Annotated in this window: 54 protein-coding genes, 2 tRNA genes and 1 riboswitch (2 of these 57 only partly in view); of the genes, 32 read left to right on the top strand and 24 right to left on the bottom strand. The window is 70.6% G+C overall.

Features of this window, described 5'->3' with window-relative positions:
- Both ACZ7LU_RS13645 and nudC read left to right on the top strand, forming a co-directional pair.
- Positions 1–830 carry the 3' portion of a dipeptidase gene (locus ACZ7LU_RS13645; RefSeq protein ID WP_398300951.1) on the top strand. The gene continues 574 nt to the left of window position 1, outside the view, so only the last 830 of its 1,404 coding nucleotides appear in the window; its start codon lies off the left edge, out of view; its stop codon occupies positions 828–830.
- A 66-nt stretch (positions 831–896) separates the two neighbouring features.
- Positions 897–1,844, top strand: a complete 948-nt coding sequence (gene nudC / locus ACZ7LU_RS13640) for an NAD(+) diphosphatase (RefSeq protein WP_398300953.1) — start codon at positions 897–899, stop codon at positions 1,842–1,844.
- A 5-nt stretch (positions 1,845–1,849) separates the two neighbouring features.
- Here nudC and ACZ7LU_RS13635 read toward each other — a convergent pair whose 3' ends face one another.
- A complete protein-coding gene (locus ACZ7LU_RS13635) occupies positions 1,850–2,092 on the bottom strand; it encodes a mycoredoxin (protein ID WP_398300955.1) in 243 nt (80 codons plus the stop codon).
- A gap of 69 nt (positions 2,093–2,161) precedes the next feature.
- Here ACZ7LU_RS13635 and ACZ7LU_RS13630 point away from each other — a divergent pair, with 69 nt between their 5' ends.
- The 5 genes from ACZ7LU_RS13630 to ACZ7LU_RS13610 all read left to right on the top strand — a co-directional run bounded on the left by ACZ7LU_RS13630 (position 2,162) and on the right by ACZ7LU_RS13610 (position 6,128).
- Entirely contained in the window at positions 2,162–4,456 is a 2,295-nt protein-coding gene (locus tag ACZ7LU_RS13630; RefSeq protein ID WP_471917070.1) for an ATP-dependent DNA helicase UvrD2, read from the top strand.
- A 163-nt stretch (positions 4,457–4,619) separates the two neighbouring features.
- Positions 4,620–4,961, top strand: a complete 342-nt coding sequence (locus tag ACZ7LU_RS13625) for a hypothetical protein (RefSeq protein ID WP_471916765.1) — start codon at positions 4,620–4,622, stop codon at positions 4,959–4,961.
- Positions 4,962–5,130: 169 nt separating this feature from the next.
- Complete coding sequence (locus ACZ7LU_RS13620; RefSeq protein WP_362996395.1) at positions 5,131–5,499, top strand: WhiB family transcriptional regulator; 369 nt, start codon at positions 5,131–5,133, stop codon at positions 5,497–5,499.
- Positions 5,496–5,819 (top strand): hypothetical protein, encoded by a 324-nt coding sequence (locus ACZ7LU_RS13615; RefSeq protein WP_468092230.1) that lies wholly within the window; start codon positions 5,496–5,498, stop codon positions 5,817–5,819. The genes ACZ7LU_RS13620 and ACZ7LU_RS13615 overlap by 4 nt, the downstream gene beginning before the upstream one ends.
- 117 nt (positions 5,820–5,936) lie before the next feature.
- Positions 5,937–6,128 carry a hypothetical protein gene (locus ACZ7LU_RS13610; RefSeq protein ID WP_468311324.1) on the top strand — a complete coding sequence of 64 codons (192 nt, stop codon included), beginning with the start codon at positions 5,937–5,939 and terminating at the stop codon, positions 6,126–6,128.
- Positions 6,129–6,140: 12 nt separating this feature from the next.
- On the opposite strand, the gene ACZ7LU_RS13605 is transcribed toward ACZ7LU_RS13610, so the two are convergent.
- Together ACZ7LU_RS13605 and ACZ7LU_RS13600 are read right to left on the bottom strand one after the other, a co-directional pair.
- Positions 6,141–7,547 (bottom strand): ABC1 kinase family protein, encoded by a 1,407-nt coding sequence (locus ACZ7LU_RS13605; RefSeq protein WP_471916764.1) that lies wholly within the window; start codon positions 7,545–7,547, stop codon positions 6,141–6,143.
- A gap of 41 nt (positions 7,548–7,588) precedes the next feature.
- Positions 7,589–8,722 carry a TOMM precursor leader peptide-binding protein gene (locus tag ACZ7LU_RS13600; protein ID WP_471917069.1) on the bottom strand — a complete coding sequence of 378 codons (1,134 nt, stop codon included), beginning with the start codon at positions 8,720–8,722 and terminating at the stop codon, positions 7,589–7,591.
- 296 nt (positions 8,723–9,018) lie between these two features.
- On the opposite strand from ACZ7LU_RS13600, the gene ACZ7LU_RS13595 reads away from it, so the two are divergent.
- From ACZ7LU_RS13595 to ACZ7LU_RS13580, 4 genes are all read left to right on the top strand, one after another.
- A complete protein-coding gene (locus ACZ7LU_RS13595; protein ID WP_398300964.1) occupies positions 9,019–9,642 on the top strand; it encodes a M48 family metallopeptidase in 624 nt (207 codons plus the stop codon).
- 117 nt (positions 9,643–9,759) lie between these two features.
- Positions 9,760–11,457, top strand: coding sequence for a TerD family protein (locus ACZ7LU_RS13590; RefSeq protein WP_471916763.1), 1,698 nt, complete (start codon positions 9,760–9,762; stop codon positions 11,455–11,457).
- 11 nt (positions 11,458–11,468) lie between these two features.
- The gene (locus ACZ7LU_RS13585; RefSeq protein ID WP_362328532.1) at positions 11,469–12,149 is read left to right on the top strand and encodes an AIM24 family protein; all 681 of its coding nucleotides are present in this window, start codon (positions 11,469–11,471) and stop codon (positions 12,147–12,149) included.
- Between the two features lie 16 nt (positions 12,150–12,165).
- Positions 12,166–12,921, top strand: a complete 756-nt coding sequence (locus ACZ7LU_RS13580) for an AIM24 family protein (RefSeq protein WP_398300966.1) — start codon at positions 12,166–12,168, stop codon at positions 12,919–12,921.
- 113 nt (positions 12,922–13,034) lie between these two features.
- Here the strand turns inward: ACZ7LU_RS13580 and ACZ7LU_RS13575 are convergent, their stop codons facing one another.
- Both ACZ7LU_RS13575 and ACZ7LU_RS13570 read right to left on the bottom strand, forming a co-directional pair.
- A complete protein-coding gene (locus ACZ7LU_RS13575) occupies positions 13,035–13,559 on the bottom strand; it encodes an NUDIX hydrolase (RefSeq protein ID WP_468092239.1) in 525 nt (174 codons plus the stop codon).
- Positions 13,556–15,013, bottom strand: a complete 1,458-nt coding sequence (locus ACZ7LU_RS13570) for a zinc-dependent metalloprotease (protein WP_398300968.1) — start codon at positions 15,011–15,013, stop codon at positions 13,556–13,558. The genes ACZ7LU_RS13575 and ACZ7LU_RS13570 overlap by 4 nt, the downstream gene beginning before the upstream one ends.
- A gap of 191 nt (positions 15,014–15,204) precedes the next feature.
- Here ACZ7LU_RS13570 and ACZ7LU_RS13565 point away from each other — a divergent pair, with 191 nt between their 5' ends.
- The 4 genes from ACZ7LU_RS13565 to ACZ7LU_RS13550 all read left to right on the top strand — a co-directional run bounded on the left by ACZ7LU_RS13565 (position 15,205) and on the right by ACZ7LU_RS13550 (position 18,388).
- A complete protein-coding gene (locus ACZ7LU_RS13565) occupies positions 15,205–16,317 on the top strand; it encodes an SDR family oxidoreductase (RefSeq protein WP_398300969.1) in 1,113 nt (370 codons plus the stop codon).
- A 144-nt stretch (positions 16,318–16,461) separates the two neighbouring features.
- Positions 16,462–16,926 carry a molybdenum cofactor biosynthesis protein MoaE gene (locus ACZ7LU_RS13560; protein ID WP_471916762.1) on the top strand — a complete coding sequence of 155 codons (465 nt, stop codon included), beginning with the start codon at positions 16,462–16,464 and terminating at the stop codon, positions 16,924–16,926.
- 139 nt (positions 16,927–17,065) lie between these two features.
- A complete protein-coding gene (locus tag ACZ7LU_RS13555; protein WP_362996369.1) occupies positions 17,066–17,236 on the top strand; it encodes a hypothetical protein in 171 nt (56 codons plus the stop codon).
- A gap of 60 nt (positions 17,237–17,296) precedes the next feature.
- The gene (locus ACZ7LU_RS13550; protein ID WP_398300973.1) at positions 17,297–18,388 is read left to right on the top strand and encodes a PDZ domain-containing protein; all 1,092 of its coding nucleotides are present in this window, start codon (positions 17,297–17,299) and stop codon (positions 18,386–18,388) included.
- Between the two features lie 78 nt (positions 18,389–18,466).
- Here the strand turns inward: ACZ7LU_RS13550 and ACZ7LU_RS13545 are convergent, their stop codons facing one another.
- Positions 18,467–19,006 carry a PPA1309 family protein gene (locus tag ACZ7LU_RS13545; RefSeq protein ID WP_362996365.1) on the bottom strand — a complete coding sequence of 180 codons (540 nt, stop codon included), beginning with the start codon at positions 19,004–19,006 and terminating at the stop codon, positions 18,467–18,469.
- 148 nt (positions 19,007–19,154) lie between these two features.
- Between ACZ7LU_RS13545 and ACZ7LU_RS13540 the strand changes: the two genes are divergently transcribed.
- The 4 genes from ACZ7LU_RS13540 to ACZ7LU_RS13525 all read left to right on the top strand — a co-directional run bounded on the left by ACZ7LU_RS13540 (position 19,155) and on the right by ACZ7LU_RS13525 (position 24,449).
- Positions 19,155–22,112: a UPF0182 family membrane protein gene (locus ACZ7LU_RS13540; RefSeq protein ID WP_471917068.1), complete on the top strand. Its 2,958-nt coding sequence runs from the start codon at positions 19,155–19,157 to the stop codon at positions 22,110–22,112.
- 50 nt (positions 22,113–22,162) lie between these two features.
- Positions 22,163–22,236, top strand: a tRNA-Met gene (locus tag ACZ7LU_RS13535).
- 233 nt (positions 22,237–22,469) lie between these two features.
- Complete coding sequence (locus ACZ7LU_RS13530) at positions 22,470–24,296, top strand: tetratricopeptide repeat protein (RefSeq protein WP_468311312.1); 1,827 nt, start codon at positions 22,470–22,472, stop codon at positions 24,294–24,296.
- Positions 24,297–24,375: 79 nt separating this feature from the next.
- A tRNA-Met gene (locus ACZ7LU_RS13525) sits at positions 24,376–24,449 on the top strand.
- A gap of 74 nt (positions 24,450–24,523) precedes the next feature.
- Here ACZ7LU_RS13525 and ACZ7LU_RS13520 read toward each other — a convergent pair.
- From ACZ7LU_RS13520 to ACZ7LU_RS13505, 4 genes are all read right to left on the bottom strand, one after another.
- Positions 24,524–25,663 carry an ABC transporter substrate-binding protein gene (locus tag ACZ7LU_RS13520; RefSeq protein ID WP_471917067.1) on the bottom strand — a complete coding sequence of 380 codons (1,140 nt, stop codon included), beginning with the start codon at positions 25,661–25,663 and terminating at the stop codon, positions 24,524–24,526.
- 44 nt (positions 25,664–25,707) lie between these two features.
- Entirely contained in the window at positions 25,708–26,598 is an 891-nt protein-coding gene (locus tag ACZ7LU_RS13515) for an ABC transporter permease (protein WP_471916761.1), read from the bottom strand.
- A complete protein-coding gene (locus ACZ7LU_RS13510) occupies positions 26,595–27,371 on the bottom strand; it encodes an ABC transporter ATP-binding protein (protein ID WP_471916760.1) in 777 nt (258 codons plus the stop codon). Before ACZ7LU_RS13510 ends, ACZ7LU_RS13515 begins: the two co-directional genes overlap by 4 nt.
- 163 nt (positions 27,372–27,534) lie before the next feature.
- Complete coding sequence (locus ACZ7LU_RS13505; RefSeq protein WP_362996355.1) at positions 27,535–27,951, bottom strand: Fur family transcriptional regulator; 417 nt, start codon at positions 27,949–27,951, stop codon at positions 27,535–27,537.
- A gap of 139 nt (positions 27,952–28,090) precedes the next feature.
- Here ACZ7LU_RS13505 and ACZ7LU_RS13500 point away from each other — a divergent pair, with 139 nt between their 5' ends.
- Positions 28,091–29,560 (top strand): catalase, encoded by a 1,470-nt coding sequence (locus ACZ7LU_RS13500; protein WP_471916759.1) that lies wholly within the window; start codon positions 28,091–28,093, stop codon positions 29,558–29,560.
- Positions 29,561–29,626: 66 nt separating this feature from the next.
- Here ACZ7LU_RS13500 and ACZ7LU_RS13495 read toward each other — a convergent pair whose 3' ends face one another.
- Positions 29,627–30,034 (bottom strand): cyclic nucleotide-binding/CBS domain-containing protein, encoded by a 408-nt coding sequence (locus ACZ7LU_RS13495; protein WP_398300983.1) that lies wholly within the window; start codon positions 30,032–30,034, stop codon positions 29,627–29,629.
- A 197-nt stretch (positions 30,035–30,231) separates the two neighbouring features.
- On the bottom strand, positions 30,232–31,032 hold the full coding sequence (hisN, locus tag ACZ7LU_RS13490; RefSeq protein WP_398300985.1) for a histidinol-phosphatase: 801 nt from the start codon (positions 31,030–31,032) through the stop codon (positions 30,232–30,234).
- A gap of 161 nt (positions 31,033–31,193) precedes the next feature.
- On the opposite strand from hisN, the gene ACZ7LU_RS13485 reads away from it, so the two are divergent.
- Positions 31,194–31,799 carry a TetR/AcrR family transcriptional regulator gene (locus tag ACZ7LU_RS13485; RefSeq protein WP_468311302.1) on the top strand — a complete coding sequence of 202 codons (606 nt, stop codon included), beginning with the start codon at positions 31,194–31,196 and terminating at the stop codon, positions 31,797–31,799.
- An 8-nt stretch (positions 31,800–31,807) separates the two neighbouring features.
- Here the strand turns inward: ACZ7LU_RS13485 and ACZ7LU_RS13480 are convergent, their stop codons facing one another.
- From ACZ7LU_RS13480 to ACZ7LU_RS13465, 4 genes are all read right to left on the bottom strand, one after another.
- Entirely contained in the window at positions 31,808–32,131 is a 324-nt protein-coding gene (locus ACZ7LU_RS13480; RefSeq protein ID WP_398300989.1) for a DMT family transporter, read from the bottom strand.
- 111 nt (positions 32,132–32,242) lie between these two features.
- Positions 32,243–33,253, bottom strand: a complete 1,011-nt coding sequence (gene rsgA, locus ACZ7LU_RS13475; protein ID WP_398300991.1) for a ribosome small subunit-dependent GTPase A — start codon at positions 33,251–33,253, stop codon at positions 32,243–32,245.
- 16 nt (positions 33,254–33,269) lie between these two features.
- Complete coding sequence (aroA, locus tag ACZ7LU_RS13470) at positions 33,270–34,619, bottom strand: 3-phosphoshikimate 1-carboxyvinyltransferase (RefSeq protein WP_470981408.1); 1,350 nt, start codon at positions 34,617–34,619, stop codon at positions 33,270–33,272.
- Positions 34,620–34,651: 32 nt separating this feature from the next.
- Positions 34,652–35,374 carry a M50 family metallopeptidase gene (locus tag ACZ7LU_RS13465; RefSeq protein WP_468311300.1) on the bottom strand — a complete coding sequence of 241 codons (723 nt, stop codon included), beginning with the start codon at positions 35,372–35,374 and terminating at the stop codon, positions 34,652–34,654.
- Positions 35,375–35,423: 49 nt separating this feature from the next.
- On the opposite strand from ACZ7LU_RS13465, the gene ACZ7LU_RS13460 reads away from it, so the two are divergent.
- The 10 genes from ACZ7LU_RS13460 (at position 35,424) to ACZ7LU_RS13415 (ending at position 45,539) form a co-directional block, all read left to right on the top strand.
- Positions 35,424–36,239, top strand: coding sequence for an SOS response-associated peptidase (locus ACZ7LU_RS13460; RefSeq protein ID WP_398300997.1), 816 nt, complete (start codon positions 35,424–35,426; stop codon positions 36,237–36,239).
- A 21-nt stretch (positions 36,240–36,260) separates the two neighbouring features.
- Entirely contained in the window at positions 36,261–36,899 is a 639-nt protein-coding gene (locus ACZ7LU_RS13455) for an alpha/beta hydrolase family protein (RefSeq protein WP_471149569.1), read from the top strand.
- 231 nt (positions 36,900–37,130) lie between these two features.
- Positions 37,131–37,814 (top strand): sigma-70 family RNA polymerase sigma factor, encoded by a 684-nt coding sequence (locus ACZ7LU_RS13450; RefSeq protein ID WP_398300999.1) that lies wholly within the window; start codon positions 37,131–37,133, stop codon positions 37,812–37,814.
- On the top strand, positions 37,811–38,119 hold the full coding sequence (gene rsrA / locus ACZ7LU_RS13445; protein WP_362996335.1) for a mycothiol system anti-sigma-R factor: 309 nt from the start codon (positions 37,811–37,813) through the stop codon (positions 38,117–38,119). Before ACZ7LU_RS13450 ends, rsrA begins: the two co-directional genes overlap by 4 nt.
- 129 nt (positions 38,120–38,248) lie before the next feature.
- Complete coding sequence (locus tag ACZ7LU_RS13440) at positions 38,249–39,604, top strand: HD-GYP domain-containing protein (protein ID WP_471916758.1); 1,356 nt, start codon at positions 38,249–38,251, stop codon at positions 39,602–39,604.
- Positions 39,601–40,893, top strand: a complete 1,293-nt coding sequence (locus ACZ7LU_RS13435; protein ID WP_468564161.1) for an HD-GYP domain-containing protein — start codon at positions 39,601–39,603, stop codon at positions 40,891–40,893. The genes ACZ7LU_RS13440 and ACZ7LU_RS13435 overlap by 4 nt, the downstream gene beginning before the upstream one ends.
- Before the next feature lie 138 nt (positions 40,894–41,031).
- On the top strand, positions 41,032–42,012 hold the full coding sequence (locus ACZ7LU_RS13430) for a tetratricopeptide repeat protein (RefSeq protein WP_362996329.1): 981 nt from the start codon (positions 41,032–41,034) through the stop codon (positions 42,010–42,012).
- Positions 42,013–42,075: 63 nt separating this feature from the next.
- Positions 42,076–42,726 (top strand): peptide deformylase, encoded by a 651-nt coding sequence (def, locus tag ACZ7LU_RS13425; protein ID WP_398301005.1) that lies wholly within the window; start codon positions 42,076–42,078, stop codon positions 42,724–42,726.
- 315 nt (positions 42,727–43,041) lie between these two features.
- Positions 43,042–44,166, top strand: a complete 1,125-nt coding sequence (gene cyc1 / locus ACZ7LU_RS13420; protein WP_468311295.1) for an epi-isozizaene synthase — start codon at positions 43,042–43,044, stop codon at positions 44,164–44,166.
- The gene (locus tag ACZ7LU_RS13415) at positions 44,163–45,539 is read left to right on the top strand and encodes a bifunctional albaflavenone monooxygenase/terpene synthase (protein ID WP_471916757.1); all 1,377 of its coding nucleotides are present in this window, start codon (positions 44,163–44,165) and stop codon (positions 45,537–45,539) included. The genes cyc1 and ACZ7LU_RS13415 overlap by 4 nt, the downstream gene beginning before the upstream one ends.
- A gap of 67 nt (positions 45,540–45,606) precedes the next feature.
- Here ACZ7LU_RS13415 and ACZ7LU_RS13410 read toward each other — a convergent pair whose 3' ends face one another.
- The 8 genes from ACZ7LU_RS13410 to ACZ7LU_RS13375 all read right to left on the bottom strand — a co-directional run bounded on the left by ACZ7LU_RS13410 (position 45,607) and on the right by ACZ7LU_RS13375 (position 55,149).
- The gene (locus ACZ7LU_RS13410; protein ID WP_398301011.1) at positions 45,607–46,629 is read right to left on the bottom strand and encodes a ribonucleotide-diphosphate reductase subunit beta; all 1,023 of its coding nucleotides are present in this window, start codon (positions 46,627–46,629) and stop codon (positions 45,607–45,609) included.
- Positions 46,629–49,037, bottom strand: coding sequence for a ribonucleoside-diphosphate reductase subunit alpha (locus ACZ7LU_RS13405; RefSeq protein WP_471916756.1), 2,409 nt, complete (start codon positions 49,035–49,037; stop codon positions 46,629–46,631). The genes ACZ7LU_RS13410 and ACZ7LU_RS13405 overlap by 1 nt, the downstream gene beginning before the upstream one ends.
- Positions 49,038–49,168: 131 nt before the next feature.
- Positions 49,169–49,291: riboswitch (cobalamin riboswitch) on the bottom strand.
- 61 nt (positions 49,292–49,352) lie between these two features.
- Entirely contained in the window at positions 49,353–49,853 is a 501-nt protein-coding gene (locus ACZ7LU_RS13400; protein ID WP_471916755.1) for a GNAT family N-acetyltransferase, read from the bottom strand.
- 79 nt (positions 49,854–49,932) lie between these two features.
- On the bottom strand, positions 49,933–51,561 hold the full coding sequence (gene mctP, locus ACZ7LU_RS13395; RefSeq protein WP_398301017.1) for a monocarboxylate uptake permease MctP: 1,629 nt from the start codon (positions 51,559–51,561) through the stop codon (positions 49,933–49,935).
- A complete protein-coding gene (locus tag ACZ7LU_RS13390; RefSeq protein ID WP_398301018.1) occupies positions 51,558–51,812 on the bottom strand; it encodes a DUF3311 domain-containing protein in 255 nt (84 codons plus the stop codon). Before ACZ7LU_RS13390 ends, mctP begins: the two co-directional genes overlap by 4 nt.
- A gap of 110 nt (positions 51,813–51,922) precedes the next feature.
- Positions 51,923–52,120 (bottom strand): CstA-like transporter-associated (seleno)protein, encoded by a 198-nt coding sequence (locus ACZ7LU_RS13385; RefSeq protein WP_398301020.1) that lies wholly within the window; start codon positions 52,118–52,120, stop codon positions 51,923–51,925.
- Complete coding sequence (locus tag ACZ7LU_RS13380; RefSeq protein ID WP_471916754.1) at positions 52,117–54,267, bottom strand: carbon starvation CstA family protein; 2,151 nt, start codon at positions 54,265–54,267, stop codon at positions 52,117–52,119. The genes ACZ7LU_RS13385 and ACZ7LU_RS13380 overlap by 4 nt, the downstream gene beginning before the upstream one ends.
- Positions 54,268–54,366: 99 nt before the next feature.
- Positions 54,367–55,149 carry a GntR family transcriptional regulator gene (locus tag ACZ7LU_RS13375; RefSeq protein WP_398301448.1) on the bottom strand — a complete coding sequence of 261 codons (783 nt, stop codon included), beginning with the start codon at positions 55,147–55,149 and terminating at the stop codon, positions 54,367–54,369.
- 326 nt (positions 55,150–55,475) lie between these two features.
- Between ACZ7LU_RS13375 and ACZ7LU_RS13370 the strand changes: the two genes are divergently transcribed.
- Positions 55,476–55,982: the 5' portion of an extracellular solute-binding protein gene (locus ACZ7LU_RS13370; protein WP_471916753.1), read on the top strand. It continues 768 nt past the right edge of the window; the window shows 507 of its 1,275 coding nt (coding positions 1–507); the start codon lies at positions 55,476–55,478; its stop codon lies beyond the right edge, outside the window.

Here is a 55,982-nt window from a genome sequence, read left to right as displayed (position 1 = left end):
GGTCGGAGGACACCCCGACCGTCTGCACGGGCATGCGCGGCCTCGCCGAATGCGAGATCCAGCTGCACGGACCCGACCAGGACATCCACTCAGGATCCTTCGGCGGCGCCGTGCCGAACCCCGCCACCGAGGTCGCCCGCCTCGTCGCCGCCCTCCACGACGAGCACGCGCGCGTGGCCATCCCCGGCTTCTACGAAGGCATCGTCGAGCTCACCGACCGCGAGCGGGAACTCTTCGCCGAGCTCCCCTTCGACGAGGGACGCTGGCTGAGCACGGCCAAGTCCCACGGCACCCGCGGCGAGGCCGGGCACACCACCCTGGAGCGCATCTGGGCCCGCCCCACCGCCGAGGTCAACGGCATCGGAGGCGGCTATCAGGGCGTGGGAAGCAAGACGATCATCCCGTCGTCCGCCCTGGTGAAGCTGTCCTTCCGGCTGGTCGCGGGGCAGGACCCCGAGCACGTGGAGAAGGCCGTGCGCGCCTGGGCCGCCGACCGCGTCCCGGCCGGCATCCGCCACACGGTCACCTTCAGCTCCGCCACGCGCCCGTGCCTGACCCCGCTCGACCACCCGGCCCTGCAGTCCGTCGTACGGGCGATGGGCCGTGCCTTCGAGCAGAAGATCCGCTTCACGCGCGAGGGCGGCTCGGGACCGGCCGCCGACCTCCAGGACGTCCTCGGCGCGCCCGTGCTCTTCCTGGGCATCTCCGTCCCCTCCGACGGCTGGCACGCGCCGAACGAGAAGGTCGAGATCGATCTGCTGCTCAAGGGCGTCGAAACCACCGCCTACCTGTGGGGCGACCTCGCGGAGAACTGGCGCGATGCACACTGAGAGCCGCCGGACCGCCGGACCCGTCCCGCCGAACAACCCATTCCATCGGGGGAGTTGGAAGCACCTGTGACCACCTGGACCGACCGCACCGCAGACCGGCCCATCTCGCTGACCGCGCAGAGCGGCATCGACCGCGCGGCGCACCACCGCATGGACGAGGCGTGGCTGGCCGCCGCCTGGAGCCACCCCACGACCCGGGTCTTCGTGGTCTCCGGCGGCCAGGTGCTCATCGACGAGACGCCCGAGGGCGACACCGAACTGGTGATGACGCCGTCCTTCGAAGCGCCGCTCACCGAGGAGCACCGCTACTTCCTGGGCACGGACGACGACGGCGTCAGCTACTTCGCGCTCCAGAAGGACACCCTGCCGGGCCGCATGGACCAGTCGGCGCGCCCCGCCGGGCTGCGCGAGGCGGGGCTCCTGCTCTCCCCCCGGGACGCGGGCCTGATGGTGCACGCCGTCGCCCTGGAGAACTGGCAGCGGCTGCACCGCTTCTGTTCGCGCTGCGGTGAGCGCACGATCATCGCGGCGGCGGGCCACATCCGCCGCTGCCAGGCCTGCGGCGCCGAGCACTACCCGCGCACGGACCCCGCCGTGATCATGGCGGTCAGGGACAGCGAGGACCGCATCCTCCTCGGCCGCCAGATGCACTGGCCCGAAGGACGCTTCTCCACCCTCGCGGGCTTCGTCGAGCCGGGGGAGTCCATCGAGCAGTCGGTGCGGCGCGAGGTCTTCGAAGAGGCGGGTGTCACGGTCGGCGACGTGGAGTACGTCGCGAGCCAGCCCTGGCCGTTCCCCTCCAGCCTGATGCTGGGCTTCATGGCCGACGCCACCTCATCGGAGATCAACGTCGACGGCGAGGAGATCCACGAGGCCCGCTGGTTCTCCCGGGAAGACCTGCGGGCCGCATTCGAGTCCGGGGAGGTCCTGCCTCCCTACGGGATCTCGATTGCGGCCCGGCTGATCGAGCTCTGGTACGGCGAGCCCCTGCCGAGGCCGGGGACCGTCGGCTAAGCCGCTCAGACGGCCAGCTTCTGCTTGACCTGCGCCAGCGACGGGTTCGTGAGCGTCGAGCCGTCCGGGAAGAGAACGGTGGGAACCGTCTGGTTTCCGTCGTTCGCCTTCTCGACGAAGGCCGCGGAGTCCGGGTCGTGCTCGATGTTGACCTCGGTGTACGCAATGCCCTCACGGTCCATCTGACCCTTGAGGCGGCGGCAGTAGCCGCACCACGTCGTGCTGTACATCGTCACAGTGCCCGGCATGTCTCGTGTGCTCCTTCGTTGCTCGGGGTGCGTCATCGCAATGGATCGAACGTACGCGACACGGCCACCATTCCCGCATTAGTACGACCGGTGACGCATCCCTGTGGACAACCGGCTCACCCGCCCCCTGCGACCTGGCAAGCTGGCTGGGTGACATCAGCAACGCACTCCACCCTCTTCCCGCAGGTCCCGGACTCCCCTGACGCGGTGCTCGACGGGCTCGACCCGGAGCAGCGCGAGGTCGCCACCGCCCTGCACGGGCCGGTGTGCGTCCTGGCGGGCGCGGGCACCGGCAAGACGCGGGCGATCACGCACCGGATCGCCTATGGGGTGCGCGCCGGAATGCTCCAGCCCGCCAGTGTGCTGGCCGTCACCTTCACCAACCGCGCGGCGGGCGAGATGCGCGGCCGCCTCCGCCAGCTCGGCGCCTCCGGCGTCCAGGCCCGGACGTTCCACTCCGCGGCCCTGCGCCAGCTCCAGTTCTTCTGGCCGAAAGCAGTCGGTGGCCCGCTGCCCCGGATCGTCGACCGCAAGATCAAGCTCGTCGCGGACGCGGCCGCCGCCTGCCGCATCCGCCTCGACCGCAATGAGCTGCGCGACCTCACCAGCGAGATCGAGTGGTCCAAGGTCACCCAGACCGTCCCCTCGGACTATGCGGCGGCCGCCGCCAAGTCGGGCCGCGACATCCCGCGCGACCCCGCCGAGATCGCCCAGCTCTACGCCGCGTACGAGGACCTCAAGCGCGACCGCGCCGTCATCGACTTCGAGGACGTGCTGCTGCTCGCCGTCGGCATCCTCCAGGACCGGCACGACATCGCCGAACAGGTCCGCTCCCAGTACCAGCACTTCGTGGTCGACGAGTACCAGGACGTGAGCCCGCTCCAGCAGCGCCTCCTGGAGCTGTGGCTCGGCGACCGGGACAACCTCTGCGTCGTCGGCGACGCCAGCCAGACGATCTACTCCTTCACCGGCGCGACCCCCGACCACCTGCTGAACTTCCGCGCCCGCCACCCAGGGGCGACGGTCGTCAAGCTGGTCCGTGACTACCGCTCCACCCCCCAGGTGGTCCACCTGGCCAACGGCCTGCTCTCCCAGGCCCGCGGCCGCGCCGCCGACCACCGCCTGGAGCTGATCTCCCAGCGCGACCCCGGCACCGAGCCGGTCTACACGGAGTACGCGGACGAGCCCGCCGAGGCCGAAGGCGCCGCCCGCCGCATCCGCGCCCTCCTCGCCGACGGCGTCCCCGCCAGCGAGATCGCGATCCTCTTCCGCACGAACTCGCAGTCGGAGATCTACGAACAGGCGCTCGCCGACGCGGGCGTGCCCTATCAGCTCCGCGGCGCCGAGCGGTTCTTCGAGCGCACCGAGGTGCGCGAAGCGGGCGCGGCCCTGCGCGGCGCGGCCCGCTTCGGGGGCAACGACGCGTTGCTGGACGACGTGGTCGACCTCCCCTCCCAGGTGCGTGCCGTGCTCTCCACCAAGGGCTGGACGAGCGAGCCGCCCGCGGGCTCCGGGGCGGTCCGCGACCGCTGGGAATCCCTGGCCGCGCTGGTGCGGCTCGCCGAGGACTTCGCCCGGTCCAGGCCGGAGGCGACCCTCGCCGACCTCGTGGCCGAGCTCGACGAGCGGGCGAACGCCCAGCACGCGCCCACTGTCGAGGGCGTCACCCTCGCCTCGCTGCACGCGGCCAAGGGCCTGGAGTGGGACGCCGTGTTCCTGGTGGGCCTCGCCGAAGGCATGATGCCGATCACGTACGCCAAGACGGACGAGCAGATCGAGGAGGAGCGCCGCCTCCTCTATGTGGGGGTGACCCGCGCCCGCGTCCACCTCTCCCTCTCCTGGGCGCTCTCCCGCTCGCCGGGCGGCCGTCCGAACCGCCGCCCCAGCCGCTTCCTGGACGGCCTGCGCCCGGGCTCCGGAGCCGGCGCGGCGGCCCGGGCCGCGGGCGGCGGACCCGGCGGCGTCGAGCGCGGCAGCGGCGGCATCGAGGGGACCGGCACCGCGGTCGGGCGCCGGCAGCGGAAGAGCCGCGCTCCGGCCCGCTGCCGGGTCTGCGGCCGCACCCTGACCGACGCGGGCGAGCTGAAGCTCCTGCGGTGCGAGGACTGCCCGTCCGACATGGACGAAGGGCTCTACGAGCGGTTGCGGGAGTGGCGATCCGGCCAGGCGAGAGAGCTGGGACAGCCCGCCTACTGCGTCTTCACGGACAAAACCTTGATCGCGATCGCGGAGGCCGTGCCCGACGACGAGGGCGAGCTGGCCCGGATCCCCGGGGTCGGGGTCCGTAAGTTTCATCGCTTCGGAGCCGACGTCCTCGCCATTTGTGCAGGTCAGGAGCGTGTAAGGGGCGCCGATGACGAATGATTCAAACTCGTCGAAAAAATAGTTTGCGCATGCGCGAGGAAGACCCATAGGTTCTTAACACGGAAACGGCGGCTTCTCCGAAGCCCCGGTTTCGTGCTGTACTTGACAGTCCGCAGGATCGGTTCCGGTCGATCCCCTAGACGCCGAGAGGAGGCGAATTCCAGTGATCAGCATCAACGAGAGCTTCATCAGCACCGCGAAAATGACCGATCGCTCGGTCGTCGCTTCCTGCCTGCTCGGCTTCTCGAACCAGGGCACCGGTCTGTCCGGCGGCATCCCCGCCGTGCGTCCGCTGTCCGCCCCCCTGCCTCTCGCCGGTCTTCTCGTCAGCGAGGCCAATGAGGGCAATGAGCGACCGACCGAGGCACCGGAAGCAGCAGTAGCGGAGGCGCAGGCCCAGGCCTATGCCTTTGCGGCAGCCGGTGCCGGATTCCGGAAGCAGACGACGCACCACCACACGATGTGGGCCTTCCGTGGGCTCGAACCCTGGAGTGATCCAGTCTGATCCTCGATCAGACCGGCGCCTTCAGGGCCGCGGAACCCCACCCGGGATCCGCGGCCCTTCTGTTTTCCCCAAAACAGGGAGACGGAGCGAAGGGGCCGACAGCAAGACCCGGTACCAGCCGCCAACCGGCCGACCCAGGCCGGCACGACCAGACGAGGAAAACACCACCGTGCAACTCGAAGCGCACGCCCCGTCCGTACCGCCTTCACAGACGCTCCCCCCGCCCGCACCCACGGAGGACCCGGCCTTGACTCCCCTCACCGCGCTCACCGCGCTCGACGACGCCATCGAGAACCTCGGCGTACCCGTTCCCTGCCGTGCCTACGACCCGGAGGTCTTCTTCGCGGAGTCCCCGGCCGACGTCGAGTACGCCAAGTCCCTCTGCCGCACCTGCCCGCTGATGGAGGCCTGCCTCGCCGGCGCCAAGGAGCGGCGTGAGCCGTGGGGCGTCTGGGGTGGCGAGCTGTTCGTCCAGGGCGTCGTGGTTGCCCGGAAGCGGCCCCGTGGCCGCCCGCGCAAGAACCCGGTCGTCGCATGAACACCGCCGGAACCATCGACCGCCCCCTCACGCACGACCCCAAGAAGCAGGCCCCGATGAAGGCAGCCACCCGCGAGCCCGCCGGCTCCGCGACCCCAGACTTCACCACCACCGGCGCGCACGTCTCGCGCCAGAACAGGACCCGAGAGATGCAACTCTTCCCAGAAGCCATGGCTCGTGCGCATATGCACGAACGCCTGCGTGAGGCCGAGGCTCAACGCCCGGCCATGCGCCTGGTGGCGGCCCGCCGTATGCAGCGCCGCGCGGAGCGTGCCTCGCTGCGTGCCCGGCGCGCGCTCGCCATAGCGGTCATGCAGTAAGAGCCGCGCAGGCGCTTCGGCGCGATGACAGATACCCGCGGGGGCCGGCCCGAACGGACCGGCCCCCGCAGTGCGTTGTACTCCCCGATCGTCCGGAAGCGGCGATAGGGTCGCCCGGTGGAACAGCAGAACTCCCGGCCCGCGGAAACAGCGAACGTCGTCTGCTCCCGCTGCGGCACGGTCGCCGAAGGCACGCCACCGACCTGGACCTGCTCCGTGGAGAACGGCACGCGCCACTACTTCTGCGACGTCTGCGCGCGGGAGAACATCAGAGCCATCGAAGGGCGCCTCGACTCCGACTGGTGGTGAGCCTCCCGCGGCTCAGGCCTCCACCGCCGCGCTGCCCTGCTCGGTCTCCTCGGTCTCCTCGGTCGCCTCGATCTCCGCCATCTCGATCTCCTCGGAATCCTCCACGAAGCCGGGCAGCCACTCCTCCAGCTCGTCCCTCATCCGTACCGTCGCACCCAGCTGGCACAGGACCCCGATCGTGCTCACCGTCACGCGGTGTATCAGCAGATACGCCGGGGGCAGGTTCAGATAGCGGCCCAACTGGTAAGCGGGGGAGCGGACATCGGCAAGCCGGGCCGCGTGCTTGCGCATCCAGGCACGGGTGAAGGTGTACTCGTCCACCGCCATGGGCTCGATGATCGGCAGCAGATAGTCGAGCACCGCCTGCGGTTCCAGGTCGACGGACTCCTTGACGAAGTTCTCCTCGCGCAACATGTCGTAGACGGCGTCGGCCTCGCCCTCCAGCGTCATCCGCAGCGACCTGCCGATGGTCGGGGGCAGCCCGTCGGGCAGCCGGTCGACCGTGCCGAAGTCGAGGACACCGAGGCGGTAACCGTCCTTCTCGTCGGGAAGCAGGCGGAAGTTGCCGGGGTGCGGGTCGGCATGCAGCAGTCCCGTGCGCGTCGGACCGGAGAAGAGGAAGCGGGCCAGCAGCTGGCCCGCCCGGTCGCGCTGCTCCTTGGTGCCGTCGGCGATCACCTCCGAGAGAGGCGTCCCGTCCATCCACTCGGTCACCAGGACCTGCTCGCTCTGGTGCACCACCTGCGGCACCACCACGTCGGGGTCGTCCGCGAACTCGTCGGCGTGCGCCTGCTGGGCCTGCGCCTCCAAGGCGTAGTCGAGCTCCTCCGAGACACGGTCGCGCAGCTCCGCGATGAGCGGCTTGATGTCCATGCCCGGAATCAGCGGCCCCAGGAGGCGGGCGAACCGGCTGAGTTGGTTGAGGTCGGAGAGCAGCGCCTCGCCCGCCCCCGGGTACTGGACCTTGACCGCCACCTCACGGCCGTCCGCCCACACGGCCCGGTGGACCTGCCCGATCGACGCCGCGGCCGCCGGCTTGTCCTCGAACTCCAGGAACAGATCCCGCCAGTCCTCGCCGAGCCGCTCCTCGAGAACGGAGTGCACGGTGCGGGTCGGCATCGGGGGCGCCGCCTCCTGGAGCTTCGTCAGAGCCGCTCGATACGGCCCCGCGACCTCCTCCGGCAGCGCGGACTCGAAGACGGACAGCGCCTGCCCGAACTTCATGGCGCCGCCCTTCAGCTCGCCGAGGACCTTGAAGAGCTGCTCCGCCGTGCGCTGCTGCAGCTCACGTCCCACGATCTCCGCCGACTTGCCCCCGATCCGCTTGCCGAGCCCCCAGGTCGCCCGCCCCGCGAAGCCGAGTGGCAGCGCGGCCAGTTTGGCGGTACGGGTTACCGCCTTCCGGGGAAGATCAGACATGCGCCCCTCCAAGTCCCAGACAGCCGCGCCTTGTCAGGCGGTTACCCGGCCATTGTTGCGTGCGGCTTCGTGTCAGCGGTGGGCCGATCCCCCTTAACGGACACACCGGCCCCACAAGAGCATGATGGATGCGGCCAAATCGGGCTCGAGTGCCACTCGAATCCTGGGACGGAGGCCGTCCAGCGCACCCCCGCACCGGCCGATGAACCGCTGTCCAGAAAGGCGAGGGCATGCCCCGCCGCCAGCCCGGCGACCGAGGTCGACAGGGCCAGGTCACACGCCGGCACCTGCCGCGCGGGCCCGGAGCGCCACTGGGCCAGCATCCGGGGCCAGGTGGGATCGCGGTCCGCGCGCTGGCGGAACAGGCACTCGGCACACGCGGTCGTCCCCGGCAGGACCAGAGGGCCCACGACGCCCGTCCCCTCGATCACTCCTGCGTAGAGATGGGGGATGCCGGAGGCGAGCAGTTCCTCCGTCGCGGCGGGCGCGGGAGCATACGCGTCCAGGCCGTCCCTCGGGGCGATGATCACCAGGGACAGGCCCGCCGCCCCTTCCGGCTCGGCGGAGCGCCGGGGTGGCCGGCCCGGTGCCGACTGGCGCACGATCCGGCGTGCGGTCGTGTCCCTGCGCTCCCCGACGGACTCGGCGGGCAGGCCGCCCGGCGCGATGTCCCACGGCTGCACATGCCCGCCGTCCAGCACCTCGACCCGGCCGACGCCCGCGCCCGCAAGCACGGAGGCCACGACGGCGCCGACCCGCCCGGCACCTCGCACCCGCACTCGCATGGCACGCCGCGCCGCGGCCTTGGCCATCGCGTCGCCCGGCTCGGGGGAGTGCAGCGACAGCGAGGCCAGATCGGCACGCAGCCGGTCCATGACTTCGCCCCGCTCACGCAGCGCGTCCGCCGCGGGGCCGCCGCCCGTCGAGTCGTCTAGGAGGCCGGCCCGCGAGAGCTCGCCCAGGAGTCTGTCCACGTGTCCGTCCGGCAGCCCCATCCGCCGGGCCTCCTCGCGCAGGAGCGGCACCCCGCGAGTGCCGTCCAGAAGAGTCAGAAAGCTGCTCGTCGCCGTGTCCATCGGGCCGAGCACCAGGGCGTGCGCGGGCGCCACCCCGAACTGCACGGTGCTCAGGTCCCGCCAGCCGCGCCGCAGCGCGGGCTTCAGGACCGGGTGCATGGCCGTCACCGCCGTCGCTGCTGCCGCTGCCGTCGTGCTCGTCACGGTCGCCGTCGCCGTCGCCGTCATCGCTGTCGTCATGGTCGTCCCCCGTCGGCCGGTCGTCGCGGGCCCGTCCGCCGCGCCGATCGAAGGCCAGAATGCCCGCCTCACCGGACGCCCGCGTCGCGTTGTCCACAGGCGGTGGGTGTTCGTCGTACTAATCAGTCGTACTAATCAAACGCACAGGGAGCGGAACAGCGCCGAACCGTCCCGGAGGCGGGACTTCCCCCATGCCCAGCGGGTAACGTCGGGGCGTGCCCGCCGACCCGTCCCCTCGCGTCGCTGGGGAGACCTCAGCGCGTCGCGCCGGAGCTCCACAGCGCAGCACGACCAGCCCGTCGCCGTCCGGTGCGGTGGCCAGCGCGGTCGAGGTCAGGCGGAGCGCCCGCCGCCGCAGAACGGTCTCCGCGTACCGGGAGGGCGACCGCACCGTCGTCCTCATCCCGGCCCGGATGTCCGAGGCGGAAGAGCAGCGCTGGGTCAACGTGATGCTCGACAAGCTCGCGGCCCAGGAGAGCAAGCGGCTGCTCGGCGACGCGGAGCTCGCCGCGCGCGCCGGCCGGCTGTCCGAGCAGTACTTCGGCGGCCGCGCCAGGCCGGCCTCCGTTCGCTGGGTCACGAACCAGAACACGCGCTGGGGCTCCTGCACCCCGGCCGAGGGCAGCATCCGCCTTTCGCACCGGCTCCAGGGCATGCCCGAGTACGTCGTGGACTACGTGCTCGTCCACGAGCTCGCCCACCTTCTCGTCCCCGGCCACGGGCCCCGTTTCTGGCGGCTCCTGGAGGCCTATCCCCGCACCGAGCGGGCGCGGGGCTACCTCGAAGGGGTGGTCGCGGCCGGTCGGCTGCCCCACCTTCCGGCCGCCCGCGAGGAGTGAACGTCCGCCGGATCTCGCGGTTGTGTAGCGGGTCTGTACCGGCTTCGCCCGCTGTCGGACTTTGCGGTTAGCCTGACGCGACGCATTCACATTCGGGATGGGGGACGGTCGTTACGTATGGCCAGGGAATTCCAACGCGGCCACAAGGCCAAGGTCAGTGACCTCACCGCGGGAACCGATCTGTACGTCGGCGTGCAGATCTCCGCACCGGGGCTGACGTTCGACATCAGCTGCTTCGGCCTGGACGCGAGCGAGCGGCTCTCGGACGACCGTTACTTCATCTTCTTCAACCAGCCGAAGTCCCCCGAGGAGTCGATCCAGCTCCTGGGCGCCCAGGCGGGCGACACCGAGTCCTTCCGCGTCACGCTCGACCGCATCCCGCAGCAGATCCAGCGGCTGTCGTTCACGGCGACGATCGACGGCGCCGGGCAGATGTCGCAGGTCGCCTCCGGGTACATCCGCATCGTCGCGGGCGGCGAGGAAGTGGCGCGCTACGCCTTCACCGGTGCGGAGTTCTCCACGGAGCGCGCCGTCATGCTGGGCGACTTCTACATGAAGGACGTCTGGCGCTTTGCTGCCATCGGCCAGGGCTTCGACGGCGGGCTCGACGCGCTCCTGAGGAACTTCGGCGGCGAGGTCGCCGAGGAGGAGCCCGCCGCCCCGCAGCCGCAGGCCGCCGCGCCCTCCTTCGCACCGCCCGCGCAGGCCGCGGCGCCGCCCGCGTTCGGCGCCCCGGCCTCGGCCGCGCCGCCCCAGGCGCCTGCGCCTGCTCCCGCCCCCACTCCGGCGCCCGCCCCCGCCCCCGCCCCCGCTCCCGCTCCCGCGCAGAACTTCGCGCCCCCGCAGGGCGCCACTCCGCCCCCGGCTCCCGCCCCCATGAACCCCTCGGTACACGCCGCGCAGACCGTCGTGGCCCCGATGCACCAGCCGCCGGGAGGAGCCGTGCCGCCGCCGTCGGCCCCCTCGCCGTACGGCCAGCCCGGCCAGCAGCACCCGCAGTTCGGCCAGGCCCCGGGCCAGACCGCACCCCCGCCGCCCGGATACGGCCAGCAGCCCACCGCCCCCATGCCCCCGCCCGGATACGGCCAGCAGCCCCCCAGCGGTCAGTTCCCCGGACAGCCCGCCGCCCCGCAGGGTGCGGCGGCACCCCAGGGCGCCGGTGTGGCCGCGGCACTCCAGAAGTACCGCGAGGCCCCCACCGGCCAGCGCTGGACGCAGCAGAACGAGAAGCTCGTGCGCGTCGACCTGGGCGTCGCCGACCAGGCGATCCTCGCCCGTCAGGGCAGCATGGTGCTCTACCAGGGCAAGGTCGAGTTCAGCTACAAGGGCGCGGGCTTCGCCGGACGCATCGTGGGCAACTCCACCGGCCAGGAGATGCAGCTGATGCGCTGCTCGGGCCGAGGGCAGGTCTTCCTCGCCGAGGAGGGCACCCACCTGCACCCCATCGAACTTCAGGGCGACGCGATCTGCGTCTCGGCGGAGAACGTCCTCGCCTTCGACGAGACGCTCCAGCACGAAGTGCGCAGGATCGAGGGCCACGGCATCCCCGGCGGCGCTCTGTTCGTCATGCAGTTCCAGGGCACCGGCACCGTCATCGTGAAGACCCACGGCGTGCCCGTCGTCCTGCCCGTCACGCCGACGACCTTCGCCGACTGCCACGCCGTCGTCGCCTGGTCGGCCGCCGCTCAGGCGATCGTTTCCAGCCAGGTCCGAATGCGCAGCAACGCGTACGCGGGATCCACGGGGGAGAGCGTGAACCTCCAATTCCGTGGCGCGCCCGGCAATTTCATCGTCGTCCAGCCGTACGAGGTCTGAGGGAGCCCGTCATGAATCAGCAGCTCGCGGGCTTTGCTCCCGCACCCGTCGCCGCCCGCATGGAGAACCACGGCCACCACATGGTCAAGGTCGCCATGCAGACCGGCAACGACCTCCTCGCGCGCGTGGGCTCGATGGTCGCCTACGAAGGGTTCGTGCAGTACGAGCCGAATCCGCCCGCCGTCCGTCAGGTCGCGCGCGAGTGGATGACCGGCGAGGGCGCGCCCCTGATGAAGTGCTCCGGAGACGGCCTTCTCTACCTCGCCGACTACGGAGCGGACGTCGTCGTCATCAATCTGGCGGGCGACTCCCTCTCGGTGAACGGCACCAACCTCCTCGCCTTCGACGCGTCCCTCCAGTGGGGCGTTGAGCGGGTCAAGGGCATGGCCAAGTTCGCCGGGCAGGGCCTGTGGAACATCAAGATCTCCGGCCAGGGCTGGGTCGCGCTGACGTCCCGGGGCACCCCGATCGTCGTCGACTGCGGCCGTGGCGACGACGAGACGTACGTCGACCCGGACGCCCTGATCGCCTGGTCCCCGAACCTCAAGGTGAAGGGCAAGCGCAGCTTCAAGGCCGGCTCCCTCATCGGGCGCGGCAGCGGCGAGGCCTACCAGATGGGCTTCTCCGGAGAGGGCATCGTCGTCGTACAGCCCAGCGAGGACAGCACCGACCGTCTCCGAGCACGGGGCTGAGGGGGAGCAACACACCATGCAGAGCCCGCTTTTCGCGCACGCCGAACAGCAGACCCAGGAGCGCTACTCCGTCCAGAACCCGCAGCTGCTGCGGGTCGCCCTGGAAGGCCACGACGACGTCCTGGCCCGCAAGGGCGCGATGGTCGCCTACCAGGGGCTGATCGAGTTCGACGCGGAGTACCAGAGCCAGGGCAACCAGCGAGCCCGCGCGCACACCGGTGAGGGCCTGGACCTGATGCGCTGCCACGGTCAGGGCACGGTCTACTTCGCCAACCTCGCCCAGTACATCCATGTGGTGGATGTCGACCAGGACGGCCTGACCGTGGACAGCAGCTACGTCCTCGCGATGGACTCGTCGCTGACCCACCAGGTCATCGCCGTCGACAGCCAGTACGGCATCTCCGGCTCCGGCAAGTACCAGCTCAACATCAACGGGCGCGGCAAGGTCGCCCTGATGACGTCGGGCCAGCCCCTGATGTTGCAGGTCACGCCCGACCGGTACGTCAACGCGGACGCCGACGCGATCGTCGCCTGGTCCAACGGCCTGCGCGTCCAGATGCAGGCCCAGACCCATTCCTCGGGCGTCTGGCGCCGCCGCGGCAACACCGGCGAGGGCTGGGAGCTCAGCTTCATGGGCCAGGGCTACGCGCTCGTCCAGCCGAGCGAGATGCTGCCGCCCCAGAACGCGGAGATCGGGCGGGGCGCCCAAGCGCAGTTCGGGATGGGCCAGCAAGGGGCCCGGGGGCAGAACCAGGGCAACGTCTGGAGCTGAGCCCTCCGCCGAGTTGAGCGGAGGAGGGCGCGGGGAGCACGTGCGGGCCGTATGCGGCTGGGCGCGCAGTTCCCCGCGCCCCTCATGGGGCGCCCCGATACAGGCATGCCCTGCTAGAGGCGTGCCCTCGTCGCCTCCACCAGGCGTACGACCGACTCGTCGGCGACATCCGCCACCTCGTCGTACGCGAACCAGCGCAGGTCCAGTGACTCGTCGCTGATCGCCTCCACGGCGTCCTCAGGGGCCAGAGCCGCGTACTGCACGTCGAGGTGCTGGGTGCACGGCCCGGGGATCGGGTGGCGGTCCAGGCGCACCGGGCCGCCCGCCAGCAGCGTCAGGCCCGGCACGCCGGACTCCTCCGTCGCCTCGCGCAGCGCGGCCGCGGCCAGCGTCGGGTCGCCCGGCTCGCAGTGGCCGCCCATCTGGAGCCACATCCGCAGCTTCTTGTGCAGGGTGAGCAGCACGCGCCCGCGCGAGGGGTCGACGACCAGGGCGCTGGCCGTCACGTGCCCGTCCGTGCAGGACTTCCACATGCCGTCGGCGGGGTGCGCGGCGAGGTGGTCCAGGTAGTACTGGCGCAGCTCGTCCTGGTCCTCGTAGCCCTTCAGTACGAGGACCGTGTCGTCGTGCAGGCTCACTTGCCGTCGTCGTCCTTGGAGTCGTCGCCCTCGTCCTTCGTGAGGTCGGGCTTGGCGGAGCCGCCGCCCGCCGCCTCGCCGAGCATCTTGTCCAGCTCGGAGAAGTCCATCTGCTCGCGGTGCACGAAGCCGTCCGGGTCGTCCAGGTCGGAGGCCGTCGGCAGCATGTCCGGGTGCTCCCACAGGCCGTCGCGGCCGTCGACACCGCGCGCGTCCGTGAGCGAGGCCCACAGGCGCGAGGCGTCCCGCAGCCGGCGCGGGCGCAGCTCGAGGCCGATCAGCGTGGCGAACGTCTGCTCCGCGGGGCCGCCCGTCGCACGGCGGCGGCGCAGCGTCTCCCGGAGGGCGTCGGCGGACGACAGGCGGGGCTTCGCGGCGGCGTGGACCACCGCGTCCACCCAGCCCTCCACGAGCGCGAGAGCCGTCTCCAGGCGGGCCAGGGCGGCCTTCTGGGCCGGGGTGTCCTCCGGCTGGAACATGCCCTGCTGGAGAGCCTCCTGCAGCTGTTCCGGATTCTGCGGGTCGAGCTGGCCGACGACGTCCTCCAGCTTGGCCGTGTCGACCTTGATCCCGCGGGCGTAACCCTCGACGGCGCCGAAGAGGTGCGAGCGCAGCCACGGGACGTGGGCGAAGAGCCGCTGGTGGGCGGCCTCGCGCAGCGCCAGATAGAGCCGCACCTCGTTCTTGTCGATGCCCAGGTCCTTGCCGAAGGCCTCGATGTTCACCGGGAGGAGCGCGGCCTTGCCGGACGGGCCGAGGGGGAGGCCGATGTCGGTGGAGCCGACGACCTCGCCCGCGAGCACGCCCACGGCCTGGCCGATCTGCTGGCCGAACATGGCGCCGCCCATGGAGCGCATCATGCCGATCAGCGGGCCCGCCATGGCCTGCATCTCCTCGGGCAGCACGTCGCCCATGGCCAGGCCGACGCGCTCGGCGACGGGGTCGACGAGCTCCTTCCACACCGGCAGGGTCGCCTCGACCCACTCGGCGCGGCTCCACGCGACGGCCGTGCCCGACCCGGACGGCAGCGACGTCGCGTCGTCCAGCCACAGGTCGGCCAGGCGCACGGCCTCCTCGACGGCGGAGCGCTCGGCGGGGCCGACGCTGGCGTCCTTGGTGCCGTCCGCCGTGCCCTGGGACACGGTCTGGCGGGCGATGTCCTTGGCCATGTCCCAGTTCACCGGGCCGCCCTCGTACGAGAGCATCTGGCCGAGCTGCTGGAACGCGGCGCCCAGGTCGTTCGGATTCATGGAACCGAACATCGCGGCGAACGGGTTGTCACCGCCGCCGGCTCCGGGGAACCCCCCGAAACCGAACGGGTTCGCGGGGCCACCGGCGCCCTGCCCGCCCTGACCCCCGCTCTGTCCCTCTCCAGGGGATCCCTTCTTCTTGCCCTCGTCGCCGTCTTCCGGCTCCTCCGGCGGAAGGCCGAATCCGAATGGGGTGTCACTCACGGGATTCCTCGGCTCGTCAGGCCGCCGGTATCGTTCCGGCGGCGGCTGCCCTACAACACCACCCAGCGTAGACACCGTGACGGGTTCGGGCCTCGGTGCTTCGCCGACTCACGGCCTGCGGCAGGATGGATGCCACCTGGTACGTACGCGTCATACGCGTACGTACTGAAGACAACCGCTGGAGACGCCCGGTGAGTTCCCCAGATCCACAGGTTCGCGCAGCGCGAAACCCCTCAACCCCGGCGCCCGTCCGAGGGCCGGTAGTCGCCGTGACCGGCGCCGCCTCCGGAGTGGGTGCGCTCCTGACCGAGCGCCTCGCCGCATCGGAGGCGATCAAGCAGGTCATCGCCATCGACGAGCGCCGGGGCGACTGCACGCAGGCGCAGTGGCACATCCTGGACGTGCGGGATCCGGCCATCGCCGAGAAGCTGCGCGGCGCGGACGTCGTGGTGCACCTGGCGCTCGATCTCGACCTGGAGACCGACGCCGCGGCCCGCACCGCGTACAACGTGCGCGGCACCCAGACCGTGCTGACCGCGGCCGCGGCGGCCGGCGTGCACCGTGTCGTGCTCTGCACGTCGGCGATGGTCTACGGAGCGCTGCCCGACAACGAACTGCCCCTCTCCGAAGACGCCGAACTGCGCGCCACCGCGGAGGCCACCGGTGTCGGTGACCTCCTGGAGGTCGAGCGTCTCGCCCGCAGGGCGCCCCGCGCGCACCCCGGCCTCAACGTCACCGTCGTGCGGCCCGCGATCCTGGTCGGCGGCACGGACACGGCCCTCACGCGCTACTTCGAGTCGCCCCGGCTCCTGGTCGTGGCGGGCTCGCGCCCCGCCTGGCAGTTCTGCCACGTCGAGGACCTGTGCAGCGCTCTGGAGTACGCCGTCCTGGAGAAGGTCGACGGCGAGCTGGCCGTCGGCTGCGACGGCTGGCTGGAGCAGGAGGAGGTCGAGGAGCTCAGCGGGATCCGGCGCATGGAGCTGCCGTCGACGGTCGCGCTCGGCGCCGCCGCCCGGCTGCACCGCATCGGCCTCACCCCATCCCCGGCCGGTGACCTCGCGTACACGATGTACCCGTGGGTGGTCAGCGTCAGCGGACTGCACGACGCCGGGTGGCGGCCGCAGTGGACCAACGAGGAAGTCCTCGCGGAGCTGCTCGAAGAGGTCGCGGGGCGGCGCACCGTGGCCGGTCGGCGGCTCGGGCGCAAGGACGCCACGGCCGCGGGCGCGGCGGGTGCGACGGTCGCGCTGCTGGGCGCCGCTGCGGTGGTGCGCAGGGCGCGGAAGGCGCGGCGGAGGATCTGAGACACGCCGGGCCGCCGTCCGCGGGCAGCTCCCGTGGGGAGGCGCCGAGCGGGCGGCCCCTGTAGGGAACTCCAAGGCGACACGCGCGCGTGCCGGGCGAAAGGTCTATTCCGTGATGCCCGTGCCGTGCGGCACCATGGCCGCATGGCACGCACCACGATGGACCACCCCGGCGAGCAGGCCGCGCAGGACCCGATCCGCCTCCTGGCGATCCGCGACACCCCGCTCTCCCTGGACGAGGTCTTCCAGGCCGTCGGCGACGACGCGGCGGGCGGCACGGCGCTCTTCGTGGGGACCGTGCGCAACCACGACGGCGGCGCGGACGTCGAGGAGCTGGGGTACTCGACCCACCCCACCGCCGAGGCCGAGATGCGCCGGGTGGCCGAGAAGGTCGTCGCCGAGTTCCCGGTGCGCGCCCTTGCCGCGGTGCACCGCGTCGGGGACCTCGCCGTCGGCGACCTCGCGGTGGTCGTGGCCGTGTCCTGCCCGCACCGTGCCGAAGCCTTCGACGCCTGCCGCAAGCTGATCGACGACCTCAAGCACGAGGTGCCGATCTGGAAGCACCAGCGTTTCTCCGACGGCAAGGAAGAGTGGGTCGGCGCGTGTTGAGCCGGCCGGCGCCGGTGGCTCCGACCGCGTGACCGGCGCTCCGGTTGCGTAACCCGACCCCTGCCGTGAGCGTTGACCATGCGGATGGTTAATCTGCTGATCAGTCAGTTGCGGTGGCTCACGGGTTCGGGAGGTCGGCATGGCATCACTTGCCTGGTTGCTCATTCCGCTCCTGGCGGCCGTCGGCGCGGGTCTGTGGGGCAGCTGGGCGACCCGCAACCGCAAGTCCGGCCGCACGGGTGACGCCAACGAGCTCAACGGCTACGCGGCCTTCCGCGAGGCGATGGAGAAGTCCCGCACCGGGAGCTGAAAGCCCCGTACGGACCGGCCCCGGGGGTGCCCTCACAGGCAGGTCCCGTACTGTCGTTCCATGCCACGCCGCACTGCGACGATGCTCGCCTCCACCTTGATGCTGATCGCGCTGCTCTGCGCCGGAGTACTCATCAAAGTGCCGTACTCGGAGATGTCCCCCGGGCCCACGGTGAACACCCTCGGCGACCACGACGGCGAACCGGTGCTGCAGATCTCCGGTCACAAGACCTATCCCACGACCGGCAACCTCAACATGACGACGGTCAGGGTCACCAGCGCCGACTACGACATGAACCTCGCGGAGGCCGTCTACGGCTGGCTGGCACACGACAACATCGTGGTGCCGCACGACACGCTCTACCCGGACGGCAAGACCGAGCAGCAGTCCTCCCAGGAGAACGCCGAGGAGTTCAGCCAGTCCCAGGAGAGCGCCAAGGTCGCGGCGCTCAGGCAGCTGAACATTCCGGTGAAGTCCCAGGTGATCGTCTCCACCGTCTTCAAGGGCGACCCGGCGGAGGGCAAGCTGCACGCGGGCGACGTCATCCGCAAGGTGGACGGCAAGCCCGTCAAGGAGATGACGGACGTCGCGAAGCTCGTCACCGATCACAAGCCCGGTGACACGGTCACCTTCACCGTCGTCCCGGTCAAGGCCGCGGCCGCCGCCGAGAAGGCGGGCAAGGCGCCGACCGAGACCGAGGAAGTCAAGATCAAAACGAAGGGCGCGGAGGACGACGCGGACCGCGCGGTCGTCGGTATCAAGGCGGGCACCGACCACACCTTCCCGTTCACGATCGACATCAAGCTGGCCGACGTGGGCGGGCCGAGCGCCGGCCTGATGTTCGCCCTCGGCATCGTCGACAAGCTGACCCCGGACGACCTCACCGGCGGCAAGTTCGTGGCCGGCACCGGCACCATCGTGGCCGACGGCAAGGTCGGCCCGATCGGCGGCATCGAGATGAAGACCGTCGGCGCGCGCGACAAGGGTGCCGAGTACTTCCTCACGCCGAAGGGCAACTGCGCGGCCGCCGCCGAGGACGTCCCCGACGGCCTCACGCTCGTCAAGGTGGACACCATCGCCGACGCCGTGAAGTCCCTGGAGAAGATCCGCAAGGGAAACACCGCCGACCTGCCGAAGTGCACCAAGGGCTGACCGGCCGGACCGGGCTCCGACACAGCTGTGCGCGGGTGGGGCGCCCCACCCGCGCACAGAACGGAATCTGACGTACCGCTACGCGAACGTCGCCGCGAGCGCCTCGGCCAGGCCGGGCACCAGATCCGAGCCGGTGAGGACCTCGGTCGGCGAGTCCTTCTCGCGCAGCCGCAGCGCGGACTCGCGCGCACCGTCACGGAGCACCGCGACCGTCATCCGGACCTCCTGGCGGTCCGGATGCTCGGCCACCCACTTCGCGAGCTGCGCCTCACCGAGACCGTCCGGGACGGACGCCTCGGCGGACGGCGGCAGCATCAGGCGCTCCACGGTGAGGGCGCAGCCCGCCACCGCGTCCGGCCAGGCGATGGTGCCGAGGAATTCGTCCAGCGGCTTGTCCGCGGGAATCTCCTCCTGCTCGATGGGGGTCAGGCCGGCGTGCTCCACGCCGTCGTCGAGGCCGAGCTGGGAGGCGAGGCCGGGTTCTTGGGTACGCAGTCGCGCGGTGTCGACCAGCGCGAAGAGGCGGGCGGGCCGGTCCCAGCCGAGGCCGGATACGTACTCGTCGATCTCGAGTACCGCCCGGGTGAGGGGGCTCGCTGCCATGGGAGTGTTGGACATGGTCACAATCCTGCCTCGTTAGTCCCGAGAAACGGGAACCGAGTAAAGCGTAGGTAAGTTGCATAGGTGTGGCTCCACGATCTCCGGGGCCTGATGGACCAACAGCGAATCAACAGCGAACTTCGAGGTGCGCACCTTGGCTTTCCAGATGCCGGACCGCGGCGGAGGCCCGACGGGGCCACGGATCAGAGTGGGCCGACCCTCCCGGCGTGTCCGGACCCTGCTCATGACACTGGGGGTGCTGGCCGTACTGGCCATGGCCTTCGTCATGTTCTCGGGGTTCTGGACGGACTGGTTGTGGTACCGCTCGGTCAACTACTCATCGGTCTTCACGACGACCCTGTGGACCAAGATCGGCCTGTTCTTCGTCTTCGGCCTCCTCATGGCGGCCGCAGTCGGCGTGAACATCTGGCTGGCGCACCGGCTGCGCCCGCCACTGAGTGCCATGTCGATGGAGCAGCAGAGCCTCGACCGGTACCGCATGGGCATCGCCCCGTACAAGAAGTGGCTGCTCATCGGGGTCACCGCCCTGGTGGGGCTGATCGCGGGCGCGTCCGCCGCGGGTCAGTGGCGCACCTGGCTCCTGTGGGTCAACGGCGTGTCCTTCGGTCAGAAGGACCCGCAGTTCCACATGGACGTGGCGTTCTTCGCCTTCGACCTGCCCTGGTACCGCTTCCTGCTGGGCTTCGGCTTCGCGGCCACGGTGCTCTCCCTGGTCGCCGCCGCCCTGACGCACTACCTGTACGGCGGGCTGCGGATCACCAGCCCCGGCGCGCGCGCCACCGCCGCGGCCACCGGTCACCTCTCGGTGCTGCTCGGCGTCTTCGTGTCGCTCAAGGCCATCGCGTACTGGCTCGACCGGTACGGCCTCGCGGTGAAGTCCAGTGACTTCAAGGCGACGGACAACTGGACCGGCCTGAAGTACGTCGACGCGAACGCGTACCTGCCGGCGAAGACGATCCTGTTCTGCATCGCCGTCATCTGCGCCATCCTCTTCTTCGCCACGCTGTGGCGGCGCACCTGGCAGCTGCCGGTCATCGGCTTCGGCCTGATGGTGCTCTCGGCAATCCTCATCGGCGGGCTCTACCCCGCGATCGTCCAGAAGTTCCAGGTCCAGCCGAACGAGCAGGCCAAGGAAGCGCCGTACATCGAGAAGAACATCGAGGCCACCCGCCACGCCTACGGCATCAGCGGGGTGAAGCCCGAGGACTACAAGGGCGCGGGCAAGGTCGACGAGGACCCCAAGAAGAAGCGCGAGGACGCGGACACGGCGGCCAACTACCGGCTGAACGACCCGAACATCGTCTCGCCGACCTTCCAGCAGCTGGAGCAGGAGCGCAGCTACTACCAGTTCCCGAAGACGCTGGACGTGGACCGCTACAACGGCCAGGACACCATCATCGGCCTGCGCGAGCTGAACGTGAACAAGCTCGACAAGCGGAACTGGATCAACGACCACTTCGCCTACACCCACGGCTACGGAGTGGTCGCCGCCAAGGGCACGGAGACCAAGCCCGGCTCCAAGGGCGCCCCGGCGTTCACCGAGGCGGGCCTGCCCACCACCGGCAACCTCGGTGAGTACGAGCAGCGGATCTACTACGGCGAGAAGACGTCCCAGTACTCGATCGTGGGCGGGCCCCAGAAGGAGCTCGACTACGAAGAGGACGGCGGCGGTCAGAAGACCTACAGCTACAAGGGCGACAGCGGGGTCAACCTCTCCAACCCGATCAACCGCGCCGCGTACGCGGTGTCCTTCGGAGAGCCGCAGATCCTGTACTCCGGAGCCATCGGCGAGGGATCGCGGATCCTCTACAACCGCACTCCGAAGGAGCGCGTGGAGGCCGTGGCCCCATGGCTGACCATCGACGGCGACGTCTACCCGACGGTCGTGGACGGCCGCATCCAGTGGGTCGTCGACGCCTACACGACCAGCAACGGCTATCCGTACGCCTCGCGGACGACGCTCGGTGACACCACCGCAGACTCCCTGTCGCAGGCCGACAGCCAGCGCACGGTGATCGCCCAGCAGAACCAGGTCAACTACATCCGGAACTCGGTGAAGGCCACCGTCGACGCGTACACCGGCGACGTCAAGCTCTACACCTGGGACGAAGAGGACCCGGTCCTGAAGACCTGGAAGAAGGCGTTCCCGGGCACCGTCAAGGACAAGAGCGAGATCCCGCCGAAGCTGATGGACCACCTGCGCTACCCGCAGGACATGTTCAAGGTCCAGCGCGAGCTGCTCACGAAGTACCACGTCACGGACCCCGGCCAGTTCTACAACGCGAGTGACGCCTGGCAGGTCCCGAACGACCCGACGAAGAAGGACGACAGTGCGGTCCCGCCGTACTACCTTTCCCTGAAGTCGCCGGGCCAGACACAGCAGCAGTTCTCCCTGACGACGACGTTCACCCCGAGCGAGCGGCCCAACCTACGGGCCTTCATGACGGTCGACGCCGATGCCAGGAGCGAGAACTACGGCAAGATGCAGCTGCTCAGAGTCCGGGGCGACGTCGACGGCCCCGAACAGGTGCAGAACAAGCTGAACTCCATGACGGAAGTCGGCAACTTCGTCCGTGACATGAAGGGCGCCGACTCCGACGTCCTCTACGGCAATCTGCTGACCGTGCCACTGGACGACGGCTTCTTGTACGTCGAGCCCGTCTACGTGCAGGGACGGAAGTCGGCGTATCCCCTCTTGAAGAAGGTCGCTGTGTCGTACGGCACGGAGACCGCCTTCGCGGACACCCTGAGTGAGGGCCTGAACCAGGTCTTCAGTACGGAAGGGACCACCAAGCCGCCGGCCGACGATCCGGGCGAGGACGAGCCGACCAAGCCGCCGAAGACGAACGATCCGACGGTCCAGGACGCGCTCGACGACGCCCAGAAGGCCTTCGAGGACGGCGAGGCGGCCATGAAGGAGAACGACTGGAAGGCGTACGGCGAGGCGCAGGAGCGGCTCCAGGAGGCTCTGGAGCGGGCCGAGGAGGCGTCGGCGAAGGCCAAGGAGAAGGACGACAAGGCCGCCGACAAGAACGCCGACAAGGGCGCTGACCAGGCCGCCGACAAGAACGCCGACAAGCCGGAGCCCGACAAGACCGAGTAGTGGGTGGTCAAGCTGCCCTCTCGCGCCGTGGTACGGTTTCAACACAACGGCGCGGGGTGGAGCAGCTCGGTAGCTCGCTGGGCTCATAACCCAGAGGTCGCAGGTTCAAATCCTGTCCCCGCTACTGCAAGGTGAAGGCCCGGATCCTTACGGATCCGGGCCTTCGTCGTGTGTGCCGGGTGTCGGTGCTCGTCGTGTGCGGGTGTCCTATGCCAAGACATGCGAACGGTGCTCGGTAGGGGGAGAGTTGGGAGATCTGTGTTTGACTTATCTCTCTGTGGGCATGTCGACAAAACGCTGAAGTGACCTCACTGGCTGCGGTATACCAGGTGTACCCAGGTTGCAGGTGGTGCGACGATGGACGTTATGGGGGACAAGGCAACTCTGTTGGAGACAGGGCGGTTTGTGCAGCCGGCCGACCGGGAGGATCCCGGGGCGGCCGCGGAGGAGATGCGCCACCGGCTGGCCGCCGAGGCCGGCGACGTGGACGCGATGAGCGTTCTCGGAAGCCTTCTGCTGCGCCGCGGTGATCTCGACGGCGCCGAATCTCTGCTGCGCGCGGCGACCGCCGAGGGCGACCGCGCCGCCGCCAACAACCTCGGAGTCCTCCTCCACCAGCGCGGATACGCGGACGAGGCGGCCGGCTGGTGGCGGGTCGCCGCCGTCGCGGGATCCGCCGCGGCCGCGCACGCGCTCGGCCGCCACCACCGCGAGCGCGGCGACGAGCCCGCCGCCGAGTACTGGCTGCGCCAGTCCGCCGAGCAGGGCCACACCCTCGGGGCGTACGCGCTCGCGGACCTCCTGGAGCACCGCGGTGACGTCGGCGCCGAGCGCTGGCTGCGGGTCGCCGCCGAGCGCGGCCACCGTGAGGCCGCGTACCGCCTGGCCCGCGCGCTCGACCGGCGGGCCGGCACGGAGGGCGCCGAGCAGCCCGCCCGCGCGGGGCGCGCCGACGCCGCCGCGCGTACGCGTACGCCCGCCGACGAGGCCGAGCAGTGGTACCGCCAGGCGGCCGCCCGCGGCCACCGGCGCGCCGCCCTGCACCTCGGCTCCATCCTGGAGCGGCGCGGCGAGCTGAAGGAAGCGGGCCGCTGGTACCTCAACTCCGCCAAGGACGGGGAGGCGAGAGCGGCCTGCGCGCTGGGCTTCCTGCTGCGGGACGCCGGCGACGAGGAGAGCGCCGCCGTGTGGTGGCTCAAGGCCGCCCAGGACGGCGACGGGAACGCCGCGAACGCGCTGGGCGCGCTGCACGCCGAGCGCGGCGAGACACAGACCGCCGAGCGCTGGTACCGCGCCGCCATGGACGCGGGCGATGTGAACGGCGCGTACAACCTCGGGCTGCTCTGCGCCGAGCAGGGCCGCACCGCGCACGCCGACCAGTGGTACCGCCGCGCCGCGTACGCGGGACACCGCGAGGCGGCCAACGCGCTCGCCGTGCTGCTGCTCCAGGGCGGCGACGCGGCCGGGGCCGAGCCGTGGTTCTCCAAGGCCGCGGAGGCGGGCAGCGTCGACGCCGCGTTCAACCTCGGGATCCTGTACGCGAGCCGGGACGACGAGGCCGCCGCCCTGCGGTGGTACGAGCGCGCGGCCGCCGCCGGGCACACCGACGCCGCGCTCCAGGTCGGCACCGCGCGGCTGCGCGAGGGCGACGACCAAGAGGCCGAGCGGCACCTGCGGTGTGCCGCGGGAGGCGGCAGCGCCGAGGCGGCGTACCGGCTCGGGATGCTGCTCGACGCGCGTCGCCCCCCTGCGGGGCCGCCGGCGCTCGGCGAGCCCGCCGCGGAGAAGACCGAGTGCGAGGAGTGGTACGAGAGGGCAGCCCAGCAGGGCCACCGGCGCGCCCAGGTCCGGGTGGGGATGCTCGCCTCGGGCCGTGGCGACGTCGTCGAGGCCGCCAAGTGGTACCGCAAGGCCGCCGAGGCCGGCAGCCGGAACGGCGCGTTCAACCTCGGGCTGCTGCTCGCCCGCGAGGGCAGCGAGCCGGAGGCCGCCCTGTGGTGGACGCGGGCCGCCGACGCGGGCCACGGCCGCGCGGCGCTCCGCCTCGCCCTGCTCTACGCCCGGCGCGGGCAGCTGGCGCAGGGCCAGCGGTGGGCCTCGCGGGCGGTCGACCTCGGCCCCGCGGAGGTCTCCGAGCGGGCGGGCCGCCTGCGCGAGGCGCTGCGCCAGGAGCTCTCCGCGTAGGTCCCACCCCGGGCGGGTCGGAGCGCGGCAGAACAGATTTGCGCTGGTCGTAGCGTTGACGTACTGTTGTGTTTACCGACGCGGGGTGGAGCAGCTCGGTAGCTCGCTGGGCTCATAACCCAGAGGTCGCAGGTTCAAATCCTGTCCCCGCTACTGAAACCGAAGGCCCGGAACCAGATCATGGTTCCGGGCCTTCGGCGTTGTCTGCGCCCGCGCCTCGCGCGGCGCTACTTGTGGCCCACCGCCTCCTCGTACAGCGCGCGGTCCACCACCTTCTCCTCCGGCACCTTGGCCCCCTCCGAGACGCCCGCCGCGCGGTACGCGTCCTGCAGGCGGTCCGTCGTGCCCGCGCGGATCTCCCAGTCCATGCGGAGGGACGGCGTGGCGAGCAGCACCTGCTCGTCCGTCTCCAGGAGCTGTGCGAGCTTCGCAGCGAAGGCCTTGTCGGCCTTGTAGTCACCCGCGAAGTACGTGTTCACCGTGCGGATGTACGCGCGCAGCAGGGCGACGCCCGCGTCCGGGTCCTCCCTGAGGAGGTTCGGGCCGAAGAGGAGGCCGCCCAGCGGCTCGCCCTGGGGCTGGCCGCCCAGGAACGCGTACCCCTTGTCACCGTCGACCTTGCGCCAGACCGGGTCGAGCAGCCAGGCCGAGTCGATGCCGCCGTTCTGGAGGGCGGTGAGGACGTCGGCCGAGTCCAGCTGCTGGAACCGGATCTTGTCGAGGTCGCCGCCGTGCTTTTTCAGGGCCTTGTTCATGGGGTACGCGATGACGGACCCCTTGCCGATCATCGTGCCGAGCCTGCGGCCCGCCATGGGGACCCGGTCCGCGGTCTCGTTCTCCTTCAGCCGTACCCAAAGGCCGCTCTTCGAGCGGGGGTCGGGGGAGAAGTTGCCGGCCGTCCACTTGATGTCGAATCCGCTGGAGACGCCGTTCATCACGGCGGCTTCCGGGGCCGCCCACTGGGCGTCGAGGTCGCCCTTGGCGAGGAGGGGGAGCGCGTCGGGGGTGGGCAGCACCTTCAGTTCGACATTCAGGCCCTCCTTCTTGAACTCGCCCTTTTCCACGGCCATTTGAAGGGGGCCGACGTATTCGGCGCTCAGGGTGCCGGTCGCGATCGTCAGGCGGCGCTCCTCCGCGAGCGGCTCGGGCGCGGGTGTGTTCGGGGCGCAGCGGGCCGGTCTGCGGTCGGGGGACAGGCCGGCGGGGTCGGTCCAGCTGCCCTTGCCGCAGCCGGCCACCGGGGTGACCGTGCGGGGCCCGGTGGGCGCGGCGGTCTCCGGGTCGTCGTCGTTCTCCGCGCAGCCCGCGGCGGCGAGCAGCGAGCCCGCGACGAGCAGCGTGAGCGAGGTGGTGCGGATATGTGTCATGGCGGTGGTGCGGATACGCGTCGAGGCGGTGGTCCGGATACGTGTCATGACTGGCTCCGGCCGCGGTCGCGCGGGGCCCAGGGGGTGAGCAGGCGGCCCGCGATCCGCACCAGCTCGGAGAAGACGACGCCGAGCAGGGCGACGCAGACGATGCCGACGAACATCACGTCGTTCTGGAAGAGGGCGCGCGAGTCGAAGATCAGGTGGCCGAGGCCGTCGGCCGCCGCGATCTGCTCCGATGCGACGATCACCAGGACGGCGACGCCCGCGGCGATCCGCGCGCCGACCAGGACGGCGGGCAGGGACGCGGGCAACAGGACGTGGCGGAACATCTGCCAGGGCGAGGCGCCGAAGACCTGACCCGCGTCCCGGTGTCCCGACGGGACCGCGAGGACCGCCGCCATCGTCGAGATCCAGACGAAGAAGAAGACCGTGGCGGCGACGAGCGCGATCTGCGGGCCCTCGCCGAGCCCGAACATGTTGAGGAAGACGGGGAGGAGCGCCAGCTTCGGGACGACGTACAGCGCGTCGAGCGTGGGCTCCAGCGCGGCCCGTACTACGGAGAGCGTGCCCATGAGGAGGCCCAGCGCGTACCCGGCGGCCGTGCCGATCGCGTATCCGGCGAGCACGCGCTTCAGCGTGGCCCACACGTCCGGCCACAGCTCGCCGTCGGCGGCGCGGTGCCAGCCGTCCTCCAGGATGGTCTGCGGCGCCGGGTAGACGCGGTCGTCGATCCAGCCGCGGACGGCGGCCAGCTGCCACAGCAGGAGGAGGGCAGCGGGCACGCCCACGGCGAGCGACAGTTCCAGGGCGCGGCGGCGGCGATGGGCGCGGGCGGGGTGCAGCTCCTGCGGGCCGGGCTTTCTGACCAGCAGGCCCTCTTGAGGGGCGGGACTCTTGCCGGTGGTCGGGGTGGTGCTCGTGGTCCTGGTCATGCCGCGGCCGCCGTGCCGACCTCGGCCCGCAGCAGCTCCCACAGCTCGCCCTTCAGGGCGGTGAACTCGGGTGCGGTACGGATCTCGCCGCCGCGGGGGTGCGGGAACGGCGGGCGGCGCTCGGCGATGACGCGGCCGGGCCGAGCCGACATCACGAGGACGCGGTCGCCCAGGACGATCGCCTCTTCGAGGCTGTGGGTGACGAACAGCGTCGTGGTCCGAGTGGTCTGTGTGAGGGCGAGCAGCTCATCCTGGAGGATGACGCGGAGCTGGGCGTCGAGGGCGGCGAAGGGCTCATCCATCAGGAGGATCTCGGGCTCCACTGCCAGCGCGCGGGCGATCGCGACGCGCTGGCGCATGCCTCCGGAGAGGGCGGTTGGGTAGGCGTCGGCGAAGTCGGCGAGGCCCATGCGGGTCAGCCAGTCCGTGGCGCGCGCGTTCGCCTCGCGGCGGGGGACCTTCTGGATGTCCATGCCGAAGCGGACGTTGGCCCGGACGGTCTTCCAGTCGTAGATGCCGTAGTCCTGGAAGATCATCGCGACCGGGTGGCGGGCGGCCGTGCGGATGGTCAGCTCGCCGGAGCCGGGGCGCAGGAGGCCGGCGGCGATGCGGAGGAGGGTCGACTTCCCGCAGCCCGAGGGGCCGACGAGGCAGGTGAACTCGCCGGGGGCGATCTCCAGGTCGACGGGGCCGAGGGCGTGCACCGCCCTGGCGGCTCGGCCGAAGGTCCTGGTCACTGCGTGGGCGCGGAGTTTGGGGTGCGGATCTTCCACGGCTTCTCCTCGCGGAGGGCAGGCGGATGTCGGGCGCCGCAGAGAATATGACGGGGCGTCAGATTCTGGAAGGGGTCGGCCCCGGCCGGGAGGCGCACGGCGAAGGCCCCCGGCGCGGTGCCGGGGGCCTTCGAAGTCGTACGAAAAGTCGTACGGAAAAGGGCTACGCCGCCGCGCAGCTCGGGCAGACGCCGCGGTACGTGACCTCCACGTCCTCGACCGTGAAGCCGAAGCGCTCCGAGTCGGGGAGGCTCGCCAGGGGATTGCCCGTGGGGTGGACGTCGCGGATGGCGCCGCAGCGGGCGCAGACCAGGTGCTGGTGGGGGCGGTGCGCGTTCGGGTCGTACCGCTTGGCGCGGCGGTCGGTCGAGACTTCGAGGATCTCGCCGAGGCTCACGAGCTCGCCCAGGGTGTTGTAGACGGTGGCACGGGAGATCTCGGGCAGCTTGTCCGTGGCGCGGGCGTGCACCTCGTCGGCCGTGAGGTGGACGTGGTCCCCGTCGAGGACCTCGGCGACGACGCGCCGCTGCGCCGTCATGCGCCAGCCGCGGCCGCGCAGTCGTTCCAACAGGTCACTCATGGAAGCCAGCCTAACAGGCGGGGGACCTCAGTCCCGAACGGGTGTGACTTTGGATTCTCGCTTGACTTAGACAAAGTCCATCGTAGGATCGAGTACGGCAAACGCCAAGGGACAGGGCCGACGGACAGGACTGGCAGGAATGACGCAGGAGGCGCACGTGACGCAGGGACCGCTCACCACGGAGGCCGGGGCGCCGGTCGCCGACAACCAGAACAGTGAGACCGCGGGCGTCGGCGGTCCGGTTCTGGTCCAGGACCAGCTGCTTCTGGAGAAGCTCGCCCACTTCAACCGCGAGCGGATCCCGGAGCGGATCGTGCACGCCCGCGGCGCCGGTGCGTACGGCACCTTCACGCTGACCCGGGACGTCTCCCAGTGGACGCGTGCGAAGTTCCTCTCCGAGGTCGGCAAGGAGACCGAGACGTTCCTGCGGTTCTCCACCGTGGCCGGCAGCCTCGGCTCGGCCGACGCCGTGCGCGACCCGCGCGGCTGGGCGCTGAAGTTCTACACCGAAGAGGGCAACTACGACCTCGTCGGCAACAACACCCCGGTCTTCTTCATCCGGGACGCCATCAAGTTCCCCGACTTCATCCACACCCAGAAGCGCGACCCCTACACGGGCTCGCAGGAGGCGGACAACGTCTGGGACTTCTGGGGTCTCTCCCCGGAGAGCACCCACCAGGTGACCTGGCTCTTCGGCGACCGCGGCATCCCCGCTTCGTACCGCCACATGGACGGCTTCGGCTCGCACACGTTCCAGTGGAACAACGAGGCCGGTGAGGTCTTCTGGGTCAAGTACCACTTCAAGACCGAGCAGGGGATCAAGAACCTCACCGCCCAGGAGGCGGAGATCCTCGCGGGCAAGGACCCCGACTCGCACCAGCGCGACCTGCGCGAGGCCATCGAGCGCGGCGACTTCCCGTCCTGGTCCGTGCAGGTGCAGATCATGCCGGCGGCCGACGCGGCGACCTACCGCTTCAACCCGTTCGACCTCACGAAGGTGTGGCCGCACGCGGACTACCCGCCGATCGAGATCGGCAAGCTGGAGCTCAACCGCAACCCGGAGAACGTCTTCGCCGAGGTCGAGCAGGCCATCTTCAGCCCCGCGCACTTCGTGCCCGGTATCGGCCCGTCCCCCGACAAGATGCTGCAGGGCCGTCTCTTCGCGTACGGCGACGCCCACCGCTACCGCGTCGGCATCAACGCCGACCACCTGCCGGTGAACCGCCCGCACGCCACCGAGGCGCGCACCCACTCCCGCGACGGCTTCCTGTACGACGGCCGTCACAAGGGCGCGAAGAACTACGAGCCGAACAGCTTCGGCGGACCGTTCCAGACGGACCGGCCGCTGTGGCAGTCCGTCCCGGTCACGGGCGGCACCGGCGACCACGAGCCGGCCAGGCACGCCGAGGACAACGACTTCGTGCAGGCGGGCAATCTCTACCGCCTGATGTCCGAGGACGAGAAGGTCCGCCTGATCGAGAACCTGGCGGGCTTCATCTCCAAGGTCTCGCGCGATGACATCGCCGAGCGCGCGATCGACAACTTCCGTCAGGCCGACGGTGACTTCGGCAAGCGGCTGGAGGCCGCGGTCCAGGCCCTGCGCGGCTGACCAGTACCACTTGCCGTGGGCAGAGCGGCGGGCCGGTTCCCTCAGGGGGCCGGCCCGCCGCCGCGTTCAGCCCGCCATCGAGGCGGTGGCCGCCGCGCGCCGGCCGGGCGCCCAGCAGCGGATGATGTCGCGGACCGAGACGATCCCGGTCGGTTCGTTCCCGTCCATGACGACCAGGTGCCGGAAGCCGCCGTGCGACATGGCGTCCGCGGCGTCCTCCAGGGTCCACGAGGGACAGGCGAAGACGATCTCGGTGGTCGTGTGGGTGCCGGCGACCTCCTGGTCGGGATCCTGGCCGAGGCCCAGGGAGATGAGGATGTCCCGCTCGGTGAGGATGCCGATGCCACAGGTGTCGGGGTCCAGGACGACGGCCGCGCCGACGCGGCGGGCCGCCATCAGGTGGGCGGCCTGGCGGAGAGTGTGGGCGGGGCCGATGGTGAGGACCATCGAGCTCATGGCGTCGCGGACGAGCATGGGCGTGAGCCACCTCCTTGGTGAAACCGTGGTCTCCCGGTGGGCGAAGGATTGCCTCCGCCACCGGCTTGGAGAACGGATTCACAAGTTCACAAGTGGGGGGACTCTCAGAGTTGCAGCGATGCCGGGCGCCAACAAGGGGGCGTGCGCCGTCAGTTCAACTCGGGCGGTTCGACTCGGTGGCGCTGTGTGAGACCTCAGTAGCGCTGGTTGAGATAGCCGAGCAGCTCGTCGTGGAGCAGGCCGTTCGACGCGGCCGCGTTGCCGCTGTGTGGGCCCGGCCTGCCGTCGAGGCCGGTGAAGCTGCCGCCCGCCTCCGTCACCACGATCGCGTTCGCCGCCATGTCCCAGAGCGAGAGCTCCGGCTCCGCGCAGAGGTCGACCGACCCCTCGGCGACCATCATGTACGGCCAGAAGTCGCCGTAGCCACGGGTGCGCCAGACCGAACGCGTCAGGTCCAGGAAGCCGTCGAGGCGGCCCTGCTCCTCCCACCCGGAGAGCGAGGAGTACGCCAGTGAGGCGTCCGAGAGCCGCGAGACCTTCGAGACGTGCAGCCGGGTCGCCGAGGTGAGGGAGCGGCCCGTGTACGCGCCGCCGCCCTTCGCCGCCCACCAGCGGCGGCCGAGCGCGGGCGCGGAGACCACGCCGACCACCGGCTGGTAGCCGCCCTCGCCCGCCTCCATCAGGGAGATGAGGGTGGCCCACACCGGGACGCCGCGCACGTAGTTCTTGGTGCCGTCGATCGGGTCGATCACCCAGCGGCGCGGGCCCGTGCCCTCGACGCCGTACTCCTCGCCGAGGATCGCGTCGCGCGGCCTGGCCCGCTGGAGGTTGCCACGGATCAGCTCCTCGGCGGCCTTGTCGGCCTCGCTCACCGGCGTCATGTCCGGCTTGGTCTCGACCTTGAGGTCGAGGGCCTTGAACCGGGCCATGGTCGCGGCGTCGGCGGTGTCCGCGAGGACGTGGGCGAGACGCAGATCATCGTGGTAGTCGGGCATGGATGAACAGTATCGATCTCGTTCGGCACGATCCACAGCGCCGGGTGCGAGGCGCTGCACGGCGCTTGCGCCGGGGCTATTGACAGTGCTGCCGAGCGCGTCAACTCTGGCACGGGAGAGCCCCTAAGGGCCTGTCCGGCCCTGGGCCCGGGGAGGCGACGATGCCTGCAGCACGGGAGTCCTTACTGGACGCGGCGTACACGGCGCTCGCACGGCGGCCGTGGCCCGGCGTCCGCATGGTCGACGTCGCGGCCACCGCCGGGGTGTCCCGGCAGACCCTCTACAACGAGTTCGGCAGCAAGGACGGTCTGGCCCGCGCCCTGCTGCGGCGCGAGACGGACGGCTATCTGCACGGCGTGGAGCGCGCCCTCGCCGAGGAGCGCGAACCCGCCGACCGGCTCGCCGCCGTGGCCGCGTGGACGGTGGGTGCCGCCCGGGGCAACGCGCTGGTGCGGGCCGCGCTCACCGGCTGCTGGAGCGAGCGGCTGCCCGCGCCGAGCCGGAACGCCGGTTCCACCTCGTCGGTGCCCGCGCAGCGCCGCGCGGACGCGGGGGTGCCCACCGCCGCGGAGCTGCTCGCGCTCGTGCGGGACCGGGCGGTGCTCGCGCTCGGCGGCCGGGCCAGGAGCCGCGACCCCGAACTGGCCCGCGCCTGCGAGAGCGCCGTCCGCCTCGCCCTGTCGTACGTCGTCGCCCCGGCCGGGAACGACGACGACCCCGCGGAAGTGGTCCGCGGGGCCATAGGGCGCTGGGTCGGCGCCAGGTAGCGGACGGGCTAGTGCGCGGAGCCGGACAGCTGGAGGCCGATCACACCGACGATGACGAAGGAGATCGACACGATCTTGAGCGTGGAGACCAGGTCGCCGAGGAAGACCATGCCGTAGATGGCGGTGCCCGCGGCGCCGATGCCCGTCCAGACCGCGTACGCGGGCCCCACGTCCAGCTTCTTCAGCGCCAGGGTCAGCAGCCCGAAGCTGCCCAGCGCGAAGCAGGCGAAGGCGATCGTGGGCCAGAGCCTGGTGAAGCCGTGCGACAGCTTGAGACAGACCGCGAAGCCGGTCTCGAGAATCCCGGCGACGATGACCAGCAGCCACGCCATGTCCTTGCCTCCCGTACTCGTCCACGATGTGCGGCCGCTTCGTCCGCCCGGAATCCGGCTCGGTGCGATTATGCATTTACCTTCGCCGACGTGACGCAAACAACGGGGAGGTCAGTCGTCGTCCCGCCGTTCCCGTGTCGCGAGCAGCCTGCGCAGGGAGTAGAGGCGCTGCGGGTCCGCGTGCCCGGCTGCCACCCAGGCGTCCAGGGCGCAGTCCTTCTCGTCGTGGCTGCAGCCGCGCGGGCAGTCCACCGTCCCCGGCTCCAGGTCGGGGAAGGCGAGGATGACGCGGGACGGGTCGACGTGGTTGAGGCCGAACGAGCGCACGCCCGGGGTGTCGATCACCCAGCCGCCCACATCGGCGAGCGGCAGCGCGAGCGCGGACGTGGTGGTGTGCCTGCCGCGGCCCGTGACCGCGTTGACGTGCCCGGTCGTGCGCCGCCGCTCCTCCGGGACGAGCGCGTTGACGAGCGTCGTCTTGCCGACCCCGGAGTGCCCGACGAAGGCGGTCACCTTGCCGTCGAGCAGTTCGTGGACCCGCGCGAGCTCCGCGCCGTCGGTGAACTCCTCGCGGCTGGTGACGACATAGGGGATGTCGAGGGTGGCGTACGTCTCCAGGAGCTTGTCGGCGGAGGCCAGGTCCGACTTGGTCAGGACGAGGATGGGCTCCAGACCGCCGTCGTACGCCGCCACGACGCACCGGTCGATCAGCCGCGGACGCGGCTCGGGGTCGGCGAGGGCCGTGACGATGGCGAGCTGGTCGGCGTTGGCGACGACCACGCGCTCGTAGGGATCGTCGTCGTCGGCGGTGCGCCGCAGGACGGAGGTGCGCTCCGCGATCCGCACGATCCGCGCGAGCGTGTCCTTCTTGCCGGACAGGTCCCCGACCACCGCGACCCTGTCGCCCACCACGGCGGCCTTGCGGCCCAGCTCGCGGGCCTTCATCGCCATCACGATCCGGTCGTCGACCAGGACGGTCAGCCGCCCCCGGTCGACGGTGAGGACCATGCCCTCGGCCGCGTCCTCGTGCTTGGGCCTGATGTGGGTGCGGGGGCGGTTGCCCTTGCGGTTGGGGCGGACGCGGATGTCGTCCTCGTCGGGGTTCTTGCCGTAGCGGCGCATGTTCTCGTTCCGCCCGTCAGTTCCCGAGCATCCCGGTCCAGAGGTCGGGGAAGTCCGGGAGCGTCTTCGCCGTCGTCGCGACGTTCTCGATCTGTACGCCGTCCACCGCGAGGCCGATGATCGCGCCCGCGGTCGCCATGCGGTGGTCGTCGTAGGTGTGGAAGATGCCGCCGTGCAGCCGGCGCGGCCGGATGTGCAGGCCGTCGGCCGTCTCGGTGACGTCACCGCCCAGTTCGTTGATCTCCTTGGTGAGCGCGGCAAGCCGGTCCGTCTCGTGCAGACGGAGGTGGGCGACGCCGCGCAGTGTCGAGGGCGAGTCGGCGAGGGCCGCGACCGCCGCGATGCCGGGAGTGAGCTCGCCGACCTCGCTCAGGTCCACGTCGATGCCGTGGATCGAGCCGGACCCGGTGAAGACCAGGCCCTGCTCGGTCAGCTCGCAGGAGCCGCCCATCTCCGTGAAGATCTCGCGCAGCGCGTCACCGGGCTGCGTGGTGCGGGCCGGCCAGTCCGGGACGGTGACCGTGCCGCCGGTGACCAGGGCCGCGGCGAGGAACGGCTGGGCGTTCGACAGGTCGGGCTCGATGGTCAGGTCGCGGCCGAGGAGGGCGCCGGGGGCGACCCGCCACACGTCCGGCTCGCCGCCCGCCTCGGGGGTGTCCACCTGGGCGCCGACGGCGCGGAGCATGTCCACGGTCATCCGGATGTGCGGCATCGACGGCAGGGTGCCGCCCACGTGCCGCACCTCCACGCCCTGGTTGAAGCCCGGGCCCGAGAGCAGCAGGGCGCTGACGAACTGCGAGGAGGACGAGGCGTCGATCTCGACCCGGCCGCCCTCCAGGGCACCGCCGCCGTGCACGGTCAGCGGCAGGGCGCCCGGGCTGCCGTGCGAGGCGTCGTCGATGCGGGCGCCGAGTGCGCGCAGGGCGTCGATCACGCCGTGCAGGGGCCGCTCGTACGAACGGGGGTCGCCGTCGAACCGGATCGGCCCGTCGGCGAGAGTGGCGACCGGGGGCAGGAAGCGCATGACCGTGCCGGCGTTGCCGACGTCGACCGTGGCCGGGCCGTGCAGGCCCGAGGGGATCACGCGCCACGCCTCGCCTGAGCCCTCCTTGCCGCCCGCGACCGAGGAGCTCGACGACACGGTCTCCTCGATGCCGACGCCCATGGCGCGCAGCGCGCCCGCCATCAGGAGGGTGTCGCGGGAGCGCAGCGGGCGGCGCAGCCAGCCCGGCTCGGCGGCCAGCGCGGCCAGGACCAACGCGCGGTTGGTGACCGACTTCGAACCGGGGACGTGGACCGTCGCGGTGACGGCTCCGCTTGCGTGCGGGGCGGGCCAGAGGGCGGTGTTCGCCGGGGTTTCGGTCATGCCTTTACTTTAGTGGCTGTGGGTGACCCTGCTCAGACGTCGAGGAGCCAGCGCCCCCCGCCCATCAGGGCACAGAGCGAGACGGCGTGGAAGAGGAAGAGCCACAGCCCCGCCGGGACGTGCGTGAGCCGCGACAGCTGGTCCGCGTCCGAGTCGCCCGCGCCCCCGCGCCTGCGCTTGGCCTGCAGCTCGAAGGCGGGACGTACGCCTCCCAGGAGCAGGAACCACACCACCGCGTACGCGAACGCCGCCTGCACATCGGTGTCGGCCAGCCACGACACGAGCAGGAACGTGCCGCCGGTGAGGATCACCGTCAGGGCGCCGTACGCGTTGCGGATCATCACCAGCATCACGACGAGCAGCGCGGTCGCGATCCACAGGAACGCCGTGATGCGGCCCGAGGCGAGCAGGGCCGCGCCGCCGAGGCCGAGCAGCGGCGGCGCGGTGTAGCCCGCGGCCGCGGTGAGGATCATGCCGATGCCGGTGGGCCTGCCGCGCGAGACGGTCAGGCCCGAGGTGTCGGAGTGCAGCCGGATGCCGTCGAGGCGGCGCCCGGTGAGGAGGGCGACCAGGCCATGGCCGCCCTCGTGCGCGATGGTGATGGCGTTGCGGGCGAGGCGCCATATGGAGTGCGGCACGACGACGGCGAGGGCGACGACGCCGGCCGCGATCACCAGCCACTGCTCGGGCGCCGCCTGCGTGCCGAAGACGCGGTCCCAGAGGTCGGTCAGGCTTGCGTTGGCGGTGCTTTCCATTACGGGGAGTGGCTCCTCTGGTCGTACGCGGTCTGGCAGTCTGGCACGTATGTGCGGACGGTATGCATCCAGTCGTGGGCCCGAGGACCTCGCGGGGATCTTCGAGATCGAGAAGTGGGAGCCGGAAGAGGCGCTGGCCCCCGATTACAACGTGGCCCCCACCAAAGAGGTCTACGCCGTCCTGGACCGTCCTCTGAAAGACGCCGACGACCCGCGTCCGGTTCGCCAGCTGCGCACCCTGAAGTGGGGCCTCGTCCCCTCCTGGTCCAAGACGCCCGAGGGCGGCGCCCGGATGATCAACGCGCGCGCGGAGACTGTCCACGAGAAGCCGTCCTACCGCCGGGCCTTCACCTCCCGCCGCTGTGTCATCCCCGCCGACGGCTATTACGAGTGGGTGACCGCGCCCGAGGAGCGGCAGCTGGAGGTCGAGGGCAAGAAGAAGCGGCCGCGCAAGCAGCCCTACTTCGTGACGCCCGCCGACGGCTCGGTCTTCGCCATGGCGGGGCTCTACGAATTCTGGCGGGACAAGACCCTGCCCGACGAGCACCCCCTGGCGTGGTGGGTGACGTGCACGGTGATCACCACGGAGGCGGAGACCGCGCCCCTCGCCGTCGCCCCCGAGGAGGGCCCGCGCTCGCTCGCGGACATCCACCCGCGCATGCCGCTGATGCTCACACCGGACCGCTGGGACGCCTGGCTCGACCCGTCCCGCACGGACGCCGAGGATCTGCGCACCCTCCTGGAGCCGCCGCCGCACGGCCTGATGCGGGCCTATCCGGTGTCCACCGCCGTCAGCAACGTACGCAACAACGGACCGGAGCTGCTCAAGGAGCTCGACGGACCCGAAGAGGGCACACTCTTCTGACACTCTTCTGACGTGACGCACATGACACAGAGCGAGACGGTCGAGACCGACACCGGCACGGCGAGGATCACCTGGTACCCCGCCACGGAGAAGCCGCGCCTCCTGCTCGCCCTCAGCCACGGCGCCGGCGGCGGCATCGAGGCCCGTGACCTTCAGGCCATCGCCGCCGAGCTGCCCGCGCACGGCGTGACCGTCGCCCTCGTCGAGCAGCCCTGGCGGGTCGCCGGCAAGAAGCTCGCGCCCGCGCCGAAGACGCTGGACGCGGGATGGCGCGGCATCTGGCCCGCGCTGGAGAAGAAGGGACTCCCGGTGATCTCGGGCGGCCGCAGCGCGGGGGCCCGCGTCGCCTGCCGCACCGCCACCGAGCTGGGCGCCGCCGCCGTGCTCGCCCTCAGCTTCCCCCTGCACCCTCCGGGCAGGCCCGAGAAGTCCCGCGCCGACGAACTCCTCGGCGCCGGCGTGCCCACCCTCGTCGTCCAGGGCGGCAACGACCCCTTCGGGAAGCCCGCCGAGTTCCCCGAAGGGGCGTACGAGCTGGTGGAAATCCCGTACGGCGACCACGGGTTCGCCGTGCCCAAGCGGGCGGACATCGGGCAGGACGAGGCGGTGAAACGCATCACGGACGGCGTCACCCGGTGGGCGGGAATGTTGGGCGGGTGACCTCTGTTGTTGCGGACAGACGGTGAACGCCGTCAGCAGCTGTTCGTACGAGAGGGAGTCCGCCGCATGGGTTCGACCATCTGCCCGAACCGCTCCAGCGCCGCTGACCTGGAGTGGACGGTGCTGAGCGCACCCAAAACCGCATCTATTCGGGCGGCGCGGGGAGCGGGTCGTCGTCTATCCTCCGATTCGAGTGGGGCTGCTTTCGGCCTCACCACGTCGTTGGAGGAGGTGGGTCCGGTCACTGGGACCGACGCAGGGACCGAGCACGGCCAGGCGGAGCAGCCCCGAGAGAGTTCGGAGAAGTCCGAGACGGCCGCGGAGCGCACGGCCCGCTTCGAGCGGGACGCGCTGACGTTCCTCGACCAGATGTACTCGGCGGCGCTGCGCATGACGCGCAACCCGGCGGACGCCGAGGACCTGGTGCAGGAGACCTACGCCAAGGCGTACGCGTCGTTCCACCAGTTCCGTGAGGGCACCAACCTCAAGGCGTGGCTGTACCGCATCCTCACCAACACGTTCATCAACTCGTACCGCAAGAAGCAGCGCGAGCCCCAGCGCAGCGCCGCCGAGGAGATCGAGGACTGGCAGCTCGCCCGCGCCGAGTCGCACATGTCCACCGGTCTGCGCTCCGCCGAGTCGCAGGCGCTGGACCACCTGCCCGACTCGGACGTGAAGCGGGCGCTGCAGGCGATCCCCGAGGAATTCCGCATCGCCGTCTATCTGGCCGACGTAGAGGGCTTTGCGTACAAGGAGATCGCGGACATTATGGGGACACCCATCGGTACGGTGATGTCCCGACTGCACCGGGGCCGCCGCCAACTGCGCGGCATGCTGGAGGACTACGCCCGCGAGCGCGGGCTCGTCCCGGCAGGTGCCGGGGAGTCGAACGGAACGAAAGGCTCGGGCTCATGAGCTGCGGAGAGCCGCACGAGACTGACTGCAGTGAAGTCCTGGACCATCTCTACGAGTTCCTCGACCACGAGATGCCGGACAGCGACTGCACCAAGTTCGAGACGCACTTCGAGGAGTGCTCTCCGTGCCTGGAGAAGTACGGCCTCGAGCAGGCGGTCAAGAAGCTGGTGAAGCGCTGCTGCGGCCAGGACGACGTACCCGTCGACCTGCGGGCCAAGGTGATGGGCCGCATCGACCTGATCCGCTCCGGGCAGGCCGTCCCCGAGCAGGACGTCACCCAGGACGCGGCCCCCTCGGAGGCCTGATGACGCGGGGTCCGCTCACGGGCCCCGCTCTCCTCTCCCGTCACTCGAACGTGCTAATTACCGGCAGCCGGGCGCTGGCCGGGAGACCGCCGTTCTAGTCTCCGGACCGGAAACGGGGAGGAGACCTCCATGCGGTCGGTGCCGGTGCGGGCCCGCGTCTACATCCTGTGCGTCGCCCTGGCCGGCGTCGCCTGCGCCGTCCCCGCGGCCGCCGAGCGCCCGTCGTGGCCGGCCGTCGCCCTCCTCTCCGTGCTCTACGCCGGATGCGAGCAGATCACCCGTTGCCGCTTCGTCGGCCGCCGGGCCCCACGCGGACTCGGCACCTTCTTTCCCGTCCTGCTCGCCGGGGTCTTCCTGCTGCCGCCGTCGGCCGCCGCGCTCGTCGCCGTCCCCGGCGCGCTGCTCGCCCGCGTCGACCGGCACCCCCGCGGGCTGCGCCGCGTCTGGCGCGCCGCCCAACTCGCCCTGGCCGCCTGGGTGTCCGCCCGGCTCTATGCCGCCCTCGGCGGCCCCGCCGCCAGTGCCGCACCCGACTTCCCGTACGTCCTCGGGCCCGCCGGAGCCGCCGTGCTGGCCTTCTCCGCCGTGCTCACCGTGCTGGACGGCGGCGTCCTCCTGACCGCCGAGCGCGTCCCCGCGCGGACCGCCTGGCGAGGGCTCTTCCCGCGCGCGCTCGCGCCCGTCGCCGTGCACGGACTCGCCGGACTGATGATGGCGGTGCTCTGGACCAGCCCGTACGGCCCCGCCGCCGCACTGCTCGTCCTGCTCCCGATGGGCGTCTCCTGCTGGGTCTTCGCGCAGTACCACCGCGAGCGCGCCGCCCACCAGGCCACCATCCGCGCGCTCGTCCAGGCCGTCGACATCAAGGACAAGTACACCCGTGGGCACAGTGAGCGCGTCGGCCGCGCCTCCGTGATGATCGCGCGCGAGCTGGGCATGGACGACGAGCGCGTCGAGGTCCTGCGGTTCGCCGGCATCCTGCACGACGTCGGCAAACTCGGCGTGCCCACCCGGCTGTTGCGGAAGGACGGGCCGCTGACGCCCGAGGAGCGCCGCGTCATCGAACTGCACCCCGAGTACGGGCACGAGATGGTGCGCGGCATCGGCTTCCTCGGCGAGGCCAGGGCGGCGATCCTGCACCACCACGAGCGGATCGACGGCAGCGGCTACCCGTACGGGCTCACCGGGCCGCAGATCCCGGAGTCCGCGCGGGTGGTGGCGGTGGCCGACGCGTTCGACGCCATGACGTCGACCCGGTCCTACCGGCGGGCCCGGCCCGTCGAGGCGGCCGTCGCCGAGCTCACCCGGTGCGCGGGCGCGCAGTTCGACCCCGAGATGGTCGGGGCGCTCGCCCGCGCCCTGGACCGGCACGGCTGGCACCCCGAGGTCACGGCGGACGTGCCCGAGCAGGGCGGCGGCGGGCCGCAGGGACCCGCGCCCGCCGTGCCCGCCCGGCCCGCCGCGTTCCGCCCGGTGGCCCGGTGAAGGCCCCCTCCCGGCTCCCTCACACGGTCACCTGCCTGGCCGGACTGCTCGCCCTCCTCTCCCTCGCCTGGACCCTCTGGCACGGCATCACCGAAGGCCGGACCGCGCTCGCCTTCGGGGTGCTCATCGCCCTCGGCGAGCTGGCCCGGTGGGGGAGCGGCGAGGACCGGGAACCCGCGCCGCTCGGCGCCGCCGGTGCACTTGCGTACGCCCTTCTCGGTGAGAGCTCAGGGCAGGCCACGCACCACGGGGTGCCGCAGGTGATCGCCGTGGTCGTCGCGGCGGCCCTGGTCGGAGCGGTGCCGAACGTGGCGCTCGGCCGCGGGCCCTCGCTGGACCACATGGCGCGCCGGGTGCTGACCGTCGGGTTCGCGGCCGCGTGCTTCCAGCCCCTCTACAACTCCGGCAGGCTCGGGGTGGGGGAGCCCTCGATGCCGTCAGGGCTGTGGGGGAAGGTGGGGCACGGGCCGTACTTCGCGCTCGTCATCGTCGCCCTGCTCGTCCTCACCGCGCTCTGCGACGCCGTCCTCGCCGCCGTGACGGCCCACGCGCGGACCCGCTGGCCGTTCGGGCAGCTGCTGCGGGAGGAGCTGCGGGCGATGCCCGGCATCGGCTCCGCCGTGTGCGCGACGGGCGCCGTCATGGCGCTCGCGGTGGCCGTGGCCGGCCTGTGGGCGCTGCCCGTCCTCAGCCTCCCGCTGCTGCTCACCCAGCTGTCCTTCCGGCGGTACGCGGCGGTCCGTGCGACCTACCGGCAGACCATGGCCTCCCTGGCCAGGGCCACCGAGATCGCCGGCTACACCCCGCAGGGCCACGCCCACCGGGTGGCCGGTCTCAGCCGGGCCGTGGGGCGGGACCTCGGGCTCTCCGAGGCGGACCTCACCGTCCTGGAGCACGCGGCGCTGATGCACGACATCGGGCAGCTGTCCCTCGTCGACCCCGTCCCCGCGGGCGCCACCGCGACGCTCTCCCCGGCGGAACAGCGCCGAATAGCCCTGCTCGGTGGAGCGGTCGTCCGGCAGACGGGGGTGGCCGCCGCGGTCGCCGTCGTCGTGGAGCGGCAGGCCGACCCGTACCGCGAGCAGCCGCTCACCGCACGTATTGTGCGGACGGCGAACGCGTACGACGAGATGGCGCGGGGAGAAGGACCCTCAGGGGCGCTGGGCGGCCCGCTCCACGCCCTGGAGAGGCTGCGCCTGGCCACGGGCCACGACTATCAGCCGGAGGTCGTGGAGTCGCTGGCCCGGGTGCTGTCCAGGGACGGCCTTACCTCGAGCCCGGCTGGGTAACCCATGGGTAATGAGCGGCCGTCCGACCGTACGTGGTTGGATGCGAAGAAGAGGGTGCACGGGGGTACGGACCCGACGCTGCGCCCGGACGAGACAAGACCTACGCATGACGTGGCAGGCGGGAATCAGGCGGGAATCGTGAGGATCTTCGGCAAGGGACGGCACCGGCCCTCCGCCTCATGGCGGCAGGCGACCGACCGCGCGTTCACGCTGATCGGCGACGGCCGGTACGAGGACGCGGGGGCACTGCTCACGCGCGCGGCGGATCTCGAACCCTGGCTGTCCGAGTCCTGGTTCAACCTCGCGCTGCTGCACAAGTTCCGGCACGACTGGGAGCAGGCGCGGGCGGCCGGACTGCGGGCCGTCGCGCTCCTCGACCGCTCCGCGGGCGCCCCCGACTGGTGGAACGTCGGCATCGCGGCGACCGCGCTGCAGGACTGGCCGCTGGCCCGCCGCGCCTGGCAGGCGTACGGCCTGCGGGTGCCGGGCGGTGTGGCCGCCTCCGGCGAGCCCACGGGCATGGACCTCGGCAGCGCGGCCGTGCGGCTCTCCCCGGAGGGGGAGGCCGAGGTCGTGTGGGGCCGACGGCTCGACCCGGCCCGCATGGAGGTCCTGTCCATTCCGCTGCCCTCCTCCGGGCGCCGCTGGGGCGAGGTCGTGCTGCACGACGGCGTCCCGCACGGCGAGCGGACGACGGCCGCCGGGCACTCGTTCCCCGTGTTCGACGAGATCGAGCTGTGGGCGCCCTCGCCCGTGCCGACCTGGGTGGTCCTCCTGGAGGCCGCCACCGAGGACGACAGGGACGCCCTGGAGCGGCTCGCGGCCGACGCGGGCTTCGCCGCCGAGGACTGGTCGTCCTCCGTGCGGCTGCTCTGCCGGATGTGTTCCGAGTCCCGGATGCCGAGCGACGAGGGCGACGGCGAGCACCTGGACCCGCACGACCACAGCGAGCCGGGCCACCCGGGCCCGCTCGGCCACCGCAGCCCGGGCGCCCTCTGGGTGCCGGAGCGCGAGTGCGGCCTCGCGGCGCCCGCGGGGCTTGTGCGCGGGCTGCTCGACGGCTGGGTGGCGGACAGCCCGGATTCCCGTGACTGGCGGGATCTCGAAGAGGTCTGCTGACACTTCGCCGTAGGCTGTACCGGCACAAACTCTTGAGGGTTCCAAGGAAGGCGTACGGCGGACATGGCGCAGGACACTGAGCAGCAGGCTTCGGGCGGGGTGCTCCCCGTCGACGACGAGGGCTTCGTCATCGACACGGAGGACTGCGAGGAGCGGGAGACGGCCTACCGCGAGCGCGGTACGTCCCGGCCGATCACCGTCGTCGGCAATCCGGTGCTGCACAAGGAGTGCAAGGACGTCACGGCCTTCGACGACGACCTCGCGAAGCTGATCGACGACATGTTCGCCACCCAGCGCGTCGCGCAGGGCGTGGGCGTGGCCGCCAACCAGGTCGGTGTCGACCTGAAGGTCTTCGTCTACGACTGCATGGACGACGACGGCGTGCGCCACGTCGGCGTGGTCTGCAACCCGGTGCTCCAGGAGCTGCCCGCCGACCGCCGCCGCCTCGACGACTCGGGTGAGGGCTGCCTCTCTGTCCCGACGGCCTACGCCCCGCTGGCCCGCCCGGACTACGCCGAGGTGACCGGGCAGGACGAGAAGGGCAACCCGATCAAGGTGCGCGGCACGGGCTACTTCGCGCGCTGCCTCCAGCACGAGACGGACCACCTGTACGGGTACCTGTACATCGACCGCCTCTCCAAGCGGGAGCGCAAGGACGCGTTGCGCCAGATGGAAGAAGGCACCCCGCGCTACCCCGTGGTGGCGAATGGCTGACGCACGCGCCGCGTGAGCGGCGCGGGAACCGCGTGGCACGAGCGGCCCCTGGTTCGGGAACTCCTCCCTGACCAGGGGCCGTTGGCATGCGCGTGGCATGAGCCGCTCGCTTGTGCGAGCAGAACAGGCTGCCAGTGATCCATATTCAGTCACGTACGGGGAGGTTCTCGGCACTGGGGGGTAGTGAATGGCGCAAATCTGTTCCCTGAACGGTCAGTTGTGGTGCTGAATGGAAAGCGCGGGGATACGCAACGGCGCGCGCCCGGCACGGCGGGAGGGGCGTGTGTCCTCAGCGCGGCTGAAAGGGGTTTGTTCGTGCCTGCATATTCCGGAAGCACTTCACAGACACAACCACACACACGGCCACGGTCATCGGCGGTAACGGTGCCGCCTGCACTGGCCCTTCCGGTGATCGAGGCGACCTTCCCTCGCCGTCTGCACCCGTATTGGCCAAAGCTTCAGGAGAAGTCCAGGACGTGGCTGCGCGAAATGCGGCTCATGCCCCCGGACAAGGTCGAGCGGTACGCGGACAGCCTCTGCTACACGGATCTGGTCGCCGGCTACTACATCGGCGCGCCGGACGAGTTGCTCACCGCGATAGCGGACCTCAGCAGCTGGTTCTTCGCCTGGGACGACCGGCACGACCGGGACTCGGTGCACGGCAGGACGGCCCAGTGGCGGCGGCTCTGCCGGGGCCTGCACGGCACCCTCGACGAACCCCGGCAGTACGTGCACCACAAGGATCCGCTGGTCGCGGGGTTCGCGGACTGCGTGCTCCGCCTGTACTCCTCCCTGAGCCCCAGCTGGAACGCCAGGTTCGCCCGGCACTTCCACCCGGTGATCGAGGCGTACGACCAGGAGTTCAGGAACCGCCGGTTCGGCACCGTGCCCACCGTCGAGGCGTACATAGAGCTGCGCCGCCTCACGTTCGCGCACTGGGCGTGGATCGACCTCCTCGAACCCACCGCACGGTACGAGCTGCCGGACGCCGTGCGCAGACACCCCGCCTATCGGCGGGCGGCACTGGCGACCCAGGACTTCTCGGCCTGGTACAACGACCTGTGCTCACTCCCGAAAGAACTCGCGGGCGACGAACTGCACAATCTCGGAATCAGCCTCATCCAACACGAGGGAATGAGGCTGGAAGAGGCGGTGCGGGAAGTTCACAGGCGCGTCAGTCAATGCGTCACAGAATTCATCGAAGCCGAACGGGAAGTTCTTCTGTACGCCGAAGAATTGGCGGCCGGCAGCGAGAGCGGCAGGGAACTCGCGGACGCGGTGAAATCCTGCGTCTTCAACATGCGGAACTGGTTCTCTTCCGTGTACTGGTTCCATCACGAATCCGGCCGCTATCGGGTGGACAGCTGGGACGACAGGTCCATCCCCCCGTACGTGACCGAAGAAGCCCTGGCGGAAAACGAACTGGTAGGTGAGGAATGAGCGTCGAATCCGCGATACCCGCGCCCCCCGCTTCCGGCCCCGGACCACTGCGCACCCCGCCCCTCGTCCGGGGCGGGGCCCCGGTGCTCGGCCACGCCTGGAACCTCGTGCGCGACCCGCTCGGCTTCCTCTCGGCGCTGCGCGACCACGGGGATCTCGTACGGATCAGGCTGGGACCCCGGACGGCGTACGTGGTGTGCGATCCGCAACTGGTCGGGGCCCTGCTGAAGAACCCCGAGTACATCGTCGGCGGACCGCTCTGGGACACCCTGGAGGTGCTCCTCGGCAAGGGCGTGGCGACCAGCAACGGCAAGCTGCACCGCCGCCAGCGGCGCATGATGCAGCCCGCCTTCCGCCCCGAACGGATCGCCGACTACGCCAAGGTGATGGAGGAGGAGGCGCGCGCCACGGCGGCCCGCTGGCAGCCGGGCGCCACGGTCGACGTGAGCGCGGAGATGTTCCGCACCGCCGTGCGCATCGTCTCGCGCTCCCTCCTGGAGGTCGACTCGATCAGGGAGAAGGCGGACCGCATCGCCGACTCGCTGCACACCGTCTTCGAGGGCCTCTACCGCCGGATGGTGCTCTCGGTCGGACCGCTCCACCGCGTGCCGACCCCCGCCAACCGGCGGTTCGAGAGCGCGCTCGCCGACCTGCACGCGCTCGTCGACGAGGTCGTCGCGGAGCGCCGCGCGGCGGGCCCGGACGGCCCCGACGACCTGCTCGCGGAATTGCTCAGGGCCACGGACGAGGCCGGGGAGCCCATAGCCGACCAGGAGATCCACGACAACGTGGTATCGCTCGTCGTGGCGGGTGCGGAGAATGTGGCGTCGACGCTGGCGTGGACGTTCCAGCTGCTGACCGAACACCCTGAGCAGGAAAGGCGGTTGGTTGAAGAGGTAAATTCCGTGGCCCCGGATCGCGCGATCACATTCGCCGATCTCAAGGCCCTGCGGCACACCCGCAATGTCGTCACCGAGGCGATGCGTATACGACCGGCCGCCTGGATATTCACGCGCCGGTCCGTGGCCGAAACCGAGCTGGGCGGCTATTCGATTCCGGCCGACGCGGACATCGTCTACAGCGTGTACGCGATGCAGCGCGACCCGCGTTCCTTCGAGCGGCACCTCGACTTCGACCCCGACCGCTGGAATCCGGAACGCGCCGGTGACGTACCGGAGTTCGCGATGATGCCGTTCGGCGTCGGCAACCGGAAGTGCCCCGGCGACCACTTCAGCCTGGCCGAACTCGCCCTGATCCTGGGGACGGTGGCTCCCAAGTGGCGCCTGGAGCCGGTCGAGGAGACCGACGCCCGCACCAAGGTCGGCATCACCCTGCACCCGAAGCGGCTCGTCCTGCGGGCCCGGCCGCGCTGAACGCGCGCGTGCCCGCCCCACCCGGTGAACGGGCGGGGCGGGCACACCGCATAAGGACGTGATTCGTCTAGAACTCGTCGTCGAAGGAGACCGAGCCCTCGACCGCGACCTGGTACGCCGAAGGCCGCCGCTCGAAGAAGTTGGTCAGCTCCTGCACGCCCTGGAGCTCCATGAAGGAGAACGGGTTCTCGGAGCCGTAGACCGGCGCGAAGCCGAGGCGCTGGAGGCGCTGGTCGGCGACGCACTCCAGGTACTCGCGCATCGAGTCGGTGTTCATGCCCGGCAGACCGTCGCCGCACAGGTCGCGGGCGAACTGCAGCTCGGCCTCGACGGCCTCCTTCAGCATGTCCGTCACCTGCGTCTGGAGCGCGTCGTCGAAGAGTTCGGGCTCCTCCTTGCGGACGGTGTCGACGACGTCGAAGGCGAAGCTCATGTGCATCGTCTCGTCACGGAACACCCAGTTGGTGCCGGTCGCCAGGCCGTGCAGCAGACCGCGGCTGCGGAACCAGTAGACGTACGCGAAGGCGCCGTAGAAGAAGAGGCCCTCGATGCACGCCGCGAAGCAGATGAGGTTGAGCAGGAAGCGGCGGCGGTCGGCCTGCGTCTCGAGGCGGTCCAGCTTCTCGACCGAGTCCATCCACTTGAAGCAGAACTGTGCCTTCTCGCGGATCGAGGGGATCTCCTCCACCGCATCGAAAGCAGCCGCCCGGTCCTCGGGGTCGGGCAGATAGGTGTCGAGCAGCGTCAGATAGAACTGGACGTGCACGGCCTCCTCGAAGAGCTGACGGCTCAGGTAGAGCCGGGCCTCGGGGGAGTTGATGTGCTTGTAGAGCGTGAGCACGAGGTTGTTGGAGACGATCGAGTCGCCGGTCGCGAAGAACGCGACGAGCCGGCCGATCAGGTGCTGCTCCTCGGGCGTCATCTTCGCCAGGTCGGCGACGTCCGAGTGGAGGTCGACCTCCTCGACGGTCCAGGTGTTCTTGATCGCGTCCCGGTAGCGCTCGTAGAAGTCCGGGTAGCGCATGGGGCGCAGGGTCAGCTCGAAGCCCGGGTCGAGGAGGTTCTTCTCGCTGTTGGTCGTCGTGCTCATTACTGGCAGGCCTCGCAGGACTCGGGGTTTTCCAGGGAGCAGGCGACGGCTTCCTCGGCCGTGGCCTGCGCGGGGACGGGGGCGGTGGCGGCGGTCTGGGAGCCGCCGGCGGCGCGGGCGATGCGGGTGGCGGGGCGCGAGCGCAGGTAGTACGTGGTCTTCAGGCCCGACTGCCAGGCGTACGCGTACATCGAGGAGAGCTTGCCGATGGTCGGCGTCTCCAGGAACAGGTTGAGCGACTGCGCCTGGTCGAGGAACGGTGTGCGCGCCGCGGCCATGTCGATCAGGCCGCGCTGCGGGATCTCCCACGCCGTGCGGTACAGCGCCCGCACGTCCTCGGGGATCCAGCCGAAGCCCTGCACCGAGCCGTTGGCCTCGCGCAGCGCCTCGCGGGTCTGCGCGTCCCAGACGCCGAGCCGCTTCAGCTCCTTCACGAGATAGGCGTTGACCTGGAGGAACTCGCCGGACAGCGTCTCGCGCTTGAAGAGGTTGGAGACCTGCGGCTCGATGCACTCGTAGACGCCCGCGATGGACGCGATGGTCGCGGTCGGCGCGATGGCGAGGAGCAGCGAGTTGCGCATGCCGGTGGTGGCGATGCGGGCCCGCAGCGCCGCCCACCGCTCCGGCCAGGTCAGCTCGACGTCGTAGTGGTCGGGGTGCAGCACGCCGCGCGCGGTGCGGGTCTTCTCCCAGGCGGGCAGCGGGCCGTTGCGCTCGGCGAGGTCCGCGGACGCCTCGTACGCGCCGAGCATGATCCGCTCGGCGATCCGGGTGGAGAGCGCCCGCGCCTCGGGGGAGTCGAAGGGCAGCTTCAGCTGGAAGAAGACGTCCTGGAGACCCATCGCGCCGAGGCCCACCGGGCGCCACTTGGCGTTGGAGCGGCCGGCCTGCTCGGTCGGGTAGAAGTTGATGTCGACGACGCGGTCGAGGAAGGTGACGGCGGTGCGGACGGTGTCGTCAAGCCGCTCCCAGTCGATGTCCTGGGCGGCCGGGTCCACGAACGCGCCGAGGTTCACCGAGCCGAGGTTGCAGACGGCCGTCTCCCCGTCGTCCGTCACCTCCAGGATCTCCGTGCAGAGGTTCGAGGAGTGCACGGTGTGGCCGGGCTCCGCCGTCTGGTTGGCGGTGCGGTTGGCGGCGTCCTTGAACGTCATCCAGCCGTTGCCGGTCTGCGCGAGGGTGCGCATCATGCGGCCGTACAGGTCCCGCGCGGGGATGGTCTTCTTCGCGAGCCCTGCCGCCTCCGCCCGCCGGTATGCGGCGTCGAACTCCTCACCCCACAGGTCGACGAGCTCGGGCACGTCGGACGGCGAGAACAGCGACCACGGCTGGTCGGCGGCGACCCGGCGCATGAACTCGTCGGGGATCCAGTGCGCGAGGTTGAGGTTGTGCGTGCGCCGCTGGTCCTCACCGGTGTTGTCGCGCAGCTCCAGGAACTCCTCGATGTCGGAGTGCCAGGTCTCCAGGTAGACCGCGGCCGCGCCCTTGCGCCGGCCGCCCTGGTTCACGGCGGCGACCGAGGCGTCCAGGGTCTTCAGGAACGGCACGATGCCGTTGGAGTGCCCGTTCGTCCCGCGGATCAGCGAACCCCGGGAGCGGATGCGGGAGTACGAGAGACCGATGCCGCCCGCGTGCTTGGAGAGCCGCGCGACCTGGTGGTAGCGGTCGTAGATCGAGTCGAGCTCGTCCAGCGGGGAGTCGAGGAGGTAGCAGGACGACATCTGCGGGTGGCGGGTGCCGGAGTTGAAGAGCGTCGGCGAGGACGGCAGGTAGTCCAGGCGGCTCATCAGGCGGTACAGCGCGGCGACCTCGTCGAGCGCGCGTTCGCTGCCGTCCTCCGCGAGGCCGCTCGCCACGCGCAGCATGAAGTGCTGCGGGGTCTCGATGACCTGGCGGGTGATCGGGTGGCGCAGCAGATAGCGGCTGTGCAGGGTGCGCAGTCCGAAGTACTCGAAGCGGAAGTCGGCGCCGTCGGCGAGCGCGGCCTCCACCAGCGCGTCGAGCCGGGCCGCGTGCTCGGTGACGAAGGACGCCGTGCGGTCGGCGATCAGGCCCTCGCGGTGGCCGACCGCGACGGAGTCGGTGAAGGAGCGCACGCCCTGTGTCGCCGCCTCCTCGCGGATGCCGATCGACAGGAGCCGGGCCGCCAGCTTGGAGTAGGCAGGGTCCTCCGAGATGAGCCCCGCGGCCGCCTCGGTCGCCAGCTCGCGCAGCTCCGCCTCGTCGGCCCGGGCCGAGCGGCCGCGCAGCGCGGCGGCGGCGACCCGGCCGGGGTCGGTGTCGGGGAGGTCGGCGGTGAGGTCGGTCAGGGTCCGCAGCAGCGCGGCCCCGGGTCCGTCGGTGCCTTCGGTACCCTCGGCGGTCGACTGTGACGGCGCTGACGCAGGTTCGGCAGGCGCGATGGTCACGTGGAGCTCTCCCTCGCTCGGCTCTGGGCCTGGGGGAGAGGACGGCACACACGGGCGCACCCGGGCAGGGCGGCGTACCGCGTCCACCGGCCCATTCCACGAGGCCCGGACGGTCGGCACCCGGGCCGGACGGCACGGGTGCACTGCCGGCAGGTCTTCGGACTCCGCGTACGACAAATGCGTACACGTCTACCGTTGCGGGACAGTTCCGGACTTGCACCGGATTCCCCTGCGGCGACAGCGAGCATGAGCATACATCTTGTGCCGCGCTCTTGAAGCAGGCCCACATCTTGTGTCGGCCCGCAGAGGGGGCGGCTAGAGTTTCAGCGCGTACGTCAGCAGCGGCACCGTCTCGATCGGGTTCCAGTCGCGCTCGGGCGTCCGCACGAAGCCGAGGCGCTCGTACAGCCGGTGGGCGGCGTGCATGGACGTCTGCGTGGACAGGACGAGCGCGCCGCGGCCCGCCTCCTCGGCGCGCCGCACGCACTCCCGTACGAGCGTCTCGCCCACACCCCGGCCCCGCGCCTCGGGGGAGACGGCCAGCATGCGTATCTCGGCCTCGCCGTCCCGCGCGATGTCGGCCATCGGCCCGCCGGACGGCACGTAGGTGACGCAGCCGAGCACCTTTCCGTCCGCCGCGGCCACCAGGACCTCGGCCGCCGCCGCCCGCGACGGCACGTCGCGCAGCACCGCGAGATAGGGGTCGTCCGCTCCGAAGTCCAGATGCCCGTCGAAGAGATAGGCCTGCGCGGTGAGGTCGCCGATGGCCTCGTGATCCTCGGGTCGTGCCTCTCTGATGCTGATCGTGAAATCCATGGGCGCAGTGTGCAACACGGGTACGACAAAGGGCCGCCGGTTTTTCCGGCGGCCCGAGTCGCGTGCGCGGTGGCAGGGATCAGTGTCCGGCGCCCGCCGTCGCCTTCGGCAGTTCCTGTATGACACCGGGGTCGCCCGCGTCCGCCGTGTAGTCCTCCGGCGACGTCTCGTCGATGCCCTCGGGCGCCTTCAGCGCCTTCAGGACGAAGGTGAGGACCACGGTCACGACCACGTTCAGGACGAACGCGGTGAGGCCGATGTAGCCGATCTCGCCGATGCCCGGGATCGTGTCGGACGAGCCGCCGAAGTGCTTCTGCGTGGGCGAGGCGACGCCGTACGCGGCGAGCGTGCCGTAGACCATGCCGACCGCCCAGCCGGCGAGCAGCGCCCAGCGGTGGAACCACCGGGTGAACAGGCCGCCGACCAGCGCGGGCATCGTCTGCAGGATCCAGATGCCGCCCAGGAGCTGGAAGTTGATCGCGACGGTCTTGTCCATGCCGAGGACGAAGACGAGGGCGCCCACCTTCACCATGAGCGAGACCAGCTTGGAGACCTTGGTCTCCTGCTCGGGCGTCGCGTCGGGCTTGATGAAGTCCTTGTAGATGTTCCGGGTGAAGAGGTTCGCGGCCGCGATGGACATGATGGCTGCCGGGACGAGCGCGCCGATGCCGATAGCGGCGAACGCGACGCCCGTGAACCAGTCCGGGAACATGTTCTCGAAGAGCTGCGGGATCGCCAGCTGGCCGTTCTCGACCTTCACCCCGGCCGCGATCGCCATGAAGCCGAGCAGCGCGAGCAGGCCCAGCATCAGGGAGTACAGGGGCAGGATCGTGGTGTTGCGGCGGATCACGTTCCGGCTCTTGGAGGAGAGCGTCGCCGTGATCGAGTGCGGGTACATGAAGAGCGCGAGGGCCGAGCCGAGCGCCAGGGTCGCGTACGTCCACTGACCGGCCTCCGGCGGCGCGAGCGCGCCACGCGGCTTGTCGGTCGCCGGGTTGGTCTGCGAGAACGCCTCGCCCGCCTTGGCGAAGATGTCGTCGAAGCCGCCGAGCTTGATCGGGATGTAGATGATCGCGACGACGATGACGAGATAGATCAGGCCGTCCTTCACGAACGCGATCAGCGCGGGCGCGCGCAGCCCCGACGAGTACGTGTACGCGGCGAGCACCGCGAACGCGATCAGCAGCGGCAGGTCCTTGATGAACCAGTTGGTGTCGGGGCCGCCGCCGATGCCCATGACGTCCAGGACGGCCTGGATGCCGACCAGTTGGAGCGCGATGTACGGCATCGTGGCGAGGATGCCGGTGACCGCGACGGCCAGCGAGAGCCCCTTGGAGCCGAAGCGCCCGCGCACGAAGTCGGAGGTGGTCACATAGCCGTGCTTGTGCGAGACCGACCACAGGCGCGGCAGGAAGGTGAAGATCAGCGGATAGACGAGGATCGTGTACGGCACGGCGAAGAAGCCGGCCGCGCCCGCCGCGTAGATCGCCGCGGGGACGGCCACGAAGGTGTACGCGGTGTAGAGGTCGCCGCCGAGCAGGAACCAGGTGACCCAGGTGCCGAACGACCGCCCGCCGAGGCCCCATTCGTCGAGGCTCTGGTCGTTCTCGGCCTTGCGCCAGCGGGCCGCGAGGAAGCCCATGACGGTGACCGCGAGGAAGAAGAAGATGAAGACCGCGAGGGCGACGCCGTTGACTCCGTCCTTCATGACCGCGCCCCTTCCTTGCGGGCGCGCTGGTCACGCTGCCACAGCTTGTAAGCGATCATCGTGAGCACCGTGGAGATGAGCACCCACAGCATCTGGTACCAGTAGAAGAAGGGGATGCCGATGAAGGTCGGCTCGATCTTGGCGTAGGAGCTCACCCACAGCATCGCCACGAACGGCGCGACAAGGCAGACGGCGATGACCACGCGGACCGGCGTGACGACCGGTCTGTTCACTTCAGGCGCATCTGACATATCGCGGCTCCGTTCCCTCGCTTATCCCATGCTTAACGTGCGGGAAATCTAAGCGAGAGTCTTGATCTATGGAACCCCTGTCCGGATAACGGACGAGTCAATATGCCTGCTCAGCAGCAGCGGAAGCCCTTTCGAGGGTCCGACTCCTGCTGGTCTGTCCGCATGCGCTCAAATGCGCGGCGGCTGGGGACGGTTGCGGTCGGATGGTCCCTTCGTAAATGAGCCACATAGCGGTCGTACGCCGACTCGTCCGTCAGCTCCCGCGCGTACCAGCGGATCCATCGCAGCCCTCGCAGCACCCATGTCACGGGGCGGGCTCCCGCGCCCCCGCGAGCTCCTGCTTCTCCGCGAGTTCCCGTTTCTCCTCCGCGGTCGCGAAGAGTCCGGCCGGCGCGATCAACTCCGATTCCACATAAGGCGCTTCGCTCAGCCGTGAGGCGGCGGGGTTGCGGACGTGCCGGACGCAGACGCGAGCCGCGTCCACGATCACGATGACGATGAGCAGGGCGAGCGCCGCCGAAAGGACGCCGTCCACCGTCGAGTTGGTCACGACGGTGTGCATGTCGTCCATCGTCTTGGCGGGCGGCAGGATCTTGCCCTCGTCGATGGCGTCCTGGTAGTTGGCGCGCTGCTGGAAGAAGCCGACGCGCGGATCGCCGGAGAACACCTTCTGCCAGCTCGCGGTGAGCGTCACCGTCGCGTCCCAGGCGAGCGGAACACCGGTGATCCAGGCCCACTTGAGGCGTCCGGACTTCACGAGCAGCGTGGTGCAGACGGCGAGGGCGACGGCCGCGAGGAGCTGGTTGGCGATGCCGAAGATCGGGAAGAGCTGGTTGATCCCGCCGAGCGGCTCGTGCACGCCCACCCACAGGAAGTAGCCCCACAGCCCGGTGACGAGCGCGCTGGTGATGATCAGGCCGGGCTTCCAGCTCACCTTCCTGAACGGCTTGTAGACGTTGCCGAGCATGTCCTGCAGCATGAAGCGGCCCACGCGGGTGCCCGCGTCGAGCGCGGTCAGGATGAACAGCGCCTCAAACATGATCGCGAAGTGGTACCAGAAGGCCCGCATCGAGCCGCCGGTGACCTTGGAGAAGATCTCCGAGACGCCGACCGCGAGCGTGGGCGCGCCGCCGGTGCGGGAGAGCAGCGAGGACTCCTCCACGTTCTTCGCGGCCTGCGCCAGATCGGCCGGCGAGATGGAGTACCCGAACCCCGCGACGGCCTTCGACGCCTCCTGGACGGTGTCGCCGACGACGCCCGCCGGCGCGTTCATCGCGAAGTAGAGACCCGGGTCGATGATCGAGGCGGCGACGAGCGCCATGACCGCGACGGACGACTCCATCAGCATGGAGCCGTAGCCGATCATCCGGACCTGCGTCTCCTTCTGGATCATCTTGGGCGTCGTGCCCGAGGAGATCAGCGCGTGAAAGCCGGAGAGCGCCCCGCAGGCGATGGTGATGAAGACGAAGGGGAAGAGCGAGCCCGCGAAGACGGGCCCGTCGCCGCGCGAGGCGAAGTCGGTCACCGGGTCCATCTTCAGCGTCGGCAGGCTGATCACGACGCCCAGCGCGAGCAGGACGATGGTGCCGATCTTCATGAAGGTGGAGAGGTAGTCGCGCGGCGCGAGCAGCATCCACACCGGCAGGATCGAGGCGACGAAGCCGTACGCCACCAGCCAGATGACCAGCGTCGAGGGGGCCAGCGTGAAGGTGTCGGCGAGCGACGACTCGGCGACCCAGCGCCCGGCGACGAGCGCGAGGAGCAGCAGGGCGACGCCGATCAGGGAGACCTCGCTGACCCGGCCGGGGCGCAGGACCCGCAGATAGAAGCCCATCAGCAGGGCGATCGGGATCGTCATCGCGATGGAGAAGGTGCCCCACGGCGACTCGGCGAGCGCGTTGACGATGACGAGCGCGAGCACCCCGAGCAAGATGATCATGATGGCGAAGGTGGCGAGCAGGGCGGCGGCGCCCCCGAACGGGCCGATCTCCTCGCGCGCCATCTGCCCGAGCGACTTGCCGTCGCGCCGCGTCGAGAAGAACAGCACGACCATGTCCTGCACGGCGCCCGCGAAGATCACGCCGACGATGATCCAGATGGTGCCTGGCAGGTACCCCATCTGGGCGGCGAGGACCGGGCCGACCAGCGGTCCGGCGCCCGCGATCGCCGCGAAGTGGTGGCCGAGCAGCACGCGCCGGTCGGTGGGGTGGAAGTCGATGCCGTTGTCGAGCCGCTCGGCCGGGGTGGCGCGGGTCCTGTCGACCTTGAGGACCTTGTAGGCGATGAACTTCGCGTAGAAGCGGTACGCGATGGCGTACGTGCCGAGGGCCGCCGCCACCAGCCAGGCGGCCGACACCTCCTCGTCGCGCGCGAGCGCCAGGACGGTCCAGCCCGCGGCGCCGACCAGCGCGACGAGGGACCAGATGACGATGGATCGAGGAGTCGCTCTGCGCACCGGGTCGTCCTCCCGCTCATCAGGCGATGACGGTCATCGTGCGATGACGGGAGGAACGTAGAGCAGCGGAGCCGTCCGGCGCCAGACCTCGGACGGGTGTCAGTCCGTGGGTCTCTTGAGGCGGGCGACGAACTTGTACCGGTCGCCGCGGTAGACGGAGCGCACCCACTCCACCGGCCGGCCGTCGCCGTCCTGGGAGTGGCGGGACAGGAGCAGCATCGGCAGGCCGACGTCGGTGCCGAGCAGCCCGGCCTCGCGCGGCGTTGCGAGCGAGGTCTCGATGGTCTCCTCGGCCTCGGCGAGGTGCACGTCGTACACCTCGGCGAGCGCCGTGTAGAGCGAGGTGTACTTGACCAGGGAGCGGCGCAGGGCGGGGAAGCGCTTCGCCGACAGGTGGGTGGTCTCGATGGCCATCGCCTCGCCGTTGGCGAGCCGGAGCCGCTCGATGCGCAGGACGCGGCCGCCCGCGCTTATGTCGAGGAGCCCCGCGAGGGTGTCGTCGGCGGTGATGTAGCCGATGTCGAGGAGCTGCGAGGTGGGCTCCAGGCCCTGGGCCCGCATGTCCTCCGTGTACGAGGTGAGTTGGAGGGCCTGCGACACCTTCGGCTTGGCGACGAAGGTGCCCTTGCCCTGGATCCGTTCGAGCCGGCCCTCGACGACCAGCTCCTGGAGGGCCTGGCGGACCGTCGTGCGGGAGGTGTCGAACTCGGCGGCGAGGGTGCGCTCCGGGGGGACGGGGGTGCCGGGCGGCAGCGTCTCCGTCATGTCCAGCAAGTGCCGCTTGAGGCGGTAGTACTTGGGCACGCGCGCGGTGCGGCCGACGCTCGGGCCCTCCGAAGGCGCGCTCACATCGGTCCCGGTGCTGCCGGCCTCAGTGCCCATCTGCTGCCTCTCCGGCTCCTGTGCTGCTGCCGTCACCGGCTCCTCCGTCTGTCGCGGCTCACATCGTGGCACGTACCGGGCCATCGGGGCGCCCCCTGGTCGAGCGAAGTCGAGAGCTTCGGGGAAGACTCCGCCCGCTCAGGTGTCGGTCCGATAACGGACGCGACTGCCCTTCTTATACACCCTTGACACCCCTAAAGGTCTAGGCCAAGCTCCCCGTACTGGTCTACACCATTAAAGACCAGGTTCCAGTCCCACGGGCAGATCTCGGTCCATTCGGTCGCTGCGGGTGGGGGGTTGACTGGCATCCCTTGAGGAGGGTGAACGTGAAGCGCAAGCTCATAGCGGCCATCGGTGTCGCGGGCATGTTGGTCTCGGTCGCGGCCTGCGGCAGCGACGACGACGAGAAGAAGGCCGGGGGAGCCGACAGCTTCAAGGGTGAGACCCTGACGCTCTGGGCGATGGACGGTTCGACGCCGGACCAGTGGCAGAAGGACGTCACGGCGGCCTTCGAGAAGAAGACCGGCGCGAAGCTGAAGTTCGAAGTCCAGCAGTGGAACGGCATCCAGCAGAAGCTGACCACCGCCCTCTCCGAGGAGAACCCCCCGGACGTCTTCGAGATCGGCAACACGCAGACCCCGGCATACGCCAAGACCGGCGGTCTCGCCGAGCTCGACGACCTCAAGGAGTCCATCGGCTCCGACTGGACCGACTCGATGAACAAGTCGTCGGTCGTGGACGGCAAGCAGTACGCCGCCCCCCTCTTCGTCCTCAACCGCGTCGTCATCTACAACAAGAAGGTCTGGGCCGACGCGGGCATCAGGGAGACCCCC

Source organism: Streptomyces sp. NPDC039462 (assembly GCF_055639375.1).
Note: the sequence above shows the minus strand (reverse complement) of the source record. Positions and strands in the feature narration are given on the sequence as shown.

Bases quoted from the DNA above. Each gene is read 5' to 3' on its own strand.
- ACZ7LU_RS13605 (WP_471916764.1), bottom strand. From the start codon at position 7,547: ATGTCTGATCTTCCCCGGAAGGCGGTAACCCGTACCGCCAAACTGGCC.
- ACZ7LU_RS13600 (WP_471917069.1), bottom strand. From the start codon at position 8,722: ATGCACCCGGTCCTGAAGCCCGCGCTGCGGCGCGGCTGGCGGGACCTG.
- rsrA (WP_362996335.1), top strand. From the start codon at position 37,811: ATGAGCTGCGGAGAGCCGCACGAGACTGACTGCAGTGAAGTCCTGGAC.
- ACZ7LU_RS13460 (WP_398300997.1), top strand. From the start codon at position 35,424: ATGTGCGGACGGTATGCATCCAGTCGTGGGCCCGAGGACCTCGCGGGG.
- ACZ7LU_RS13550 (WP_398300973.1), top strand. From the start codon at position 17,297: ATGCCACGCCGCACTGCGACGATGCTCGCCTCCACCTTGATGCTGATC.
- hisN (WP_398300985.1), bottom strand. From the start codon at position 31,032: ATGCCCGACTACCACGATGATCTGCGTCTCGCCCACGTCCTCGCGGAC.
- ACZ7LU_RS13465 (WP_468311300.1), bottom strand. From the start codon at position 35,374: ATGGAAAGCACCGCCAACGCAAGCCTGACCGACCTCTGGGACCGCGTC.
- rsgA (WP_398300991.1), bottom strand. From the start codon at position 33,253: ATGCGCCGCTACGGCAAGAACCCCGACGAGGACGACATCCGCGTCCGC.
- aroA (WP_470981408.1), bottom strand. From the start codon at position 34,619: ATGACCGAAACCCCGGCGAACACCGCCCTCTGGCCCGCCCCGCACGCA.
- ACZ7LU_RS13515 (WP_471916761.1), bottom strand. From the start codon at position 26,598: ATGACCAGGACCACGAGCACCACCCCGACCACCGGCAAGAGTCCCGCC.
- ACZ7LU_RS13480 (WP_398300989.1), bottom strand. From the start codon at position 32,131: ATGGCGTGGCTGCTGGTCATCGTCGCCGGGATTCTCGAGACCGGCTTC.
- ACZ7LU_RS13555 (WP_362996369.1), top strand. From the start codon at position 17,066: ATGGCATCACTTGCCTGGTTGCTCATTCCGCTCCTGGCGGCCGTCGGC.
- ACZ7LU_RS13520 (WP_471917067.1), bottom strand. From the start codon at position 25,663: ATGACACATATCCGCACCACCTCGCTCACGCTGCTCGTCGCGGGCTCG.
- ACZ7LU_RS13530 (WP_468311312.1), top strand. From the start codon at position 22,470: ATGGACGTTATGGGGGACAAGGCAACTCTGTTGGAGACAGGGCGGTTT.
- ACZ7LU_RS13560 (WP_471916762.1), top strand. From the start codon at position 16,462: ATGGCACGCACCACGATGGACCACCCCGGCGAGCAGGCCGCGCAGGAC.
- mctP (WP_398301017.1), bottom strand. From the start codon at position 51,561: ATGAAGGACGGAGTCAACGGCGTCGCCCTCGCGGTCTTCATCTTCTTC.
- ACZ7LU_RS13635 (WP_398300955.1), bottom strand. From the start codon at position 2,092: ATGCCGGGCACTGTGACGATGTACAGCACGACGTGGTGCGGCTACTGC.
- ACZ7LU_RS13455 (WP_471149569.1), top strand. From the start codon at position 36,261: ATGACACAGAGCGAGACGGTCGAGACCGACACCGGCACGGCGAGGATC.
- ACZ7LU_RS13540 (WP_471917068.1), top strand. From the start codon at position 19,155: ATGCCGGACCGCGGCGGAGGCCCGACGGGGCCACGGATCAGAGTGGGC.
- ACZ7LU_RS13615 (WP_468092230.1), top strand. From the start codon at position 5,496: ATGAACACCGCCGGAACCATCGACCGCCCCCTCACGCACGACCCCAAG.
- ACZ7LU_RS13410 (WP_398301011.1), bottom strand. From the start codon at position 46,629: ATGAGCACGACGACCAACAGCGAGAAGAACCTCCTCGACCCGGGCTTC.
- def (WP_398301005.1), top strand. From the start codon at position 42,076: ATGGCGCAGGACACTGAGCAGCAGGCTTCGGGCGGGGTGCTCCCCGTC.
- ACZ7LU_RS13485 (WP_468311302.1), top strand. From the start codon at position 31,194: ATGCCTGCAGCACGGGAGTCCTTACTGGACGCGGCGTACACGGCGCTC.
- ACZ7LU_RS13415 (WP_471916757.1), top strand. From the start codon at position 44,163: ATGAGCGTCGAATCCGCGATACCCGCGCCCCCCGCTTCCGGCCCCGGA.
- ACZ7LU_RS13390 (WP_398301018.1), bottom strand. From the start codon at position 51,812: ATGTCAGATGCGCCTGAAGTGAACAGACCGGTCGTCACGCCGGTCCGC.
- ACZ7LU_RS13440 (WP_471916758.1), top strand. From the start codon at position 38,249: ATGCGGTCGGTGCCGGTGCGGGCCCGCGTCTACATCCTGTGCGTCGCC.
- ACZ7LU_RS13505 (WP_362996355.1), bottom strand. From the start codon at position 27,951: ATGAGTGACCTGTTGGAACGACTGCGCGGCCGCGGCTGGCGCATGACG.
- ACZ7LU_RS13495 (WP_398300983.1), bottom strand. From the start codon at position 30,034: ATGCTCGTCCGCGACGCCATGAGCTCGATGGTCCTCACCATCGGCCCC.
- ACZ7LU_RS13375 (WP_398301448.1), bottom strand. From the start codon at position 55,149: ATGGGCACTGAGGCCGGCAGCACCGGGACCGATGTGAGCGCGCCTTCG.
- ACZ7LU_RS13400 (WP_471916755.1), bottom strand. From the start codon at position 49,853: ATGGATTTCACGATCAGCATCAGAGAGGCACGACCCGAGGATCACGAG.
- ACZ7LU_RS13585 (WP_362328532.1), top strand. From the start codon at position 11,469: ATGAATCAGCAGCTCGCGGGCTTTGCTCCCGCACCCGTCGCCGCCCGC.
- ACZ7LU_RS13580 (WP_398300966.1), top strand. From the start codon at position 12,166: ATGCAGAGCCCGCTTTTCGCGCACGCCGAACAGCAGACCCAGGAGCGC.
- ACZ7LU_RS13590 (WP_471916763.1), top strand. From the start codon at position 9,760: ATGGCCAGGGAATTCCAACGCGGCCACAAGGCCAAGGTCAGTGACCTC.
- ACZ7LU_RS13545 (WP_362996365.1), bottom strand. From the start codon at position 19,006: ATGTCCAACACTCCCATGGCAGCGAGCCCCCTCACCCGGGCGGTACTC.
- ACZ7LU_RS13500 (WP_471916759.1), top strand. From the start codon at position 28,091: ATGACGCAGGAGGCGCACGTGACGCAGGGACCGCTCACCACGGAGGCC.